The following is a 57,221-nucleotide window of genomic DNA, read 5'->3' as shown; positions in this document are numbered from 1 at the left end:
GCCCGCGCGGCGGCTGGCGGCCGGGCTCGGGCTGGCCAGTGTGCTCGCCGCGACCGTGCTGACCGCGGCGCTGGACCCGTCCGCCCCGGTGGCGCCGGACCGGGTGCCGGCCGGAGAAAGCTCAAGCCTTGCGCAAGAAACCGGAGATTGATGGGCTCTGCACCCATCGCCTCCTTAGGGTCGTCCCCGTGCCTGACATATCCCTGACGATGATCATCGTGCTGTGCCTGGCCGCCGCGGCGGCGGGCTGGATCGACGCGGTGGTGGGCGGCGGCGGCCTGTTGCTGCTACCCGCCCTGCTGCTGGGCCTCCCCTCCCAGGTCCCGCTCACCCACGCGCTCGGGACCAACAAGGCGGTGGCGATCGTCGGCACCACCGGCGCGGCCGTGACCTTCGCGCGCAAGGCCCCGGTGGACGTGAAGGTGGCCTCCCGGATCGGCCTGGCCGCGATGGCGGGCGCGGCCGGCGGCGCCCTGCTGGCGGGGGCTTTCCAGAAGGAGACCATGACCCCGGTGATCATGGTGGTGCTGCTGCTGGTGGCCGCCTTCGTGATCTTCCGGCCCTCGTTCGGGGCGGCCCCCGTCGACGGGCCCGTCACCCGGCAGCGGATCCTCGCCGCGATCCTCCTCGCGGGGGTCGGCATCGGCTTCTACGACGGCCTGATCGGGCCCGGCACCGGCACCTTCCTGGTGCTCGCCCTCACCGGACTCCTCCGCCTGGACCTGCTGACCGCCTCCGCCACCGCCAAGATCGTGAACGTGGGGACCAACGGCGGCGCCCTCCTCGTGTTCGCCTCCCAGGGTGCGGTGATGTGGCGGCTCGCCGCACTGATGGCGGCCTTCAACCTGCTCGGCGGCATGGCCGGCGCCCGGCTGGCCATCAAGAAGGGCAGCGGGTTCGTGCGCATGGTGCTGCTCACCGTGGTCTGCGCGCTGGTGGTCAAGCTCGGCCTGGAGCAGTGGGCTTGACGGGTTTCTTCGCATACGTGCCGGTCAGGTGCGCGAAGACCACCACATTGCCCCGGTAGCCGGTGCGGGGGGAGAAGCCGCCGCCACAGGTGATCACCCGGAGCTCGGCCCGCGGTGCCGGCCCGTACACCCGGTCGTCGGGGAACGCCTCGGCGTCGTACACCTCGACCGCGTGCACGGTGAACACGGCGGTACGGCCGTCCGCGCGCTGCACCTCGATCGCCGCCCCGCGGCGCAGCGCGCCCAGGCGGTAGAAGACCGCCGGCCCGCTCGCGTGGTCCACATGGCCCGCGATGACGGCGGTGCCGGCCGCGCCGGGAGGCGTCCCGTCGCGGTACCAGCCGGCCAGCTCGCGGCGGGCCGGAGGCGGGGGCCGGAGACTGCCGTCGCGCCCCAGGCCGAGGCCGGTCAGCGGCGCATCCACGCGGATGGACGGGATCCGGATCCGGGTGGGCGGGGAGCCGGGCAGCGGCGCGAGCGCCCCGGGGTGGGCGGCGGCCGGGCCGGTCGGGGTGCCCAGGGCCTCGGCGGGGGAGGGCTGCGGCGGCCGGACCTGCTCGGCGGAGCCGCTGGTGACCAGCCAGATGCCGATGCAGGCGGCGAGGGCGAGGAGTCCGGCACGGCCGGCCGTTCGGGTGTCGCCTCCGCTTCGGGTGTCGCCTCCCATGGATGGCCCCTCGGTGTGACGGTGACTGGCCGTCGCCCACCCCGCGAACGGGGGGGACCTCGCGGGGCGGGCGACGGGGGGCGGTACCGGTCGGACCGCGGCCGGGGCCGCGGTGGGCGCCCGTCAGCCCTGCGTGCCGCTCGCCCGGCGACGCAGGAGCCAGGTACCGCCGACGGCGGCCGCGGCCAGCACAGCCGCTCCCGCCGTGATCTTGGTGGGGTCGGCGGTGGTGGTCGTACCGCCGCCGACACCGGTGCGGACGTGGCCCTGCGGGCCGGTCCGCTCGGTGACGGCCAGATCGCCGGTGGCGAACTTGCCGTTGGCGCAGGTCGCGCCGATGGAGTAGGTGCCGGGGCGGATGTCGTGGGCGACCTGGAACTGCCCCACGACCACCTCCTTGTGCGTGCTCGGCACCAGCCGGAACCGGCCCCCGCCGACCGTGGTGGCATCGCCGTCGGCGTGGCTTCCGGAGCCGCAGGCGGTGGTGTTCACGGTGACTGTGGTGCCGGGCGCGGCGGACTTCGGCCAGACCTCCAGCGGAGCGAAGTCCCCGGCGGCCAGCGGCCCGCCCAGGGGTCCGTCCAGCGGCCCGCCCAGCGGTCCGGCCAGCGCGAGCGCACCTGCGACCGGCCCGGTGAACGCGGCGGCGGTCAGGGTGGAGGCGGTGAGCAGATGGGCGGTGCGTCGGCGCATGGGGGTTCCTCGCTCCTCGTGACGCGGGGTCGTGCCACGAGCTAATCCCGGCGGCGGCGGTGGCGCCTGCTGATGCGCCGTCACATCCGCCCCCGGGCACCGCCCTCCACCACCCGTTCCCCCAGGTCAGCCCGCTCCTGCCCGACGGCCGGGCCCCCCACGCCGTCCGGGTGACCCGGCTGTGCCGTTGCGTGGACCACCCGGCCCCGCCGGCGTCCGGGGTGGAGCCCGAGTGGCCGGGGGCGAGAATCTCCTTACCGTTCCATCCGAGGGAGGACCCTGTGACACCGGTCGATCGGCCAGTACCGGACCCGTCGCCGCAATCCACGGTCATCACCGTGCTGACCACCGTGGACTCCGCGGACGCCGCAGCCGCCCTCGCCCGCGACGCCGTGGAATCACGGTCGGCGGCCTGCGCCCAGGTTTCCGGCCCGGTGACCTCCGTGTACCGGTGGAAGGGCGAGATCGAGACCGCCCAGGAGTGGCAGGTTCTCCTCAAGACCACCGCCGGGGCCTACCCCGCCCTGGAAGCCCGGCTGCGGGCCGGCCACCCGTACGACACCCCGGAGATCATCGCCACCCCGGTGACGCACGGCAGCGCGGACTACCTCGCCTGGGTCGCGGCGGAGGTCGCACCGTGACCGAGCTGCCCTTCTTCGTGTACGGCACCCTGCGCCCGGGCGAGTACAACCACGACCTCTTCCTGCGCGGCCGCACCGCCGCGGAGGAACCCGCCCGGCTCCCGGACGCCCTGCTCTACGAGGGCCCGGGCTACCCGTACGCCGTGCACCACCCCGGTACCTCCGTCACCGGCTGGCTGATCACCGCGGCACCCGGCGCGTACGAGGAGCTGCTCGCCGACCTGGACCGGCTGGAGGAGTACCACGGTCCCGGCCGCCCCCGGAACGTCTACGACCGGGTGCCCCGGGACGCCCACCGCCACGACGGCACCCCGGTCCGCGCCTGGGTCTACCTGGCGGCCCCGCCGGTGGCCCGCCGCCTCGCGGAGACCGGCACCGCGATACCGGGCGGCGACTGGCTCCACCGCACCTGAACCGGCACCCCCTCCGGCCCGGCGGGGACTACAGCCCCGCCGCGCCCTGGGCGCGCAGGCGCAGACCGTACTGGCGGAGCACCCACAGCTCCTGGTTCACCGCCTGGTGCTGCTCCGCCTGGGTCTGCGGGTTCAGCCGGGCGATCGAGCTGTTGAGCTCGTTGACCCGCCGCTCGACGGCCCGGAGCCGCACCGCGACCAGCTGCTCGCCGGCGTACACCTCGTCCACCGACTTGGTGAGGACCGCCTCCACCGCCAGCTCGGTGACCATCGCCCGGACCGTGTCGTTCGGCGCCGCCTCGCGGACCCGCGCCAGATAGCCCTCGCCGGCCTGCGCCGCGCCGCCCGCGTCCTGGACGGCCTGCCGGACCGCCGCGTACGGCGGGGCCGTGAACTCGTCCACCCCGTACGCGTCGAAGGCCGGGGAGACCAGCTCCGGCCGCTGCAGCGCCAGCTTCAGCAGCTCCCGCTCGGTGCGGTGCGCCGGGCTGCGCAGGTTCAGCGCCGGGCCCGGCGCGGCGGCCCGGTCGGCGGCCGGCGCAGCCTCGTACGCCTGCCCGCGCTGCTGCTGCTGCCGCGGCGGCTGTCCGCCGCGCTCCCGCGCCCAACGGGCCAGCTGCGCCACCCGCTTGACCACGAACTGCTCGTCGCGCACGCCCAGCATGCCCGCCAGCTGCACCGCCGACTCGTGCTGGATCGCGATGTTCTTGATGTTGGCGACCACCGGAGCCGCCTCGTCCAGCGCGGCCGCCCGGCCGGCCGGGTGCTCCAGGTTGTGCCGGGCCACGATGTGCCGCAGCGCGAACTCGAACAGCGGCGTCCGCGAGTCCACCAGCGCGGCCACCGCCGCGTCCCCCTCCGCCAGCCGCAGCTCGCAGGGGTCCATGCCGCCCGGGGTGATCGCGATGGAGGTCTCCGCCGCGAACTTCTGGTCGTCCTCGAAGGCCCGCAGCGCGGCCTTCTGGCCCGCCGCGTCACCGTCGAAGGTGAAGATCACCTCGGCGGTGGCGTTGTCCATCAACAGCCGCCGAAGGATCTTGATGTGGTCACCGCCGAAGGCCGTGCCACAGGTCGCGATCGCCGTCGTCACCCCCGCCAGATGGCAGGCCATCACATCCGTGTAGCCCTCGACGACCACCGCCCGCGAGGTCTTCGCGATCTCCTTCTTCGCCAGGTCGATGCCGTACAGCACCTGGGACTTCTTGTAGATCGCCGTCTCGGGCGTGTTCAGGTACTTCGGCCCGTTGTCGTCGTCCCGCAGCTTGCGCGCGCCGAAGCCCACCACCTCGCCGGTGATGTCGCGGATCGGCCACATCAGCCGGCCGCGGAACCGGTCGATCGGCTTCCCGCTGCGGCTGTCCTGGGCCAGCCCGGACAGGATCAGCTCCTTGTCGCTGAAGCCCCGCCCGCGCAGGAACCGGGTCAGGTGGTCCCAGCCCGCCGGGCTGTACCCCACCCCGAAGTGGGCGGCCGCGGCCTGGTCGAAGCCGCGCTCGGCCAGGAACTTGCGGCCGATCTCCGCCTCGGGGGACTCCAGCTGGCCGATGTAGAACTCGGCGGCCGCCTTGTGCGCCTCGACCAGCCGGATCCGCTCGCCGCGGCCGCTGGTCCCGGCGGTGTACCCGCCCTCCTCGTACCGGAGGGTGATGCCGGCCTGCCCGGCCAGCCGCTCCACCGCCTCCGAGAAGGACAGGTGGTCGATCTTCATGATGAAGTCGAGGGTGTCCCCGCCCGCCTGGCAGCCGAAGCAGTGGTAGAGCCCCTTGCTGGGGCTGACCTGGAAGGACGGGGACTTCTCGTCATGGAACGGGCAGAGGCCCTTGAGGTTGCCGCCGCCGGCATTGCGCAGCTGGAGGTACTCGGAAACGACGGCGTCGATCGGGACCGCGTCCCGGACCGCCTTCACATCGTCGTCATTGATCCTGCCTGCCACGCGTGAATTCTACGGCCGGGCCACGACAAACCCGTCAGGCGCCCTCCGCCCCCGCGGCGGGCACCAGCGAGGCCAGCGGAACCGACGGATCGGCCAGCGCCTCCCGGTCCACCGGCGCCGCCGACCGGATCAGCGCCTGGACGGTCTCGTTGACGTCCCACACGTTCACGTTCATGCCCGCCAGCACCCGGCCCTCGGACAGCCAGAAGGCGATGAACTCCCGCTTCCCCGCGTCACCGCGGATCACCACCTGGTCGTACGCGCCCGGCGGGGCGTACCCCGAGTACTCCATGCCGAGGTCGTACTGGTCCGAGAAGAAGTACGGCACCCGGTCGTAGCTGACCTCCTGGCCCAGCATGGCCCGGGCCGCGGCCGGGCCCCCGTTGAGCGCGTTCGCCCAGTGCTCGACCCGCAGCCGGGTGCCGAGCAGCGGATGGTGGGCGGCCGCCACATCGCCCACCGCGTAGATGTCCGGGTCGGAGGTGCGCAGCGAGGCGTCCACCGCGATGCCGCCGCCGTGCGCCCGGTCGACCAGGGCGAGCCCGGAGGTCTCGGCGAGCGCGGTGCGCGGGGCCGCGCCGATCGCGGCGAGCACCGCGTGCGCCGGGTGCTCCTCGCCGTCGTCGGTGCGGGCGGCCAGCACCATGCCGTCCTGCCCGGTGATCTCCGTCAGCCGGGCCCCGAAATGGAAGCGGACCCCGTGCTCGGTGTGCAGATCGGCGAAGATCCGGCCGAGCTCCGGGCCGAGCACCGCGTACAGCGGGGTGGCCTCCGGCTCGATCACGGTCACCTCGGCGCCGTAGCCGCGGGCCGCGGCCGCGACCTCCAGGCCGATCCAGCCGGCCCCCGCGATCAGCAGGTGCCCGTTGTCCCGGCCGAGGGTGGCCAGCACCCCGCGCAGCCGCTCCGCGTGCGCGAGCCGGCGCAGGTGGTGCACCCCGGCCAGCCCGGTGCCGGGAATGTCCAGCCGGCGCGGTTCCGCCCCGGTGGCCAGCAGCAGCTTGTCGTAGTGCAGTGCCGTGCCGTCGCCGAGGACCACCTTCTTGGCCTCGCGGTCCAGCTGCACGGCCGGCTGGCCCAGGTGCAGCTCGACATCGGCACGCGCGTACCAGCCGGGTTCGTGGACGAAGACGCTCTCGCGCTCCTCCTTGCCCTGGAGGTACCCCTTCGACAGCGGCGGGCGTTCATAGGGGTGGTCGCGCTCGTCGCCGATCAGGATCACCCGGCCGGTGAACCCCTCCGACCTCAGTGCTTCCGCCGCTTTGGCCCCGGCCAGACCCCCGCCGACGATGACGAATGTCCGGTGTGCGTCGACCACCTGATGCCTCCTCATAACCTCTGCTTCACATGCGACCACATGCGAGCGTCCCGCACCGAGCCTGCCGCGTGAAGGGGACGTGGCCCGATCGGCTCACCCGTAAGGGGGGCGCGAGCGGGTGGTGAGACGGGTGTGCAGCGAGCGCGCCGAGGCGTCGGTGAGCGAGGCGATCTGGTCGATGACCGCGCGCTTCCTCGCCCGGTCGTCGGGCGCGGCGTCGAACAGCGCGCGGAACTGGGGGTCGAGACCCTCGGGCGCGCGGGCACTGAGCGCCTCGGCCAGTTCGGCCAGGACGATGCGCTGACCGGCCCGGACCCGCTCCTGCTCCTCGCGCTGCATCACGTACAGATCGGCGACGGCCTTCAGTACGGCGCACTCGTTGCGGGTCTCCCGGGGGACCACCAGTTCGGCGGCGTACCGGGTCAGCCGGCCGGTGCCGTAGGCCTCCCGGGTCGCGCCCTCGGCGGCCAGGCAGAACCGGCCGATCAGCTGGCTGGTGGCGTCCTTCAGGCGGGCCTGGGCGACGGCCGAGCCGTCGTACCCGTGCGGCCACCAGTCCTCCTCCAGCAGCCGGTCGAGGGCCTCGCGCAGCTCTTCCGGGTCGGTTCCGGCCGGCACGTACCGGCCGATCGCCACCCGCCAGATGGCGCTCCGCTCCGGTTCGGCGAACAGCAGGTTGGGGTCGATGTGCCCGGCGTGCAGGCCGTCCTCGAAGTCGTGGACGGAGTACGCCACATCGTCCGCCCAGTCCATCACCTGCGCCTCGAAGCACTTGCGGTCGGCGGGCGCGCCGCGCCGCAGCCACTGGAAGACGGGCAGGTCGTCGTCGTACGCGCCGAACTTGACCGAGTCCGGGTCGGTGGGGTGGCCGCCGCGCGCCCAGGGGTACTTGGTGGCCGCGTCGAGGCTGGCGCGGGTCAGGTTGAGGCCGACGCTCATCGGCTCGCCGGTCGCGGGATCCTTCACGAACCGCTTGGGTTCCAGGCGGGTGAGCAGGCGCAGCGACTGGGCGTTGCCCTCGAACCCGCCGCAGTCCTTGGCGAAGTCGTTGAGCACCTCCTCGCCGTTGTGGCCGAACGGCGGGTGGCCCATGTCGTGCGAGAGGCAGGCGGTCTCGACGAGGTCGGGGTCGCAGCCGAGGGCCGCGCCGAGCTCCCGCCCGACCTGGGCGCATTCGAGGGAGTGCGTCAGCCGGGTGCGGGGGCTGGCGTCCCAGTCGTAGGAGCGGGTGCCGGGGGTGACCACCTGGGTCTTCCCGGCCAGCCGGCGGAGCGCGCCGGAGTGCAGCACCCGGGCCCGGTCGCGCTGGAAGGCTGTCCGCCCCGGGCGTTTGTCGGGCTCGGTGGCCCAGCGCTCGGTGTCGGACGGATCGTACGGGTCGTGCACGGTGCCTTCCATGCAATGACGTTAACCGGAAGGACCGACAAACCGGGATCAGGCGGTGACGAGTTCCCGTCCGGCCGGGCCGGCGGCCGGGCGGGTGCGGGCGGTCGCGCGGTCGTAGCGGTGCAGCAGCAGCCGGGCGAGGGCGGGATGGTCGCCGAGCGGTTCGGCGGCCGGGCCGGGCGCGGCCCCGGCGGCCTGGGAGGCGAACCGGCCGGGCGCGGTGAAGCAGGAGGCGACGGCGACGCGGTGGCCGCGGGCGGCGAGGGTGCGTACGGCCTCGCGTACGGCGGGCCGGGCGGCCGAGGCGTACGCGGGGACGACGGGTACCCCGCCGAGGCGTTCGGCCAGCAGGGCCGCGATCCGGCGGGTGCAGGCGGCCGAGTCGGGGTCGCGGGACCCGGCGGCGGCGAGGACCACCGCGGTGCCGGGCGTCCAGCCGGCGTCGAGCAGTCGGTCCTGGAGGGCCTCGACGAGCAGGGGGTGCGGGCCGAGCGGTGCGGCGACGGCGGTGCGCAGGTGGGCGGCGCGGGCGGCGGCCTCGGGGAGGTCGCGCTTGACGTGGTGCCCGGGGGCGAGGAGCAGCGGCACCAGCACGGCCTCGCCCCGCAGCTCCCGCAGGGTGTCGTCGAGCAGGGGCGCGTTCAGCTCGATGTGGCCGAGCCGGACGTCGAGGCGGGGGCGGAGCTCGCGGACGCGGTCCAGGAGGGCGGTCACGGTGTCGAGGGCGCGCGGGTCACGGCTGCCGTGGGCGACGGCGACGAGGGTGGGCATGCGAGGGCTCCGTTCAGCCGGGATCCGGGCGGACGCAGGCTGCTGAGCTGGGTGCCGAGTTGGGCGGTGATACGGCTCAGCAGCTCGGCCGCACTGCCGAAGGGGAGGGACAGGTGGCTCGGGAGGGCGGAAAGGGCGGGGGACTCGGGAGGGTGCACCGGCTCCGTCATGCACCGATCCTGGCGGGCCCAGGTTGCCGGGCCGTTGCGCAGGGGTGACGGGTGTTTTCCGGTTGCTCACTCGGTCATTCGTACGAGTGAAAGGGGAGGGGGGTGGAACTGGGGGCCGGGCCCCGATCGTCCGATCTTGTGCAGGGCCGGAGCCGGAGCCGGAGGCCGGACAAGGGCAAGGCCGGATCCAGGACAGGCCGGGACGGGAACAGGGCGGGAACCGAGGTGCGGGGGGCGGTCATGGGGATGGGCTGGATCAGGACGGTGGCGGGGCGGCGCAGGGCCGTCCAGGCGGTGGTGCTGGGGTGCGCGCTGGCGCTGCTGCCCTCGGCGTGGACGCACGCGGTGGCCGAGGACCGGCTGCACACCACGGCGGACGTGCCCGCCACCGATGTGGCGGTGGTGTTCGGGGCGGGGCTGCTGGGCGAGCGGCCCACCCCGTACCTGGCCCGCCGGCTGGACGCGGCCGCCGAGCTGTACCGGACCGGCCGGGTCAAGGTCGTGCTGGTCACCGGCGACAACAGCCGCGCGGAGTACGACGAGCCGGACGCCATGCGGACCTATCTGACCGGGCGGGGCGTGCCCGACGGGAAGATCGTCAGCGATTTCGCCGGCTTCGACACGTGGGACTCCTGCGTCCGGGCCCGGGAGATATTCGGCGTCGGCCGGGCCGTGCTGATCAGCCAGGGCTTCCACATACGCCGGGCGGTCGCGCTGTGCCGGGCCGCGGGCATCGACTCGTACGGGGTCGGCGTCTCCGACGTACACGACGCGACCTGGTACTACGGCGGGGCCCGGGAGATCCTCGCGGCGGGCAAGGCGGCCCTGGACGCCTCGCTCAAACCGGAACCGACCTTCCTCGGGCCGAAGGAGCACGGGGTGACGCGGGCCCTGGGGTCTCTGGCAGACTGACGCCGAATATGACGGATAGTCATATCGTCTTGTTCCGTCGGGTGTCAGAGGTGGGGAGCCGTGGCTGTGGTGGATCTGAGCGGCAAGGTCGTCGTCATCACCGGTGGGGCACGCGGCCTCGGCGCGGCGGCCGCGCGCACCGTCGTGGACGGAGGCGGCAAGGTGCTCATCACCGACGTGCTGGAGGAGGAGGGCACCGCCACGGCGGCCGGGCTCGGCGAATCCGCCCGCTTCCTGAAGCACGACGTCACCAGCGAGACCGAGTGGCAGGCCGCCCTCGACCACGCGGTGGCGGAGTTCGGCCGGATCGACGGCCTGGTCAACAATGCGGGCATAGCCACCGGCCAGTTCCTGGAGCACGAGAGCATCGAGCACTTCCGCCGGGTCGTCGAGATCAACCTGGTCGGCGTGTTCATCGGTATCAAGACCGCCATCCCGCTGCTGCGGGCGGGCGGCGGCGGCTCGATCGTCAACATCTCCTCCGCGGCCGGCCTGACCGGCCTCGCCCTCACCGCCGGGTACGGCGCCTCCAAGTGGGGTGTCCGCGGCCTGTCGAAGATCGGCGCGGTGGAGCTCGCCGAGGCGAAGATCCGCGTCAACTCGGTGCACCCCGGCATGACCCTGACCCCGATGACCGCCCCCGTCGGCATCCAGGCCGGTGAGGGCAACTACCCCGGTGCCCCGATGGGCCGGGTCGGCGTCCCCGAGGAGATCGCCGCGGCCGTCGCCTTCCTCCTCTCCGACGCCTCCGGCTACATGACCGGCGCCGAGCTCGCCGTCGACGGCGGCTGGACGGCCGGGCTCACGGTCCGCCACCTCACCGGCGGGGAGACCGCGCGCTGAGGCGGAGCACCCGCCGTGTTTACGCGGCGCGCGGACCCGCGTAACACCCGTGGCACACGCTGGGCGCATGCACACCACCGCCACCCACTGCCCGTACTGCGCACTCCAGTGCGGGATGAACCTGCGGCCCGCCACCGGCGAGACGCCGGTCGAGGTGGTGGAACGCGAGGACTTCCCGGTCAACCGGGGAGCACTGTGCGGCAAGGGCCGCACCGCCCCCGCCCTGCTCTCCTCCCGGGTCCGCCTGACCGAGCCGCTCGTCCGCACCCACGCCACCGGGCGGCTCGAACCGGCCACCTGGGAGGAGGCCCTCGACGCCGTCGCCGAGGGCCTCACCCGCACCCGCCGCACCCACGGGCCCGACGCCGTCGGCGTGTTCGGGGGCGGCGGCCTCACCAACGAGAAGGCCTACGCGCTGGGCAAGTTCGCTCGGGTCGCCCTCGGCACCTCGCAGATCGACTACAACGGCCGCTTCTGCATGTCCTCGGCCGCCGCCGCCCACCAGCGCGCCTTCGGCCTCGACCGCGGCCTGCCCTTCCCCCTCGAGGACATCCCGCGCACCGGCTGCGTCATCCTGGTCGGCTCCAACCTCGCCGAAACCATGCCGCCCGCCCTCCGCTACCTCACCGAGCTGAAGGAGAACGGCGGCACCCTGATCGTCATCGATCCCCGCCGTACCCGCACCGCCGCCCAGGCAGACCTCCACCTCGCCCCCCGCCCCGGCACCGACCTGGCCCTCGCCCTCGGCCTGCTCCACCTGGTCGTCGCCGAAGGCCGCACCGACGAGGAGTTCATCGCCACGCGCACCACCGGCTGGCCGGAGGTCCGGGCAGCCGCCATGGCCCACTGGCCCGAACACGTCGAACGCATCACCGGCGTCCCGGTCCCGCGCCTGCGGCAGGCGGTCGAGATGTTCTGCACCCCCGACAGCGGCATGGTCCTCACCGCCCGCGGCCCGGAACAGCAGTCCAAAGGCACCGACACGGTCTCCGCGTGGATCAACCTCTGCCTGGCCACCGGCCGGGCCGGCCGCCCCCACTCCGGCTACGGCTGCCTCACCGGCCAGGGCAACGGCCAAGGCGGCCGCGAACACGGCCAGAAGGCCGACCAGCTCCCCGGCTACCGCAAGCTCACCGACCCGGCCGCCCGCGCCCACGTCGCAGCCGTCTGGGGCGTCGACCCCGACTCGCTCCCCGGCCCCGGCCGCAGCGCGTACGAACTCCTCGACGCACTCGGCGGGGACGTCCGCGCACTTCTCCTCATGGGCTCCAACCCGGTCGTCTCGGCGCCGCACGCCTCCCGCATCGAGGACCGCATCCGCTCCCTCGACTTCCTGGCCGTCGCCGACGTCGTCCTCTCCGAGACCGCGGCCCTCGCCGACGTCGTCCTCCCGGTCACCCAGTGGGCGGAGGAAACCGGCACCACCACCAACCTGGAAGGCCGGGTGCTGCTCCGCCGCCAGGCCCTGACCCCGCCCCCCGGCGTCCGCAGCGACCTGCAGGTCCTGCACGGCCTGGCCGCCCGGCTCGGCGTGGACAAGGGCTTCCCCGAGGCCCCGGAGGAGGTCTTCGAGGAACTCCGCCGGGCCTCCGCCGGCGGCCCCGCCGACTACTCGGGCATCTCCTACGGCGCCATCGAGGAACACCAGGGCATCTTCTGGCCCTGCCCCGACGGCACCCCGGCACCGGGCACCCGCCGCCTCTTCCTCGACCGCTTCGCCACGGACGACGGCCGCGCCCGCTTCATCCCCGTCTCGCACCGGGAATCCGCCGAACTCCCGGACGCGGACTACCCGCTCCTGCTCACCACCGGCCGGGTGGTCTCCCAGTACCAGTCCGGCGCCCAGACCCGCCGCGTGGACGAACTCAACGCCGCCGCCCCCGGCGCCTTCGTGGAACTCCACCCCCGCCTCGCCGCCCGCCTCGGCGCGGCCGAAGGCAGCCCCCTGGCCGTCACCTCCCGCCGCGGCCGCGCGGTGGCCCCGGCCCGCATCACGGACACGATCCGCCCGGACACCGTCTTCATGCCCTTCCACTGGCCCGGCGCCGCCCGCGCCAACACCCTCACCAACCCGGCCCTGGACCCGATCTCCCGCATGCCGGAATTCAAGACCTGCGCGGTCCGCGTGGAGTTGGCCTAGCCAGGAGCCCGGCCGGCCCGGCGAAGGCGGGACCCGCCCGGGAGCGGAGCGCGGCCGGTTCAGCAGCGGTGCCGCAGTGCTCCCGCAGTGCTCCCGCAGTGGACCGTCACACGGGTTTCGCACACCGGCTTGATGCAGTCAGACGTGTGTGCGAGACGCATCGGAGTTGCAGTCGGCGGGTAACCATCCGGTCACGCACCGGACTCAGAAAGTGCTCGCACGCCCCTCGTGGCGGCGATGTGCCGTACCCCACACTGAGTCGAGGTGCCTGAGTCCTCGGAGCCCTGGAGGTCGCCCCCGTGCAGACCCAGACCCTGACCGATACCGCAGAGCACACAGATGCCGTCGATGAGCCCGAGGTCGAGGCCGTGGATGACGACGAGCCGGAGCCGCTGGAGACGCTGGAGCTGATCGAGCGGGTGCCCGAGCCGCGGCGGCGGGCCGAGAGCGGCGGCGGGGGCGGGGGGCCCTCCGCCGACCTGTTCCGGCAGTACCTGCGCGAGATAGGCAGGATCCCGCTGCTCACCGCGGCGGAGGAAGTGGAGCTGGCCCGCCGGGTCGAGGCCGGACTCTTCGCCGAGGAGAAGCTCAGGCGCACCCCCGACCTCGACTCGCAGCTCGCCGTGGACCTCGACAAGCTCGTCGTCATGGGGCGGATGGCCAAGCGCCGGCTCATAGAGGCCAACCTGAGACTGGTCGTCTCGGTGGCCAAGCGGTACGTGGGGCGCGGCCTGACCATGCTCGACCTCGTGCAGGAGGGGAACCTCGGGCTCATCCGGGCCGTCGAGAAGTTCGACTACGCGCGCGGCTACAAGTTCTCGACCTACGCCACCTGGTGGATCCGGCAGGCCATGTCCCGCGCCCTCGCGGACCAGGCACGCACCATCCGGGTGCCCGTCCACGTCGTCGAGCTCATCAACCGGGTGGTCCGGGTCCAGCGCCGCATGCTGCAGGAACGCGGGTACGAGCCCACCGCCGAAGAGGTCGCCCTGCACCTGGAACTGACGCCCGAACGGGTCAGCGAGGTGCTCCGGCTCGCCCAGGAACCGGTCTCGCTGCACGCGCCCGTCGGCGAGGAGGACGACGTGGCCCTCGGCGACCTCATCGAAGACGGCGACGCCGCCTCCCCCGTCGAATCCGCCGCGTTCTTCCTGCTCAGAGAGCACCTCGAGGCCGTCCTGTCGACGCTCGGCGAACGCGAGCGCAAGGTCGTCCAGCTGCGGTACGGACTCGCCGACGGGCGGCCGCGCACCCTGGAGGAGATCGGGCGGATCTTCGGCGTGACCCGCGAGCGGATCCGCCAGATCGAGTCCAAGACCCTCAACAAGCTGCGCGACCACGCCTTCGCCGAGCAGCTCCGGGGCTATCTGGACTGAGCCGGGGCGCCCGCCGGGGGCGCCCCCACCCGCCCGTCTCAGTCGACCTCGGCGACCGCCTGCGCGAACTGCGCCGCGTACAGCCGCGCGTACGCGCCACCGGACGCCAGCAGCTCCTCGTGGCTGCCCTGCTCCACGATCGAGCCGTTCTCCATCACCAGGATCACGTCAGCATCGCGGATCGTGGACAGCCGGTGCGCGATCACGAACGAGGTGCGGCCGTGCGACAGCCGCGCCATCGCCTTCTGGATGAGCACCTCGGTACGGGTGTCCACCGAGCTCGTCGCCTCGTCCAGCACCAGGATCACCGGATCCGACAGGAACGCCCGCGCGATCGTGATCAGCTGCTTCTCGCCCGCGCTGACGCCCGCGCCCTCGTCGTCCAGCACCGTGTCGTAGCCGTCCGGCAGGGTGCGGACGAACCGGTCCGCGTGCGCCGCCCGCGCCGCCGCCTCGATCTCCGCCCGGGTGACCTCGCGCGAAGCCCCGTACGCGATGTTCTCCGCGATGGTGCCGCCGAACAGCCAGGTGTCCTGAAGCACCATGCCGATCGCCCCGCGCAGCTCCTCCCGGGTCATCTTCGCGATGTCCACCCCGTCCAGAGCGATCCGGCCGCCCGTCACCTCGTAGAACCGCATCAGCAGATTCACCAGCGTGGTCTTCCCGGCGCCGGTCGGGCCGACGATCGCGACCGTCTGACCCGGTTCGACGGCCAGCGACAGGTTCTCGATCAGCGGCCGGTCCGGCTCGTAGCGGAAGGCCACCTTGTCCAGGGTCACCTGCCCGCGGATCTCCTCCGGCCGCTCCGGAACCTCCACGTCCGGCTCCTGCTCCGCCGCGTCCAGCAGCTCGTACACCCGCTCCGCCGAGGCAACCCCCGACTGCACCAGGTTCGCCATCGACGCGACCTGCGTCAGCGGCATAGAGAACTGCCGCGAGTACTGGATGAAGGCCTGGACGTCACCGATCGACAGGGTTCCCGAAGCCACCCGGAGCCCGCCGACCACGGCCACCAGCACGTAGTTGATGTTCGAGACGAACAGCATCACCGGCTGCATCAGGCCGCTGACGAACTGCGCCTTGAAACTCGCCCGGTACAGGGCCTCGTTCTGCTCGGCGAAGGCGTCCGCGGACTCCTGCTGCCGGCCGAACACCTTCACCAGGGCGTGCCCCGAGTACATCTCCTCGACATGGGCGTTCAGCGTGCCGGTGGTCTTCCACTGCGCGACGAAGTGCGGCTGCGACTTCTTGCCGATCTTCGCGGCGATCGCGATGGACACCGGCACGGTCACCAGCGCCACCAGCGCCAGCAGCGGCGAGATCCAGAACATCATCGCCAGCACGCCGACGATGGTCAGGAGGGAGTTCATCAGCTGGCCCATGGTCTGCTGCAGGGTCTGGCCGATGTTGTCGATGTCGTTGGTCGCCCGGCTCAGCACCTCGCCGCGCTTCTGCTGGTCGAAGTACGACAGCGGCAGCCGCGAGAGCTTCGCCTGGAGCTCCTCGCGCATCCGGTACACGGTGCCGTTCATCACGTGGTTCGACAGCCGGGTCGCCACCAGCATCAGCAGGCCGGCCAGCGCGAACACCACCAGCGCCCAGACCGCCACCGCGCCGACCGCGCCGAAGTCGATGCCCTCGCCCGGGGTGAAGTCGGTGCCCGACAGCATGTCCGCCGTGCCGCCGCGGCCCTCCGCCCGCAGCCCGTCCAGCGCCTGCTCCTTGGTGAGCCCGGCCGGCATCTCCCGGCCCACGATCCCCGCGAAGACCAGGTCGGTGGCCTCGCCGAGGATCTTCGGGCCTATCACCGTCATGGCGACGCTGCCGACCACCGCCAGCACCATGCCCCACAACTTGGCCCGGTCCTTGGCGATCTGCCGCAGCAGTCGCTTCCCCGAGTTCTTGAAGTCCAGGGCACCCTGGCCCGACGACCCCGTCATCATCCGTCCGCCGGGCCCGCTCATGCGGCTTCCGCCTCCGTCAGCTGGGAGAGCACGATCTCCCGGTAGGTCTCGTTGCCGGCCATCAGCTCGTGGTGCCGGCCGACGCCCACGACCTGGCCCTCGTCCAGGACCACGATCCGGTCGGCATCACGGATGGTCGACACCCGCTGGGCGACGATCACCACGGTCGCGTCCTCGGTCTCCCGGGCCAGCGCGGCACGCAGCGCCGCGTCCGTCGCGTAGTCGAGGGCCGAGAAGGAGTCGTCGAACAGGTAGATCTCCGGCCGCTGCACCAGGGTGCGGGCGATGGCGAGCCGCTGCCGCTGCCCGCCGGAGACATTGGTTCCGCCCTGGGTGACGGGTGCGTCCAGACCGCCTTCCAGCGCCTCGACGAACTCCTTCGCCTGGGCCACCTCCAGCGCCTGCCACAGCTCCCCGTCGGTCGCGTCCGGCCGCCCGTACCGCAGGTTGGAGGCGATGGTGCCGGAGAACAGGTACGGCTTCTGCGGGACCATGCCCACCGTCCGCGCCAGCAGCGACGGATCGATCCGCCGTACGTCCTCCCCGTCGACCAGCACCTCGCCGCCGGTCGCGTCGAACAGCCGGGGCACCAGCCCCAGCAGCGTCGACTTGCCGCTTCCGGTGGACCCGATCACCGCGGTGGTCTCGCCGGGCCGGGCCACCAGGTCGACCCCGCGCAGCACCGGGGCCTCGGCACCCGGATAGCGGAAGTCGGCGCCGCGCAGTTCCAGCTGCCCGCGCCGGACGAGCGTACGCACCGGGTCGGCGGGCGGGACCACGCTGGAGGAGGTGTCGAGCACCTCCTGGATGCGCTCCGCACACACCTCGGCGCGCGGCACCATCATGAACATGAAGGTGGCGATCATCACGGCCATGACGATCTGCAGCAGATAGGCCAGGAAGGCCGTCAGCTGTCCGATCTCCATGCCCCCGCTGTCGATCCGCATCGCCCCGAACCACACCACGGCCACACTGGACACGTTGATCACCACGATCACCGTCGGGAACATCAGCGCCAGCCAGCGGCCGGACGCCAGCGAGACGTCGGTGAGCTCCGCATTGGCCTGCCGGAAGCGGTCCTTCTCGTACGCGTCGCGCACGAACGCGCGGATCACCCGGTTGCCGGTGATCTGCTCCCGCAGCACCCGGTTCACCGTGTCCAGCCGCTCCTGCATCTGCCGGAACAGCGGGCGCGTCTTCATCACGATCGCGCCGACCGAGATGCCGAGCACCGGAACCACCGCGATCAGCACGCTCGACAGCTTCACGTCGAGGGAGAGCGCCATCACGATGCCGCCGACGCACATGATCGGCGCCGACACCATCAGGGTGAACGCCATCAGCACCAGCATCTGCACCTGCTGCACGTCATTGGTGCTGCGCGTGATCAGCGAGGGGGCCCCGAACTGTCCCAGCTCCCGGGCGGAGAAGCTCTGCACGCGGTCGAACACGGCCGCGCGGACGTCCCGGCCGAGCGCCGCCGCGGTCCGCGCGCCGTAGTAGACGGAGCCGAGGTTGCACACCAGCTGCGCCAGCGACACCGCCAGCATCAGGGCGCCGAAGCCCAGGATGTAGCCGGTGTCGCCGTTCACGACACCGTTGTCGATGATGTCGGCGTTCAGCGTGGGCAGGTAGAGGCTGGCGCTGGTCTGGAGCAGCTGGAGCAGCACCAGCAGGCCGATGGGTTTCCGGTACGGACCGAGGTACGTCCGCAGAAGTCGTATGAGCACGCGCAGGCTCCGGGTCGGCAAGATCGGGGGTCACCCCATCTTCGGCCAAGAGGTGTCCCGGTCCCCACCGTTTTTCGCAAACGCGGTCCAAAAGGTGGATCGTCCCTACGCTTCCGGGCCTCCTCCTCAGGGACGCCGGCCCGGGACGTGTCTAGGCGAACGCCCCCGGGTGCACCGACTCGCGGGTCGCCGCGTACTGCTGCCGCACCGCCTGCCAGGCCGGCAGCAGCTCCTCGTCCACCTCGATCACCTGCGCCGCCGCCGCGGGCCACACCGGCGGGGTGTGCGGGGCCAGCGTGCCCTGCGCCACCCCCAGCGCCCACGCCGCCTGCCGGGCCGCGCCCAGCGCCGCGTAGTCCGCCGGCTGCGGCACCACGATCTGCGTGCCGAACAGCCCCGGGGCCGCGGCCTGTACGGCGGGCAGCTCGGCCACCGCGCCCAGCAGGAACACCCGCCGGATCTCGACCCCGCGGGTGCGCAGCACGTCCAGCGCGTCCACCAGCCCGCACAGCATGCCCTCGAAGGCGGCCTGCGCCAGGTGCTCCGGCTTCATCGAGTCCCGGCGCAGCCCGGACAGGGTGCCGGCGGTGTGCGGCAGGTTCGGGGTCCGCTCGCCCTCCAGGTAGGGGAGGAGTACGAGGCCGTGGGCGCCCGGAGTGGACTTCAGGGCGAGCTCGCTCAGCCCCTCCAGATCGGTGCCCAGCAGGTCGGCGGTGCCGCGCAGGGCCCGTACCGCGTTGGAGGTGTTCACCACCGGCAGGTGCATGCCGGCCGCGTCGGCCAGCGAGGTGATCAGCCCGCCCGGCTCGGACAGCGCCTCGTGGTGCACGGCCATCACCGACCCGGAGGCTCCCAGGGAGACCGCGGCATCGCCCGGCCCCAGGCCCAGCCCCAGCGCGGCGGCCATGGTCTCGCCGGTCCCGGCGGAGATCAGCAGCCCCTCCGGGGTGGTGCCGGCGGCATCGGCCGGGCCGAGCACCTCCGGCAGCATCGCCCGGTGCCCGAGGGCGAGCTCGACCAGGTCGGGCCGGTAGGAGCCGGTGGCCGCCGACCAGTAGCCGGTGCCGGAGGCCCCGCCGCGGTCGGTGGTGCGCCGGGCCGGCCGGCCCAGCAGCTGCCAGACCAGCCAGTCGTGCGGCTGCATCAGCGCGGCGACACGGCGGGCCGCGTCGGGTTCGTTGCGGGCCAGCCAGGCGAGCTTCGCGACGGGCTGCGCGTACTGCGGGACGGACCCCACCGCCTCCACCCAGCCGGCCCGGCCGCCGAACCGCTCGACCAGGTCCGCCGCGGCGACCTGGGCGCGCTTGTCGTTGCCGACCAGGGCCGGCCGGACCAGCGCGCCCTGCGCGTCCAACGGCAGCAGCCCGTGGCCCTGCGCGGAGACGCCGATGGCCTGGACCCCTTCGAGGAGCCCGCCGCCGGCCGCCTCGCCGAGCGAGAGCAGCCAGGCCTGCGGGTCGATCTCGTACGGGCCCGTGCCCTGGGAGTCGTCTGCGGGCTGTGGATGGGGTGCGTACCCCTGGCGGATCACCGCACCGGTGTCCGTGTCGCAGACGACGATGCGAGTGAAGGCGGAAGAGCTGTCCAGCCCGGCGACTATCCCCATGCGGAGAATTCTGCCGCACCCGGCAGACGCCCAGGTGTCTCAGGTGTTGCTGGTTCCCCAATCGTCCTCGGACCCCTGCCGCCGCTCGCGCAGCGACCGCACCCGCTGGGCCACCGAATCCGGCACCGCGTCCCCGACCCGGTCGCCCACCACGGTGAGGGCCCGGCCCGCGAACTGCCGCCCGCTCTGCCCCGCCTGCTCCGCCGCGTTGCGCACCACGGGGTTCTGCGCCAGCTCCCGTGCGGACTTCTTGAGCTGCTCGTACCGCTCCCGCCCGGCCCGCGTCCCCAGGACGTACCCGAGGGCGAGTCCGACGACGAACGTGACCTTGTACCGCATGGCTGCCACCCTTCGTTGAGTCGGTGCCCGGCCGGCTGGGATACCGATTGGCGGAGCACCCCCCTGCTTGCGCTAATCTATGTCTCGCAGCGGGCAACCGCCCCCCGGCAAGGCCGGAGGAGCGTCTGTTCGGTGCAACGCAGCAATCCCCTGTAGCTCAATTGGCAGAGCAGCCGGCTGTTAACCGGCAGGTTACTGGTTCGAGTCCAGTCGGGGGAGCGCGATCCCCTGTAGCTCAATTGGCAGAGCATTCGGCTGTTAACCGGAGGGTTGCTGGTTCGAGTCCAGCCGGGGGAGCGATGAAGAAGAGGACCCCGTGTGGGTCCTCTTCTCGTTTCCGCTCATTTTTTCTGCCCGGCCCGGAACCGGGCAGCCCTCAGCGCGGTCTCTCTGGGCAGACGAAGCCGATCATGCGGGGCATCCGGAGCAGGAGATCGTATGAGCGGCTATGCTGCGGCAGACGGCGCGCACACATGTACGCGCCACGCCGTGGAGGGGCGGTAGCTCAGCCGGTTAGAGCAGCGGACTCATAATCCGTCGGCCGTGGGTTCGAGTCCCACCCGCCCCACTGCAGAGCTGGTCAGCAGAAACGTTTTGATCAGCGGACTTGGTGCCCCGCCCGGGCTTCCTGGGCTGGGGCACCCCGTCGTTTCGGGCCTCGTGCGGGAGCGATGCGTGAGCGCCGGTATCCGAGCCGGCCGCCTGCCACGCTCGCGGCAGGACGCGTGCAGCCCTTCCGTCGCGGCCCTGTCCACCTCGGGCAGGAGGCTCGTGTACGTGTCTAAGGTGAGCGTGATCGTGGAGTGCCGCAAGGTCTCCTTGGTCGTGTGAAGGTCACCGCCACCGGCATGCGTGAGGGTCGCTGCGACGTGGCGTAGATCACGCAGGCTGATCGGCGGCAGATCGGTCGTCGCCAGGATCCGCCGTGGAGTCCGCCGCGGGTTACGCCTTGACGGTGGTGACGAAGGTTGCCCAGCCGGCCGTGAGCACCACGAGGTCGGTGGGGGCGCCGACGGCCGTGTCCGTAATGTCTGTCGCCTGGTATCGGTGGCTGTGGAACCTGTATAACCGGCCGCCTTGATGCGTGGCGGTGTGTGCCGCGCTGTTCCGACGAACCGAGGAATCACTTCGTGCTGCGCTCTTCCTGTAGGTACGCGTCTGTGCTGGCTGTCATCGGGGCGACGGCTCTCGTGTCGGCCTGTGGCGGCCAGAAGGAGCCCGCCGGTTCCGCGGCCTCCGTCGCGCCCGGCGCCGACCTGAGCGGCCAAGAGGCCAAGGGCAGCTCCGCGTCGGCGAGCCCGTCCGCCTCCGCCTCCCCCTCCGCCTCCGCGTCACCGTCCGCATCCAAGTCCCCGTCCGCCTCCGCCGAGCCGTCCGGCAGCGCGGCCCCGAAGACGAAGCCCGCAGGCGCCACGGCCGGCGGCGGGACGGTCGGCGGGTCGGGGGAGCTGACGTCCGAGCCCGCCGCGGCGCCGGACTTTCCCGTGCCTGTGAACATCGGCAATGCCACGCAGGTCATCACGGTCAAGGCCAGCGGCTCGTACGCCACCGTCACCGCATGGCAGAAGGACTCCTCCGGCTGGAAGGCGCAGTTCTCCACGAGCGCCGGACGCGTGGGCTCCAACGGTGTCGTAAACGGCGCGACCCGCAGGCAGAGCACGTACACCACGCCTTCGGGCACGTACACGATCACCGAGGGCTTCGGTGTCGAGTCCAGCGGGACCGCCATGCCGTACACCAAGGTCGACGACCGCCACTGGTGGGTGCAGGACCCGGAGTCGAAGTTCTACAACCAGATGCACACGGCGGAGGGCGCGGACTTCCCGCTCACCGAGTCCGGCGAGCGCGGCAGCGAGCACCTGATCAACTACCCGACGCAGTACGCCAAGGCGCTCGTCATCAACTTCAACCGGTGGCCCGCCGTACCCGGCCGCGGTGCCGGGATCTTCCTGCACGTCAACGGCAACGGCGCGACGGCCGGCTGTGTGTCTGTGCCGCGGGCGACGATGGACCGGTTCATGGGCTGGGTCAAGCCGTCGGCGAACCCGCGGATCGCGATCGGCTGAGCCGGGTCGGAGCTCTCGAAGTCGTCGGACGGCCTCTCCTTGCCTGTATCGCCGTTGCCCTCCGACCGGCCCCTGCCGGTCGGCCCCTGCCGGTCGGCTTCACGGGCTACGCACCTGGCAGGGCCGTCGACGGCAGGACCGACGCCCGCCGGAGCAGCGACCGGAGCGACGACCAGTGGCTCGGCGTCGACCTTGGGCTCAGCACGTGGCCGAGCCCATCACCCTCGACCGGGAGCGTGCCCAGGGGAGGGTGTACCGGATCGAGGTCTCCATCGACGGCGTGGACCGGCTGTCCGTCTGGTCCTCGACTGCTGAATTGGTCCATCGGCCTTCCGTCGCGTCCGAGCCCGCGGACTCGGACCGGTCGGTGGACGGAGCGGCTCCTCGGTGGAGGCTGCGGCAGGGGGCTGCGTCACACCTCGCCGTCGCCGGGGGGCAGTTCGCCGGTGCATGTGGCGCGCCCGAATTCGCCCATGGCGGTGGCGCGCTGGACGTGTTTGCCGCGGATCGCGAGTGTGCAGGACGCCTGTCCGCCCTTCCCGTCGAGGATGATGGCGATCGTCGGGGCCTTGCCGAGGGGCACCTGAACCGACTTCTTCCAGGGAAGCGTGACGGCCTTCTCGACCGTGGCCGTGCCGGATTCGCTGCGCGCGAGGTAGGAGATCTCGGCGGTGCCCGTGCCCGTGACCTCGTACGTCACCTCGGCCGTCGGCACGGCGCGCGGCTTCGGCTGTTCGTCGATGTTGAGGATGCTGTAGCCGACGAGCCCGAAGCAGGCGAGCAGGGCGACGCCGGCGATCAGCAACCCACGCCGGACCGGGGAGCCCTCGGTGCTCTCGTGTTCGTTCTCCTCCCGGACGGCGTTTTCCTCGAGTTCACTGGATGACATGGAAGAGCCCGGCTTTCGGTGAGCTAATAGATGAACCGGGTGGTTATACACCATGCCGCCGACCAAACGCGAGCGAGCGTAAAAATCGGGCGAACTGAACTCCCTTCGGCTAATTAATTGTCCTTTATGTCGTCAGGGTTGACCAGGTCTCGGAGAAGTGGTTAGAAATCCCGCGGCAACGCTCGTGACCTCGTGGTTCGTCCCTTCCGCGCGGTCACCCCGCATTGCTCCAAGCTGGGCGGAAACCTCCGCTCCGGCTCGTTCGGCGCGCCCATTTCGCGTGCAGCGATGCGGGTGCGTCGATGCCGAAAGGTGTTGAGGTGAAAGTTCCGTACAGGAGATATATCTCCTGTCTGGTCGCGTCGGCGGTAGCGGGCACGCTATTGCCGCAGATCGCGTATGCGGCTCCCGCATCGCCGTCGAAGGACGACGGCAAGGGCGTCATCGACACGATCGCGGGTTGGTTCTCGGACGACGACGAGGAGCTGAGCAAGCCCCCGGTCGGCGGGAAACTGGAGGTACCCAGCCGGGAGAAGTTGCCGAAGGGCGAGAAGCTCCCGAAGGCGAAGCGGGTCAAGGAGCTGACGGGCAAGCGCACGTCGCAGGCGCGTTTCTGGCAGCTGTCGGACGGCCGGATCGAGGCCGAACTGACGGCGGTGCCGACGTCGTACAGGTCCGGGAACTCCTGGAAGCCGGTCGAGACCACCGTGCGCTCCACCCAGGACAAGGGTTTCGACTTCGCCAACACCGCGAACGCCGGCAAGAGCTGGTTCGGCTCCGACGCCGGAAGGTTCATGCGCTTCGAGGCGGAGGGCGGCGGGGCGGTCACCTTCGGGCTGACCGGTGCCGGTGCGCTCAAGCCGGAGGCGAAGGGCGACCGGGTCCTCTACAAGGACGCCGTCTCCGGCGCGGACCTGTCGTACCGGGTCGGCAACGGTCAGGTGAAGGAGGACATCGTCCTCGCCGAGCGCCCGGCCGGTCCGGTGTCGTTCACCTTCACCCTGGACACCGAGGGCGGTCTGACGCCGCAGACCCGCAAGGACGGCTCGATCGCCTTCTTCGGCGAGGCTCCGGGCACTCCGGTGATGGTGATCCCGGCTCCGTACATGACGGACGCCAAGAAGGATCCGCAGTCGGTCACCGGCGGCACCTACAGCACCGAGGTCACCCAGAAGCTGACTAAGGACGCCGACGGCAAGGGCTGGAAGCTGACCGTCACGCCGGACGCCAAGTGGCTCGCGGCGAAGGAGCGTCAGTACCCGGTCGTCATCGACCCGACGATCACGATCACGCCGATCGCCTCGGTCTCCGAGGACACGATGGTCCTGTCGGACCAGCCGGCGGTGAACTTCAACAACACCTGGAAGCTGTCGGTCGGCAAGACGGACACCGGCATCGCCCGTTCGCTGATCAAGTTCCCGCTGAGCGAGATCCCGGCGGGGGTGAAGGTCGACGCGGCCCGGCTGAGTCTCTACTACGACCAGGCGCACACCACCAACGGCAACGTCGTCGCTCTTGAGGCGCACCGGGCCACCGGGGCGTGGAGCGAGGCGGGCGCGACGCCGGCGACCTGGTCCAACACCAGCGCCCTGGTGGGTGAGCTGTCCGGCACCACGGTGTCCCTGGACGACGGTGACTCCGGTACGGCGGCGGTCGGCGAGTGGCCGCGTTCCACCACGACCGGCGGAGCCGCGACCAACGACGACTACGCCTACAACAAGAACGCGCTCACGGGCGAGTCGTACACCTGGCAGCCCAGGGTCCCGGAGACCGACAGCTACCGGGTGGACGTGCACTACCCGGCGGCGGCGGACGCGGCCACGGCCGCCCCGTACACGGTCACCCACAACGGCGGCACCAAGAACTACACGGTCAACCAGACCGGTACCGGCGGTGTGTGGAAGACCCTGGACGCGGCGGAGCTGAGCTTCGCCAAGGGCAACGCCGGGAAGATCGTCCTGGGTGACACGGGCTCGGCCACGACCCGTACGCTCGCCGACTCGGTGCGGCTGGTGAACCCCTCCGAGATCACCAAGGCCGCCTGGGACTACAACAAGTGGCATGACTTCCCCGTCGCCGACACGGTCCAGAAGTGGGTCTCCGGTACGGCGACCAACCACGGTTTCGTGCTCAAGGCCAAGGACGAGTCGGGCACCGCGCCGACCGGCGGCCCGCGCTACGCGGCTGCCGACGGCAACGCCTACGGCGGCGAGACGTCCACGTATCCGCGTCTGACGGTGACCTACGGGGCTGTCGGCACGTCGCTGAACTCGCCGACCGTGGTCCACTCCACCGGCCCGGAGCTTTCCTGGCCGGCGTACGCCAACACCAGCGGCGACACTGGCCTGGACATCGCGGAGTACCAGCTGCACCGCTCCACGCAGCAGGTCTTCACCCCGTCCGCCGCGACGCTGATCGCCCCGATCGCCTCGACCGCGACGACGTACACGGACACCACGGCGGTGCCGACCCCGGACTCCAGCTCCAGCGAGATCGGCAAGTCGTACTACTACCAGCTCGCGGTCAAGGCCAAGAACGGCCAGCTCCTCGGGTCGCCGACCCGCATCTTGGGCATCCCCAAGGCCGGCCGGACGATGAGGATCATCCAGGCGGGTCAGGTCGACACCACGCTCTCCTCGCAGCAGCCGACCGTCAACCACGACGGCCTGGTCTCAGGCAAGGCCCAGACCTGGCTGAGCGTCGGCAACAACTCCGGTACCTACGGCAAGACCCGCGCCGCCCTGAAGTTCCCCACCACATCCATCCCCACCACCGCCACGGTGCTGGAGAACAAGATGTACATGTGGGGCGCGGAAACCACCAGCACCACCAACGGCGCGATCTACGAACTCCACTCCCTGACCCGGGACTTCACCGAGACCCAGGCCACCTGGAACAACGCCAACTCGACCACGCCGTGGACCACCGCCGGCGGTGACTTCTCCGCCACGGTGTCCGACACCGTGCCGCAGATCACCGACGAGGTCGGCCGCCACTGGTGGGACGCCACCGGACTCATGCAGTCCTGGGTCAAGACCCCCACCCACAACAAGGGCGTCCTGGTCAAGCTGAAGGACGAGACCACCACCGGCCCGCAGGAGCGCACCATGTTCCTGTCGTCCGAAGCCTCGGACCCCCAGCTGCGTCCGTACATGCAGGTCATCTACGTCGACGCGACGACCGAGGACACGTACTACGCGCCGACGACTCCGGCTCGTATGACGCCGAACTCGCAGTACACGGTCGAGTTCACGGTCACCAACACCACCGCCACCGCGTGGGCCGCGGGCGAGCGCCAGCTCTCCTACACCTGGAAGCTCCCCGACGGCACGGACGTCACCACCGGCGGCAACCAGCTCTCCACCGCGATCCCGGCCCTCCTGCCGGGCAAGTCGGCGACGATCCAGGCGCAGGTCAAGACGCCGATCAACTCCGACAACGGCAACAAGCGCAACGAGTACGTCCTCGGCTGGGACATCAAGAAGGTCGCCGACGGTACCTGGCTGTCCGCCGGCACCGGCGCCATCCCGTCGCTGAAGCAGAACGTGGCGGTGGAGGACCCGACCTCCAACCAGATCGGTCTGGAGAAGTTCTACGGCTACACCGGCAAGAACACCGGCGCCGGCGCCAGCCTGATGAACAACCTCGCCTCCGGCAACACGGTGTGGTCGTACAACGCGTTCAACAACCCGGGTCGGGGTCTGAACACGTTCTTCCGGCTGGCCTACAACTCCCTGGACACCTCCGACACGGTTTCCGGTCACGGCTGGTCCATGCAGGCATCGGGGCCGATCCGGCTCGGGGCGCCGCTGGACTTCCACCCCAACCCCAACCCCACCGAGGTGCGCCTGCCCGATGGCGACGGCACCACCCACGTGTTCCGTTGGGACTCGGTCACGAGTTCGTGGAAGGCGCCGGCGGGTGTGCACTACAAGCTGGCCGCCAAGGCAGGTCTGGACTGCAAGCCGACCAAGGACCCGGTCCCGGACGCCTGGACCATGACCCGGCCGGACGGCAGCCGCTTCCTGTTCGGCTGCGACGGCTACCTGACCTCCACGGTGGACAAGAACGGCAACACCCTGCTGTTCACCTACGAGGAGCGGAAGTCCAACAACAAGCCGACCAAGTTCCTGACGTACATCACCGACCCGGCGTCGCGGCAGACGCTGACGGTGGACTACTTCAAGAAGGGCGACTCCTCCTACGAGTACGTCTCGGGCACCGGCACCATCGCCACGGGCTCGAACCTGACCAACTCCAAGATCTACGACCACATCAAGTCGGTCACCGACGTCTCCGGTCGTAAGATCAACTTCTGGTACACGGACAAGGGTCTGCTCGGCCAGTTCACCGACGGCGTGGGAACGTCGCAGCCGAAGGTGTTCAAGTTCACCTACGACGCCACGCAGGGCAACAAGAACGTCAAGCTGGTGACGGCCACCGACCCCCGGGGCAATGCCACCAAGCTGGCCTACTACGCCCCGCAGGTCGGCGACGACCCGAAGTACCACTGGTGGACCAAGACCATCACGGACCGGCTGAACAACAACACGACGTTCGCCTACAAGGCCAACGCGACGAACACGAAGTTCACCGACACCGAGGTCACGGACGCCGAGTCGCACGCCACGGACTACGTCCTGGACGACTTCGGCCGCCAGGTGAAGGCCACCAACGCCAAGTCCGAGATCGTGGACATGTCCTGGGACACGGACAACAACGTCATCCTCCTGAAGGACGCGAAGGGCGCCCAGACGACCTGGACGTACGACCCGAAGACCGGCAACCCGCTGACGATGAAGGACGCGGAGGCCAACAAGAACGGCACCGCGGGGACGGCCTACACGTACCAGACGCGCGCCGACGGCTACTCGGCCGATCTGTTCACCAAGACCTCCCCGGAGGGCCGCAAGTGGCAGTTCGGTTATGACGCCTTCGGCAACCTCAAGACGGTGACCGACCCCAAGGGTGCCGCCACCTTGTCGGTTCCCGACGACTACACCACCAAGTACGACTACGACGTCTACGGGCAGTTGACCAAGGCCACCGACGCCAACGGCAACGCCACCGTCAACTCCGACTTCGACTTCATGGGCTACCCCAAGAAGATCACCGACGCGGAGAACCACGCCACCTCGTTCGTCTACGACGAGCGCGGTCAGGTCACCTCGGTGACCGACGCCCTGGGCACCACCACCACCCAGACCTACGACGTCTTCAAGCGTCCGCTGGTCAACAAGCTGCCCAAGGACCACGCGCAGGGGGTGTTCATCACCACCCCGGCCCCGGTGTACGACGCCAACGACAACGTCACCACCAGCACCGCCGCGGACGGCGTGGTGTCCACCGCGGTCTACGACTCCGCGGACCAGGTGACCGCGGCGACCGGCCCGGACAACAACCTGAGCGGTCGCACGACGCGCTACACCTACGACAAGGTCGGCAACGTCAAGACCACGACCGAGCCCAAGGGTGTGGCGACGACCTCCGTCCCGGACGACTACGTCACCACCAGCACCTACGACGCGATCTACCAGCTCGTGTCGGTGGTGAACGCCAAGGGTGAGAAGGTCTCCTACGAGTATGACAACGTCGGCAACCCGGTCACGGTCATCGACCCGAAGAAGAACGCCACCGCCGACACGACCGACTACACCACCAAGACCGAGTACGACCTCAACCACCGCGTGACCAAGGTCATCGACGCGGCCGGCAAGTACACCACCACCACGTACGACAAGGACTCCCTGGTCGTCGAGAGCACCGACAAGGAGGGCAACAAGTCCCAGGCCGTCTACGACGAGCGCGGCAAGGTCATCGAGCAGAAGGTTCCCTACGAGGGCACCACGGTCCGGTCGACCAAGTTCGAGTACGACCAGATGGGCAACAAGACCAAGGTGATCAGCCCGCGCGGCACCGCCACCGCGACCGTGGACGACTTCACCAGCCGCATCGAGTACGACAAGCTCAACCGCCCGGTCAAGCGGTTCCAGCCCTACGACCCGGCGGACGCGCGCTACAACGACCCCAACGTCTACACCCAGACGACCTACGACACGGTCGGCCGCACCTCGCGCGTCTCCGCGCCGCCGTCGGAGGGTCAGACGGTCCGTAACGACACCGACTACACCTACTTCGACAACGGCTGGACCAGGACGTCCACCGACCCGTGGGACATCGTCACCTCCTACGGCTACAACCAGACCGGTCAGCAGATCTCGCGCACCCTCACCTCGGCCGGCGGCTCCAGCTCGCGGACCCAGGGCTGGTCGTACTACCCCGACGGCAGCCTCCAGGCCCGCTCCGACGACGGCGTGCCGGTCGGCGCCCACGTGGTCGTGGCGGACAACTCCGACACCCAGACCGTCTCGGCGACCGGCACCTGGGCCACGGCTTCGGCCACCGGCCAGCAGGGCTACGACCACCGCACCCACGCGGCGGGGACGTCGACGGACACGTTCACCTGGACTCTGAACGTTCCGCAGGACGGCACCTACACCGCCTACGCGAAGTACCCGACGACCTCGGGTGCCTCCACGGCGGCGAAGTACACCGTCACCCACGACGGCGGCACCACCGACAAGGCGGTCAACCAGACCACCGGTGGCGGCAGCTGGGTCTCGCTGGGCTCGTTCACCTTCAAGCAGGGGAACACGTCCAAGATCACCTTGGCCACCGATGCCTCCGGCAAGGTCGTCGCCGACGCGGTGAAGATCGTCCGCCAGGTCACCGAGACGGACAACGAGAAGAAGGACTTCACCTACTCGTACGACCTCAACGGCAACCTGACCTCGATCACGGACGGCTCCTCGGGCGCCAAGATCGACACGTACACGATGACCTACACCGACCTCAACCAGGTCCAGAAGGTCAGCGAGTCCCTGTCCGGCGTCGAGAAGAAGGCCACGTCGTTCACCTACGACGCCAACGGCCAGAAGGCGACGACGACCCACCCCGACCAGTACGCGACGTACATCTACGACCTGCGTGAGCTGGTCAAGACGGTGAAGGTCGGCAAGTCCGTCTCGGACGCCTCGCCGAAGGTCACCGACTACACCTACACCGACCGCGGCCAGCGGCTGAAGGAGACCAAGGCCAACGGCAACACGGTCGACTACACCTACTACCTGAACGGCGCGCTCAAGACCCAGAGCGAGAAGAAGCCGAACGCCACCCTGGTCTCCTCGCACACCTACGCCTACGACGCCAACGGCAACCAGGCGCAGGACGTCGCGTCCAAGATGAACGCCGAAAACCACGGCGCGTACCTGAACTCCACCACGAACTACACCTACGACCCGGTCAACCGGCTCGCCCAGTCCGTGAAGACGGGCAGCGCCGCGGGCACCGAGACCTACGTCCACGACGACAACGCCAACGTCGTCACCCAGACGATCAAGAACGTCACGACCAACTACACCTACGACCGCAACCGGCTCCTCAGCTCGAACATCGGCGCCGCGACCAACAACTACAACTACGACCCGTACGGACGACTGGACACGGTCGTCGCGGGCGGCAAGGTGGTCGAGGACCGGGACTACGACGGCTTCGACCACGTGGTCAAGAACGCCAAGCTGCAGGCCGACGGGGTCACGAAGAAGTCCACGACCTACGTCTTCGACCCCCTGGACCGCACGGCATCCAAGACGGACGCCGACGGCAAGACCACCGACTTCAACTACCTCGGTACCTCCAGTGAGGTGCTCAACGAGGCCGTTGCCGGCGAGGTCACCAAGTCCTACCAGTACAGCCCGTGGGGCGAACGCCTGACACAGCTGAAGCGCAACACCGACGGCTCCGAGGAGCTCGGCGTCTACGGCTACAACGGCCACACCGACGTCGAAACCCTCACCGACAGCAGCGGTGACACCAAGTCCACCTACGGCTACACCGCCTACGGCAACAACAACGACGCCGAGTTCACCGGCATCGACAAGCCCGACACCGCCCAGCCCGACAAGGAGGCGTACAACCCCTACCGCTTCAACGCCAAGCGCTGGGACTCCGCCAGCGGCACCTACGACATGGGCTTCCGTGACTACAGCCCCGGCCTGAACCGCTTCACCAGCCGGGACATGTACAACGGCGCCCTGGCCGACATGCGGCTGGGGTCGGATCCCTTCACCGGGAACCGCTACGCCTTCACCGGCGGCAACCCGATCAGCGGCGTCGAGATCGACGGTCACTGGAGCGACTGGTGCGAAGGAGGCAACTTCTGCCCCTGGGACGACAACTTCGCCAACGCTTGGGTCGGTACCGTCACGACGGTCGCCGACACGCTTGCCAGCCCCGTGATCGCCGCGGAGCCGATTCTTCGGGACCACTGCCCCTCGTGCTTCGGAACCCCCGGTAACCCCAATGGTGTGGACCTGGGATTCGAATGGGTCTCGGGCAGCGGCCCCAAGAAGCGGGACTTCGGCGGAAACGACGCCTTCACGCAGTCGCTCATGGACCACTACCACGTCCAGCGCGTGCGGGAGATCGCGACCGACAACATCAGCGGCGGAAACTACAATCTGGGTGCGAAGGTCGCCCAGTACGAGAACAAGGACACGGGCCGCATAGAGAACAACGGCCTGAATCATTCGCTGTCCACCAAGACCCTCTACATGGACTTCACGACGAACATGTCCGCGGCGTTCCTGGGTTCCTACAACATGGAATACACCGTGAAGTCCATCGACAAGGAGGCGGGGACGGCGACCATTCAGTTCCATGTGACCAACAAGAGCACCATGAACTCCGGAACGCATATCGCCCCGGAGCTCGGCGGGTACAGCGATTGGTGGAGCGAGAACATCGGCGATCGCCTCAACGACTATTACGACACGGGGCGTTTCGCCAGGAAGGAGCAGGAAATCACGTGGACGGAGACGGTCGACCTCGACGACCCCGCGGCTCCGTCGCAGTCGTCGTCGACATCGTCATCGTCGTCGGGGGACTCGGGTGGCTTCCTGGACTCCGTGACAAGTTGGCTGGGCAGCCTCTTCTGATGGCAGCCTGAAGCGCTCGCTCCCGCCGGTTGTCCGGCCGGGACGCGCCCTGAAAACGGCGGGGCCGCCCCCAGGAACCCCTGGGGGCGGCCCCGCCGCCCGGAACGACTGAAAGCAGATGGCGTGAAGCCCGACGTATTTCGTATCAGTGCAAGCCTTGCGGCTGCCACCCTGACAGTTCTCGCCTCGACCGCCTGCGGGCCGAGCGGGCCCGCCCGCGTCTTTCCGGAGGCCGTGCAGCATTCCGAATTGGTCGGTCGATGGGACGGAGCGCCGGAATGCAGAAAGCCGCTTCCGGTCATTCGACTGCGTGACGACTACGGCTTCTCCGTCAAGAATTTTCCGATCGAATGGTCCGGCCCCGGGCCGGACGACGACAAGGTGACGCGCCTTACGGTCGACGGGAAATGGCATGCGGTCAACAAGGACCCCGGCCTGACGCCCTATCTGGTGCTTCGTTTCGAGAATCGGAACGACCACAGGTCTCTGGCGTTCTATGTGGAGAACGGGGAGCTGCGGATGAGCGGGAGTGTCCCGGCGTACGGGGAACCCGGCGAGTCATACTCGTGCACTTACAAGCGCACTTCCGCCGACCCTGAATCCGGCCTGTAGCGAGTCTGTCCGCTCGGCAACGTGGTCGGTGCCTGCCGCCGTCACGGGGACGGCCGACAGCCGGCGGCCGGCAGCCGCGTAGGGTGATGCGCTGGACAGCGTGACCCGGGCAGATCAAGGGAAGATCACCGCCCCCGCCAAGAGCCCCTTCGGCACCCACGCAAAGCCCGAAGCGGGTCATTCGGTCCACCATCCCCCTGCGCCTGTTGGGGATACGACGGCTGACCGGCGCGGTCGCTGACCACAGGGTCACCCACACGGGTTCGAGTCCCACCCGCCCCACTGCAAGCCGCAGGTGCAGAGACGTTCGCACCTGCGGCTTTTTGTTGTTGTGAGGCCCGTCACGGCGGGGGTCAGAACGCTTCCGTGGCGTCCGCCAGGTGGCGCAGGACGTCCGTCAGGTCTCCTCTGCGGGCGAAGGCCGCGCGCTGGCGGTGGGCGCCCGAGCCGTTGCGGAGCAGGGAGGCCAGGGTGGTGGCCGCGTGGTCGAGGTCGCCCACGGCCGCCAGTTCCGTGGCGACGTGGCCGAGGAGCGCCTCCGCGAGGTCGGCGGCCGGGAGTTCGGTGCCGGTGTACGGGTCCAGGCCGAAGCCCTCCAGGCCGTCGTGGGCGGCCCGCCAGCGGGCCAGTCGCAGTACGTCGTCCCGGGCCTCCGGGGCGGGCTGCCGGGCGGAGATCTCGCGCAGCGCGGTGGCGACCAGAGCACGGGAAAGTTCGGCCTGGAGCACCGCGGTCTCGATGTCCGGGGACATGTCGGGCGCCCGGATCTCGAGCGTCGGCCAGTTCCCGGAGGGGCGGAGGTCCCAGTAGACCATCTTGGTGTCGAGGGCCGCGCCGGAGCCGAGCAGGGTCTGCACCGAGCGCCGGTAGTGGGCGGTGGAGGTGAAGTGCGGGGGGAGTCCCGCCGACGGCCAGGCCGACCAGGCCATGGCCCGCCAGCTGGCGTGGCCGGTGTCACGGCCCTGCCAGAACGGCGAGTTGGCGGCCAGCGCGATCAGCGTCGGCAGCCAGGGGCGGACCCGGTTGGCCACGGCCACGGCGGAGTCCACGTCGAGGGTGCCGATGTGGATGTGCCGACCGCAGCCGACCAGGCTGTCGGTGAGCGAGCCGAAGCGCCGGTGCTGTTCCCGCTGGCGGGGTTCGTCATCGGTCAGGTGCAGGGGCCCGTCCAGGGCCACCACGGGAGAGGGGCTGGCGAGCAGCCGGCAGCCGTGCATCCGGGCCGCCTTGGCGAGGGAGCGCCGCAGGGCGCCGAGCTCCTCGCGGAGAGTGGCGGCCGAGTCCGCGACCGGGGTGGCGATCTCCACCTGGTAGCGGGTGCCCTCGGCGTGCAGCTGGTGTGGTTCCCCGGCGGCAGTGGCGAGGACGAGCGGGGCGGCCGGGACCACCTTGAAGGTCCGGGCGTCGACGAGGAGGAACTCTTCCTCCACCCCGACCGTGAGCGGTGCCGCTCCGGCCCGCCCGAAGATGCGCAGAGTGTTGCTCGCGGTTCCTTTGCCAGGTTCGATCACTACGCCTCCCTGGACATACGAGTCTTTCATCATGGGCTGACGCGAGGTGGGGAGCGCACGTCGATTCAGTCAAATCTCTTGGGGCGGTGGCGAGTTACCGGCCCGGAAGGGCGGGCTCCGCGACCCAGGGGTCCGGTGGGGTGACTGGTGCCGCTGGGTGCCGGCCGGTCGCCGGTGCCCCGGCGGATTCCGCGTCCCAGCCGGGCCGGCGGCGGGCCGTGCGGCGGGCCGGCAGCGCGCCCCGGACGGGCCGGCGGCGCGCCCCGGCCAGGCCGACGCACGGCCGGTTCGGCGGGCCGGTGCGGGGCCGGATTAATTCGGGAGACCGGAAATCCGCGCCCGGTTAGCATCCCGTGTGACCCGCACCCCCTCCCCGACCCAGCCGGAGGACCAGGCCCCGCAAGGCCGGGACCCGGACCATACGGCGCCGCCCCGGCGGCGGATCTTCGCCGATCTCACCCCGCTGCGCACCTCGCCCGACTACCGGCGGCTGTGGGTCGGCAACACCATCTCCTGGACGGGTGCGGCCATGACCGTCTTCGCGGTCCAGCTCCAGGTGTACGACATCACCCGGTCCAGCCTCTCGGTCGGAGTCGTCGGGCTGTGCTCACTGGTCCCGCTGATCGTCTTCGGCCTGTACGGCGGAGCCATCGCCGACTCCGTCGACCGGCGCAAGCTGGGCCTCGCCAGCTCCGGCGGGCTGGGCGCGCTCTCGGTGGTGCTGGCTGCCGCCGCGCTGCTCGACTACCACCGGGTGTGGCTGCTCTACACCGTGGTCGCCCTGCAGTCGGTGTGCGGTGCGCTGAACTCGCCCGCCCGGTCCGCCATGATCCCCCGGCTGCTGCCGCCCGAGCAGCTGCCCGCCGCCAACGCACTGAATTCGGTGACCACCACCTCCGGCTTCATGCTCGGCCCGATGGCGGGCGGGCTGGTCGTCGGCCTCTGGGGCTACCAGGCCGCGTATCTGATCGATGCCGTCGCGTTCACCGGTGCCTTCTACGCGATGTGGCGGCTGCCCTCGATGCTGCCGGAGCGGACGGACGGCAAGCGGGGCCGGGCCTCGGTGTTGGACGGGCTGCGGTTCCTCGCCACCCGGCCGAACATCCGGATGACCTTCTTCACCGACATGGCCGCAATGGTGCTGGCGCAGCCGAAGGCGCTGTTCCCGGCCATCGCGCTGATCTGGTACGGCGGCGATGCCGTGACCGTCGGCCTGCTGGGCGCCGCCACCGCGGTCGGCGCGCTGCTCGGCAGCGTGTTCTCCGGATGGCAGGGCCGGATCCGCCGGCACGGGGTGGCGATCCTGCTGTCGGTGGCGGCCTGGGGGCTGGCCGTCGCGGTGTTCGGGGTCACCCGGAACCTCTGGCTCGGACTGTTCTTCCTGGCCGTGGCGGGCTGGATGGACTCCATCTCGATGGTGTTCCGCACCACCATGCTCCAGGCCGCCACCCCCGACGAGATGCGGGGGCGGCTGCAGGGCGTCTTCATCGTGGTGGTCGCGGGCGGGCCCCGGCTCGGCGACTTCCTGGCCGGCACGGTCGCCGACCTCACCTCGCCGGAACTGGCCATCACGGGCGGGGGACTGGCCTGCGTGCTCGTCGTGGCTCTCCTCGCCGCCCGCTGGCGCGGCTTCGCCCGCTACGACGCGCGGTCGCCGCAGCCCTAGGAGGCGTGGTGCGCCGGGGCCGGGCGGATCCGCCTGCCGGTTCAGCGCGACGGCTCGAGGTCGATCACCGACACCGCGCCGCAGCAGGAGTGGGTGAGGTAGGCGCGGCGGCCGTCCGCGGTCACCGCGATTCCGTCCGAGGTGCCACCGACGGGGATGGGGGTGCCGGTCGCCTTGCCGGTGCTCGTGTCGATCACGGACACGGACTCTGCTCCGGAGTGGGTGACGTAGACGCGGTGACCGTCGCGGGTCACCGCGACATCGTTCGGTTTGAAGGCGACGGGGATGGGGTCGCCGGCCACCGTGTCGGTCCTCGTGTCGATCACGGCTACGGTGCCCGACTGGTCGGTGACGTAGACGCGTTGCCCGTCCGGCGTCACGGCCACGGCGTACGGGAAGCTGCCGATGCGGACGGGCAGACCGGCAACCTTGCCGGTGCTCGTGTCGATCACCGAAACAGGGACGGGAGATCCGAAGCCGCCGTTGGTGACGTAGGCGCGCCGGCCGTCCGGGGTGATCGCCACGCCGATCGGGGTGCTGCCGACGCGGAGAGGGCTGCCGATGACCTTGTTGTCCGTCGTGTCGATCACGGACACGGAGTCCGATCCGGCGTTGGTGACGTAGGCACGGCGGCCGTCCGGGGTGATCGCCACGTCGATCGGGCTGCTGTCGGCCTTGAGGAAGACGTCGTCGACGACCTCGTTGGCCGTCGTGTCGATCACGGACACCGAGTCCGACAGGGCGTTGGTGACGTAGGCGCGGCGGCCGTCGGGAGTGACCGCCACCCCGAAGGGGGTGTGGCCGGTACGGATACGGCCGACCACCTTGTTCGTCCTCGTGTCGATCACCGACACCGAGAACGACCCCGAGTTGGTGACGTAGGCGTGGTGGCCGTCCGGTGTCAGGGCGATGCCCACCGGACCGCTGCCCACGTGGATGGGGCGGGGGGCGGCCACCGCGGTCGGCGCGGCGGTCCACGGCGGCAGCAGCACACCGCCCAGCGCGAGCAGGACGGCCAGCAGGAACCGGACCGCACAGCGCCCGGCCCGGCCCGGGAGGACCGAGTACCGGCGATGGGAATCGAGGCTGCTCACGGCGACCTCCTGTCCGTGAGGCATCAGGCGGGCCATGCTGCGCTCTCTGCTCCCCAGCATGACCCCTTCACCCGCACCTGCAACCGCAGCCCGGCCCGTACCCTCCGCGCCGGTCAGGCGTCCACCGGTTCCACGGTGCGGTCGCCGCCCGCCGAGCCGGTGTTGGTGGTGCCGGCCGGCTCGAAGAGCAGGATGGACACCTCCTCCTCGGCCACGGGGCAGTGCTCGACCCCGCGCGGTACGACGTACAGCTCGCCGGGGCCGAGGACCACGTCCCCGTCCCGCAGCCGGATGGTCAGCTCCCCGCTCACCACGAGGAACAGCTCGTCGGTGTCCTCGTGGCTGTGCCAGATGAACTCCCCTTGGATTTTGGCCGCCTTGACCTCGTAGTCGTTGATCCGGGCGATGCGGCGGGGCGCCCAGTGCTCGTCGAATCCGGCCAGCTTCTCCGCGATGTTCACTGTCTTGTCCATGGCGGCAGCCTGCCCGCCGGGCTGCGGTCCGGTCTTGTACGTTCCTGACATGAGCGTCTTGGCGTGGCGGCCGGAACTGCCGGGCATCACCGAGGTGTTCCACGCCCGGTTCACCGACCACGCCTATCCGGCCCATGTGCACGACACGTGGGCGCTGATGATCGTCGACAGCGGCCGGGTCGACTTCGCGCTGGACCGTGCACGGCACGGGGCGGGCCTGCCGGAGACGGTCGTGCTGCTGCCGCCGGGGGTGGTGCACGACGGCCGGACCGTCACCGAGGCGGGCGTCCGCAAGCGGGTGCTGTACCTGGACACCTCGGTGCTGCCGGCCGGGCTGACCGGGGCCGCGGTGGACGCGCCCCTGCTGTACGACGCGGCGCTGCGGGCCCGGATCCACGGGCTGCACCGGGCGCTGGGCGGGCGGGAGCTGTTCGAGGCGGAGTCGCGGCTGGCCTTCGTGCGGGAGCGGTTGCGGCAGCGGCTGTCCGGGCGGGGGCCGGCCGGGGCGCAGCCGCCGGGCGTGCGGCTCGCCGTACGGCTGCGCGAGCTGCTGGACGCGCGGGCCGTCGAGGGGATCACCCTGCGGGAGGCGGCAGCGGTGCTGGGGGAGGCGCACCCGACGCATCTGGTCCGGTCGTTCAGCCGGGCCTTCGGGCTGCCGCCGCACGCGTATCTGACGGCGCGGCGGGTGGAGGCGGCGCGCCGGCTGCTGCTCGCCGGGATGCGGACGGCGGAGGTGGCCGCGGCGGTGGGGTTCCACGACCAGGCGCACCTCACCCGGCATTTCGGGCGGCACGTCGGGGTCACCCCGGCGCGGTTCGCCCGATCGGGCCGGTCGTGAACCTCCGTCAGCCCTTTTCGCGTTCCACGATGCCCCGGGCGACCCCCAGGTCCACCAGGTCCCGGGGGCGCAGGCGGAGCTGGTCGGCGGTGGCCGGGGCCTGGTCGGCGGGCCGTTTGAGGATGGCCGCGGCCAGTTCGGGGGCGATGACGGAGAAGTAGCTGTCCGGGGTGACCCAGGTGTTGCCGGGAGCGGCGAGCGCCAGCGCCCCGCCCGAACCGCCCTCGCCGATCAGCAGGGTGGTGACCGGGACGGTCGCCGCGGCCAGCGCCGCGAAGGCGTCCGCGATGGCCGCCCCGGCGCCGGCGTGCTCGGCCGCCGCGTCGTTGGCGGCGCCCGGGGTGTCCACCAGGGTGAGCACCGGGATGCCGAGCCGGTCCGCGAGCCGGATCAGCCGGGCGGCCGTCCGGTAGCCGGCCGGGCGGGTGGCGGTGCCGCACTGGGCGGCGTACCCGATGGCCCGGCCCTCGCGGAGGCCGAACCCGCACAGCATGCCGGGGTCGGTGCCGCCCGCCCGGTCCCCGGAGAGCGGCAGCCGCGCCTCGAAGTACGCGTCCAGGTACGCCCCGGCCCGCGGCCGGTCCGGGTGCCGGGCCAGGCGGACCGCTTCCCAGCCGGTCTCCGGTCCCGTTACGCCGTCCAGCCGGCCCAGGGCTGCGGGTGGCTCGGCCGGCCGCGGCTCGGGCCCGCCGCCGGTACCCAGCAGGCCCAGCCAGGCGGCCAGGGTGTCCCGGAGCTCCGCCGCCGGCACCACGGCGTCCACCTGCCCGGCGGCGTACTGGCCCTCGGCGGTGTAGGCGGCCGGATCGGCGTCGGCGGGCCGGACCCGGGACCCGGCGAAACCCACCTGGGCGCCGGGCAGGGCCAGCACCACGTCCGCGCCGGCGCCGAGGGTGGCCCAGCCGCCCCCGGTGGTGGGATCGCGCAGCACCGCGATCTGCGGCAGCCCGGCGGCCCGGGTCAGCACCGACTGGCGGGCCACCCGCTGAAGCTGGGTGAGGGCCGGCATGCCCTCCTGCATGCGGGAGCCGCCGGTGGCGATGAGGGAGACGAGGGGAAGGCGGCGGTGCCGGGCGTGTCCGTAGGCGGCCTCGAGCCGGTCGCCGGTGCGCTCGCCCAGGGACCCGCCGAGGAACCCGAACTCGAAGGAGATGACGACGGCTTCCCGGCCGCCGACGCGGGCGGTGCCGACCACGACGGACTCCCGCTCGCCGGTGCGGGCTGCGGCCCGGCCCCGGGAATCGTCGTAGCCGGACCAGCCGATCGGCCCGTCCGGGCCGGACCGCCTTTCCGGGACGGCGAGTTCGGCGAAGCTGCCGGGATCGGCGAGGGAGTCGAGGGCCGCGCGGGCGGAGGTGCGGGTCACGGTCACGGGGCCACCCTAGGCGGGCCAGGGGAGCGGCAGGGCCACTTTCACGGCGTAGGCGGCGACGAGCCCGTAGCCGAGACGGAAGCTCCAGTTCCGCACGGCGGGGGAGATCCGGGCCCCGGCGAACGCACCGAGCAAGGCGAGGAACTGCTGCCAGAGGAGCGAGGCGAGCAGCACCCCGGCGACAAAGGCGGTGGCGGCGGCGCCGGTGGCGAGGCGGGCGCCCTGGGCGGTGGTGAGGGCCGCGAAGTAGAGGGCGGTGGTGGGGTTCACGGCGGTCAGCGCGACGTACCGCAGGAAGACCCGCCACACTCCGGGTCCTCCGGCCACGGGTCCTGCGGCCACGGGTCCTGCGGCCACGGGTCCTGCGGCCCCCGGTCCGTTCGGCGCGGATGGCGCGGGCGGAGCCTGGGTGCGGGAGGACCAGAGGCCTCGGGCGGCGATGGCCAGGAGGATCACCGCGGCGGCCAGCCGGACCCATGCCTCGACCGGGGCCACGTGCGAGGCCACCCACGGGCCCAGGGCCACCGCCAGGGCGGCGTAGCCGAAGTCGACCACCGCGATTCCCGTCGCACCCGCGACCGCCGCCCGGCGCGAGCGGATCGCCTCCTGGAGCAGGAGCACGCTCATCGCACCCATCGGCATCGCCACGCCCAGGCCCGCGGCCGCTCCGGCCAGGGACGGGGCCGTCCATGTAGTGAGGTCGGTCATGGCGGCAAGCCTGGGAGCGCGACGGGGAAACACGCGGGTGCATATCGGCCTCGGCTGAGAGAATCGCGGTATGGACCGCCTCGACCGAGAGATCCTCGGCATCCTGCAGCAGGATGCGCGGATCTCGTACCGCGATCTCGGCGTCCGCGTCGGGCTCAGCGCCAACGCCGCCGCCGACCGGGTGCGCCGGATGCGCCGGGACGGGGTGATCCGCGGGTTCACCGTCCTGGTCGACCCGGCCGCCGACACCCGCGGCGGACTGGTCGTCTTCATCGACGTCACGCTGCGCCTGGACACCACCAACGACGCGTTCGAGCAGGCCATCACCCGGCTGCCCGGCATCACCGAAGCCGTGCACGTCACCGGCGCGCACGACTACCTCGTCCGTGCCCGCGCCGCCGACCCGGCCGCTCTGGACGTACTGCTCCGCCGGCTCAAGACGGAGGCCGGGGTCGCCCAGTCCAGCACCCGGATCGCCCTCCGCGCGGCCAACCGCCCACCGGGCGGCAGCCGACCGGAGGGCTGAACAGGGACCGACGACCAGGGCTGAACAGAGGCCGACGTCCAGGGCTGAACAGGGGCCGACCGGGGCTGAACCGAGGCTGACCAGGGCGACCGGGGCCGACTAGAGGGCCGACTCCCAGGTCACCGTCGTGCCCCGGGTGCCCGCCTCGGTGCGGCCGTCGTCCGTCACCGTCAGCCGCACCTTCGCCGGGTCCGCATCGACCTCCACCTCGACCGAGGAGACCTGGGCCCGCCGGTGCGCGGCTGCCAGCGCGCCGCGGAGGGCGGCCAGGAGGCCGGTCGCCACCGGGTCCGGAACCAGCGCGTCCACCGCCCCCGCGAAGTGCACCGAGGGCTGGAAGCCGAACAGCACCCCCGCACCGCCGGTCTCCCGCAGCACCCGCCCGCGGAAGGTGGCCGGCGCGTCGGTCGGCGGCTGCTGGAGGGCGAAGATGGCCGTCCGTACCTCCTGGATCGTGGAGTCCAGCTCGTCCACCGCACGGCCCAGGTCATCGCCCACCGCGTCGACCGCCGCATCGCCGCCCGCCTCCCCGGCGGCCGCGGCCGCGGAGCGCCGCCGGGTGCTCTCCAGCATCATCTCGGTCGCGAACAGCCGCTGGACCACCAGATCGTGCAGGTCGCGGGCGATCCGGTCGCGGTCCTCGTACACCGCCAGCTGCTCCCGGTCGTGCTGGGCGTCCGCCAGGACCAGCGCCAGCGCGGCCTGGGAGGCGAACTGTGAGGCCAGCAGCCGGTCCACCGCGTCGTACGGGCGGCCGCCGCGGGCCCGCGGCAGCGCCAGCGTGCCGATCAGCTGTCCGCCGCTCTGGAGCGGGAGCATCATGCTGGGGCCGAACCGCTCTCGCACGTGCGTGGTCATCCGGGGGTCCGTCGCCGAGTCCTCGACGAAGACCGGTTCGCCGCCCAGCAGCTGCTCCAGGACCGCGCTGCCGGGGGCGATGGCGGTGCCGACCAGGTCACCGGGGTCGCCTTGGGTGGAGGCGGCCACGATCTCCATGCCGCCCTGGGGCGTCGGCTGGAGCACCACCCCTGCCGCCGCGTCCGCCAGCAGCCGGGCCCGTTCCGCCACGCACATCAGCGCGTCCGCGGCCGGCCGCCCGGCCAGCAGGGTGGTGGTGACGGCGGCCGCGCCCTCGATCCAGCGCTCCCGGCGGCGGGCGGTGTCGTACAGCCGGGCGTTGCCGATCGCGATGCCGGCCTGGGAGGCGAGGACCCGCAGCAGGGCCAGGTCCTCGTCGGTGAAGGGGTCGCCGCCGTGTTTGTCGGCCAGGTAGAGATTGCCGAACACCTCGGTGTGGACCCGGATCGGGACGCCGAGGAAGGAGCTCATCCCGGGGTGGCCGGGTGGGAAGCCCGCCGACCGGGGGTCCTCGGAGATCTTCGGCACCTTCAGCGGGCGCGGATCGCGGATCAGGGCGCCGAGGAGGCCGGAGCGGCCGTCCGGCAGGTGCGGGATCCGGGCCCGTTCCTCCTCGGTCATGCCCGCCGTGAACAGTTCGGTCAGCCGGGCGCGCTCGGGGTCCACCACCCCGAGCGCGCCGTACCGGGCCGAGCACAGCTCGGCGGCCGACTCCACGATGTGCTGGAGGGTGGAGCGCAGTTCGAGTTCCGAACCGACACTCAGTACGGCCTCCAGCAGCATCGGCAGGCGGGGCCGCTCCGCGGGCTGTGCGGGGGCGTCCGCCCGTCCTTCGGTCATTCGGCCAGCGGGTTGAGGACCATCGGGGCGATCTTCCCTTCCAGCATGGCGCCCAGGCCCAGGACGGCGCACACGTCGGGCCGTTCCGCGATGGCCACGGGCATGCCGGTCGCGTCCCGCAGCATCTGGTCCAGGCCCGGCAGCAGGGCACTGCCTCCCACCATCATGATCCCCCGGTCCGTCAGGTCGGCGACCAGGTCCGGCGGGCAGTCCCGCAGCACCTTGCCGATGCCGTCCAGAACGGCGGTCAGGGGGGTGTGGATGGCGTCGCGTACCGCCGCCGTGTCCACGTGCACCGAGCGGGCGAGGCCGGTGGCCACGTCCAGACCGTGGATGAGGGTGGAGGCGGGCCCCTCCGGGGTGATGCCGTTGCCGTGCAGGGCCAGCTGGAGCGGCCGTACGGCCTGGCTGGGCAGCATCAGCTCGTGGGCGTGGCGCAGGTGCTGGACCACCGCGTGGTCGATGGCCTCGCCGCCCACCGGCACCCGCTGGGCGGTCACCACGGATCCGAGGGAGAGGACCGCGACCTGGGTGGCCGCCGCCCCGCACACCATGATCATCGTCGCGGTGGGCTGTTCCACGGGCAGGCCGCAGCCGACGGCCGCAGCGATCAGCGTGTCGACCAGTTCGACGCGCCGGGCGCCGAGCCCGACCAGGGTCTCCACGGTGGCGCGCTGGGCCAGTGGGTCGGCGTCGTGCGGGGTGCAGGCGGCGGCGCGCAGCCGGGGCTTGCGGCGCAGGGCGCGCCGCAGCTTCTCGCCGAGGAGGTGGCGCAGCATCCGCTGGGCCATTTCGATGTCGACGACGGTGCCGCCGGAGACGGGGCGGACCACTCGGATGTAGTCGGGGGTGCGGCCGGTCATCCGTTCGGCGAAGGAGCCGACGGCAATGAGTGCACCGGTGCGCGTGTTGACGGCGGCGACACTGGGCTCGTCGACCACCAAGCCGGCGCCCTTGACGTACACGCGGGTCCGCGCCGCTCCCAGGTCGACGGCGACGTGGCAGCGGCGCAGCTGCTCAAGACTGACGGTCACGGCAGATCCTCCCGGGAGCGCTGACGCAAGAAGACCGGCGGCCTGCCGGTCACAGTTGCCATCTTTCGCGCAAAACGGTCTAACGGCTTGTTGGGTTGCTCCGTCAGGGGTGCTGCACGGGGGTGGTTTTCTGTACCGACAGGCCGCAGCATGCCCCCACTACCCGCGCTACTCGTGCGTAACAAGGTAAGGGGGACCCGATGCTGACGGCTCGACAGAAACTGGCGGCGCTCCTGACGCTCTGCCCGGCACTGCTCGCGCCGCTGCCCGCCGAGGCAGCCGGCCGTACCGCCGACCGGGCGGTGGGCCAGGCCCGCAATCCGGTGGTCCTCGTCCACGGCTACAACGCCGACCCGGGCGTCTGGGGAGCCTTGCGCGAAGACCTGCGGGCTGCCGGGTACACGGACTCCGAACTGTTCTCCTGGGGTTACGACACCCACCGGTCGGTCAACGAGGTGCTGTCGGGCCAGCTCGCCGGGTACGTCGAGGAGGTGCGCCGGCAGACGGGGGCGGCAAAGGTCGACGTGGTCGCCCATTCGTTCGGGTCGCTGGTCAGCCGCTGGTACGTGAAGTTCGGCGGCGGCTCCGCGACCGTCGACCACTGGGTCTCCCTGGCCGGCCCCAACCACGGCACCTCCACGGCATGGGCCTGCGCGCTGTGGGACCAGGCCTGCAAGGACATGACCCCGAACTCCTACGTCCAGAAGAACCTGGCCGCCGGGGACGAGACCCCGGGCGCGGTCAAGTACGCCACCTTCTGGTCGAACTGCGACGAGGTCATCAACCCGGACTCCAGCGTGCCGCTGACCGGCGCGCAGAACACGGGCGTCGGCTGCCTGAAGCACAACGACCTGCTCGGCGACGACGCGACCTCGGCCGGAGTCCGCGCCTTCCTCGCTTCCTAGCTCTTGCCCCCTCAGTCCTCGTGGCCGGTTTCCGGGGAGGCGTCCACCCGCTGGAGCAGGCCGTGGGTGAACTCGGCCACGCAGGGCCGCCCGGCCACGGTGAAGGCCAGCCGCCACCGGGTCGGCGCGCTCCCCTCCATCGGCCGCACCGGGGCGAAGGCGCGCGCCACCTCGTCCACCGTCGCCGACCAGGGCCGCAGGTCCTCCAGCGAGCGCAGTACGGGCCCCCGGGCGCCGGGGGCCCGGACCAGCCACTCGTTCCACACCGCCCCGTCGGGCCCGGCCAGCACCTCGAAGCGCAGGTCCGGCCAGAGCGGCACCGGCCACAGCAACGCCTCGCACTCCACGTCCCCGAGGGTGCGGGCGGTGGCCGACTCGGGCGGGCCGAGCACCGAGCGGTAGCGGGCCAGGGCGCCGCGCGAGCGGGGCGAGCGCACCATGGCCTGCCACTGCTTGTTGGCCTCGCGCTGCTCGGCGAGGGTGGCGCCGAGCCGGAGCCGGGCCTGTTCGGCGAGGTCGGGCTGGAAGTCGGACATCCGGCGCAGCAGCACCAGCTGGAAGGCGGTGGGGCCGAATTTCAACACAGGATCCTTACGTTCTCGGGATACGGATGTTGCTGAACACCGCATAGCCTGCGGGCGCCATGGACTACTGCCCCGCCTGTCGCAGGTACCTCAACGGCGCGCTGGCGTGCGCCGGATGCGGGACCCCGGCCGAACTCCTGCCCGCAGCGCCGTCCGCTGCCGTGCCCGGGCCCGCGCCTGTCCCCATGCCCGCGCCGGCCGCCCCGTACGCCTCGTACAGCGGGTACGAGGCGGAGCAGTCGCCGGCCGACGAACTCGCGATCGTCCTCGGCGGTCCCTATCAGGGCAGTGGCCGGGGCCGGGGGCAGGCGCGCCGCCGGGCGGTCCACCGCCGGCGCCGCCGGACGGCGCTGACCATCGGGCTGGGGCTGGCCGTCGCCGTGGGCGGCTCGCTGGCGCTGGCCCGGATCACGGTCGACGGCGAGCGCCGGGACCGGGCCTCCACGGTGGTCCTGCAGGACGACATGGAGCAGCCGGACCAGCCCGCGCCCGAGGGCTCGGTGGAGGCGCCGACCGTGGCGCCCTCGCTGGGGAAGGCCCCGAAGGCCTCGGCCAAGCCCGGCCGGACCGGTACGGCTGCCGCGACCGTGGGGGTCGTCGGAGCGTCGGGCGTGCCCGCGGGCACCGCTTCCGGGGAGCCGCTGGAGGACCCGCCGGAGCTGCCCGAGGAGTCCGCCTCGGCGTCGCCGGAACCGAGCGGATCGACGAGCGCGGATGCTTCGCCGAGCTCCTCCGCCAAGCCGTCCACGCCCAAGCCGGCCGCGCCCAAGCCGGGCGGCAACCAGACGAGCAAGCCCAAGCCTCCGCCGCCGCCCCCGCCGCAGCCGGAGCCCGAACCGGAGCCCGAGCCCGAGCCCGAGGAGACGTGTTTCCTCTGGGTCTGCTGGTGAGCCTCGGCTAGGTGTGCCGGGCCGGGGCCGGGGCCGGGCCCGGGGCTCAGGCCAGCATGCGCTTGAGCAGGTCGCGCAGCACCACCCGCTCGGCCGTGGACAGCCCGGCCAGGGGCTCCCGGGCGAAGCCGAGCGACTCGCGCAGCTGCTCGGCCGTGGCCAGGCCCTCCTCGGTGGGAGCGGCCATCTTGACCCGGCGGTCGGCCGGGTCCGGGCGGCGTTCGACCAGACCCCGGCTCTCCAGCCGGTCCACGATGCCGGTCACGTTCGACGGCTCGCACTTGAGCCGCTCCGCGATCCGGCGCATCGGCAGCGGCTCCAGGGACAGCAGGCCGAGCAGTTTGGCCTGGGCTCCGGTGAGCTGGTGGCGGGCGGCCGCGTGCTCGTACTCCTCGTGGTACCGGGCCACGACGGAGGCGATGAGGTCCACGACTTCGAGGGTGACGGGGTCGATGCGGCTACTGGGCATGGGACGAGTCTACCCATTTGCTTGACAACATGAAATATCAAGGAGCATGGTTGTTTCACCGCCTGAAGCAATTCCTCCGAACGGGAGCCTCGTCATGTCCGATCTTTCCGCGCTTCCTGCCGTCAGCCGCGAGTGGCACCTGGTGGCCCGCCCGCAGGGCTGGCCGACCGCCGCAGACTTCGCCCTCCGCGAGGTGCCCGTGGCCGCCCCCGCCCCGGGCCGGATCCTGGTGCGCAACCTGCACATGTCGGTGGACCCGTACATGCGCGGCCGGATGAACGACGTGAAGTCCTACGTCCCGCCGTTCCAGCTCGACCGGCCCATGGACGGCGGCGCGGTCGGCGAGGTCGTCGCCTCCGAAGCCGAGGGCTTCGAGGTCGGCGACCACGTGCTGCACCAGCTCGGCTGGCGCGAGTACGCGGACCTGGACCCGAAGTACGCCGTCAAGGTCGACGGCTCGCTCGCGCCGCTCTCCACCTACCTCGGCGTGCTGGGCATGCCCGGCCTGACCGCCTACGCCGGCCTCTTCGAGACCGCCTCCTTCAAGGAGGGCGACGCCGTCTTCGTCTCCGGCGCGGCCGGTGCGGTCGGCAGCCTGGTCGGCCAGTTCGCGAAGATCAAGGGTGCCTCCCGGGTCATCGGCTCGGCCGGCTCGGACGAGAAGACCGAGCTGCTCACCGGGAAGTACGGCTTCGATGCCGCCTTCAACTACAAGAACGGCCCGGTGGGCGAGCAGCTCAAGGCCGCCGCCCCCGAGGGCATCGACGTCTACTTCGACAACGTGGGCGGCGACCACCTGGAAGCGGCGATCTCCTCCCTCAACCTGCACGGCCGGGCCACCCTCTGCGGTGCGATCGCCCAGTACAACGACACCGAGCCGGCCCCCGGCCCGCGCAACCTGGTGGCCGTGATCGGCAAGCGGCTGCGGCTCCAGGGCATCTTGGTCAGCGACCACTACGGGATCCAGGACCAGTTCGTGAAGGACGTGGCCGGCTGGCTGCGGAGCGGGGAGCTCCGGTACGACGAGACCGTCGTCGAGGGCATCGAGAACGGGGTGGACGCGTTCCTCGGAATGCTGCGCGGTGAGAACACCGGAAAGATGATCGTTTCTTTCACCGGTTAGGCTCTCTGCACACCGCCACGACCGTGGGCGCGAGTCGCGGCGCACATCAGGAGGATCTTCTACATGTCCATCCAGCAGTCCGACGTGCTGTACACCGCTGTCGCCACCGCCGAGAACGGCCGTGACGGCCGCGTCGCCACCGCCGACGGCCAGCTCGACGTCGTCGTGAACCCGCCGAAGGAGATGGGCGGCAGCGGCGCCGGCACCAACCCGGAGCAGCTGTTCGCCGCCGGCTACAGCGCCTGCTTCCAGGGCGCCCTCGGTGTCGTCGCCCGCAACGAGAACGCCGACATCTCCGGCGCCACCGTGACCGCCGAGGTCGGCATCGGCAAGAACGACGACGGCTTCGGCATCATCGTCAAGATCGTCGCCTCGATCCCGGCCGTGGACCAGGAGCGTGCGAAGGACCTCGTGGAGAAGGCCCACCAGGTGTGCCCCTACTCCAAGGCCACCCGCGGCAACATCACCGTGGAGCTCGGCGTCGCCTGACGCCTGCCCGCACGGACGCGAGCGAGAAGAGGCCGTACCCCCCGCCGGGGGGTGCGGCCTCCGCCGTAAGCTGCCCCCATGCGTGATTTCGGTGGGGGATTCGGCTATCTGCTGGCCGGACAGAAGTGGGTGTTCCGGCACGGCCGGTGGTTCGGATTCGGGCTGCTGCCCGGACTGGTGGCATTCGTCCTGTACGCGGCGGCGCTGACCGGGCTCGGCTTCGGCGCCGACGACCTGGTCGCCTGGGCCACCCCGTTCGCCGAGGACTGGTCCTCGCCCTGGCTCGGCCTGTTCCGCGGCTTCCTGACCGCCCTGCTCTTCTGCCTCGGCCTGTTCCTCGCGGTGATCACCTTCACCGCCGTGACCCTGCTGATCGGCGAGCCGTTCTACGAGTCCCTGTCCGAGCAGGTGGAGCGCAGCGAGGGCGGCAACGTCCCGGAGTCCGGCCGGTCCCTGGTGCAGGAGCTGTGGATCTCCCTCAGGGACAGCCTGCGGGTCCTCGGCCGGGTGCTGCTCTACGGCATCCTGCTCTTCGCCCTCGGCTTCGTCCCGCTCCTGGGCCAGACCGTGATCCCGGTCATAGGCTTCTGCGTCTCCGGGTTCTTCCTCACCCTCGAACTCACCGCCGTCGCCCTCCAGCGCCGGGACGTCGGCCTGGACCGGCGGCTCGCCCTGCTGCGCGGCCGGCGCGGGCTGGCGCTCGGCTTCGGAGTCCCGCTGGTGCTGGCCTTCCTGGTGCCGCTGGTCGCGGTCTTCCTGATGCCGGGCGCGGTGGCGGGCGCCACCCTGCTGGCGCGGGACCTGCTGCCCGAGGAGCCCGCGCCGGACCCGGAGCCGGAGCCGGGCAGGGACACCGCCTACGGGTCCGAGGCCGGCCCCGGCACTGCGTACGGCCCCGGCACTGCGTACAGCTCCGGCACTGCGTACGGCTCCGGCCCGGCCCAGGGCCCGGGCCCCGGCACGGCCCCGGCCACCGGCTTCGGCCCGCCCCCGCCGGGCTACTAGCCGGCGGTCAGGCCGCGCCCGTGCCGCGCAGCACGGCGGCCGGGTCCGCCTCGCCGGTCGCCTCGCCGGCCGGCACCTCCAGGGCCGCCCGGTGCGCCTCGAAGGCCTCCCGGCACCCGCTGCAGAACACGTACCCGCCGGCCTCAACGAGGCGCCGGCCCCGCTCGGCGCATGGGGCGGCAAGCACCTCTCCGACACTCCCCAGGGGGCTAGCCGTCCGCCTCCGGGATCTCGGCGACGGCCACGGAGGCGGTACGGCCGTCCGCCTCGGCCAGCAGCGCGCCGCCCGGGGCCCAGACGGCCGCGCCGCCGCAGCCCGTCCACGGGCCGGCCGGGCCGGTGTGGTTGGCGAGCGCCACGTACAGGCCCTGCTCCCGCGCGATGGCCGGGTAGGTCTCGGCCCGCTCCCGGACCCCGGCACCCGTGCCGTAGAGGGAGCTCGCCAGGTGGACCCGGCAGCCGTCGGTCGCGCCGCGCGCGCAGAGCTCGGGGAAATGGTTGTCGAAGCAGACGGCCAGGGCGAAGCGGATGCCGCCGAGCTCGAAGCGGCCGTCCCGGTCGCCCGCGGCGAACACCTCGCGCTCCTGCTCGTACAGGTGCTGCTTCGCGTACGTGGTGACCAGCGCGCCCGAGGCGTCGAACACCAGGCTGGCGAGGGCCGGCCGCGGCCCGCCGGTGCGCACGGCGCAGTTGACCACGGTGGCCACGCCGGTGGAGCGCAGCGGGTCCAGGCGCGGGTCCTCCGGGTCCACCCAGAGGCCGGGATCGGCGGCCAGCGCGGGCAGTTCGTAGCCCGTGAGCGCCAGTTCGGGGAAGAGGACCAGCTCTGCTCCCCGTTCGCGGGCCAGGCCGGCCAGGGAGACGAGGCGGTCGACGTTGGCCGGTATGTCGGCGGGGGTGCAGCAGAGCTGCGCGGCGGCGATCTTCATCCGGCCAGCATCTCAGCCCCCTCGCCGGGCGGTTCGCCGGTTCAGGCGATGCCCACCGTGTACGCGGCCCGGTATCCGGGGCCGTCCGCGACCGGGGCCAGGGTCATGGCGCGGCCGTTGGCCCGGTAGCGGCTGTCGCGGCCGTTGGGCTGGGCAGGGGCCTTGCGGCGGGCGTACGGCTGCGCCGCGTACACCTTCAGCAGCATCTCCTCGGGGAGGTAGAACACCGAGGTCGACGTGGACCGGCCGGCGGAGCGCACCTTGAAGTGGATGTGCGGGGCCAGCCCCGCGTACCAGCCGGGCACGATCGTCCTGAACACACAGCGGCCGGCGCTGTCGGTGACCTGGGTGCCGCGCAGGTACGCGGCCTTGCCGGTCGAGTACTCGCCCGCCGAGTCGGCCTGCCAGACGTCGACGGAGACCCCCGGCAGGGGCTTGCAGCCCGAGCCCGTCCCGACCACGGTCAGCTCCAGCCGCAGCGGCACCCCCGCCTGCCCCTCGGTGATGTCCGAGCGGAGCCGTTCCCGGCTGACGTAGTACGGCCCCTCGCCCGACTCCGTCACCAGGACGCAGCCCGGGACCGGGCTGCCGCTGCCCGAGGGCAGGGCAGCCGGAACCGCCGGCTCCCGGCCCTGCGCGCGCTGTGCGGCCGGGCCGGAGCAGGCCGCGGCCAGGCCGGCGAGCCCGGCCGTCCCGGCGACCAGCAGGAGCGTACGACGGCTGGGCCGGGAGGTTCCGTACTCGGTCATCCGAACTCCTCACAGGTGCTCCGGGGACCGTCCCGCCCGGACGGCCGCCCACAGCGCCCACCGTGCCGCACCCCGCCCGCCGGTCCCGCCACCGACACGGCCGCCCGCCCCCGGATGGACCCGGTCAGGCGCGGCCGGGCGCGGCCGGGCACAGTCAGGCGACGCCGCGGTCGCCGCCGTGCAGCAGGGTGAGGAAGGCCCGGAAGGCCGCCGGCATGTCCACTGAGGCCGGGTCCAGCAGCCACTGGTACTGGAGGCCGTCCATCACCGCCGTCAGCAGCGGGGCCGCCGCCTCCGGGGTGAGGCCCGAGGGCAGCCGGTCGCCGAACTCGGCGCGCAGCACCGCCGCCATCTCCGCCCGGACCTGCGCGTAGCGGTCGGTGAAGAACTCCCGGGCCGGATGACCCTCCGTCACGCTCTCGCCCAGCAGGGCCGAGAAGGTCTGCACGATGCCCGGCCGCATCGCGTTGTAGTCGACCAGGGAGGCCAGCAGGTCCAGGCGCCACTCGCCGGCCGCGGCCCGGGAGCCGCCCCCGGTGTCCCAGCGGTCGCGCTCCTCCAGCACCGCGACCAGCAGCGCCTCCTTGGTCGGGAAGTAGTGCAGCAGACCCTGCTGGGTCAGGCCCACCCGCTCGGCGACCGTGTTCAGGGAGGCGCCCCGGTAGCCGCGCTCGGCGATCACTTCGAGGGCCGCGCGCACGATCTCGCCGCGCCGCTCCTCGCTCCTGGCCCTCGGCATCCGCGTCCCTTCCTTCCGTGAACGACCGTCAGCAGCCGTCAGCAGGACCGTACGGCATACGAAATATCACGAGTAGATCACAAAGCCTACCGATTGACAGGTAACGGGTCCACGATGGACGCACCCGCACAGCACTCGATGAGGAGGCTCGGCCGTGACCGATGCCGATCAGACCCGCCAGGACGCCGTGGAAGCCGCGCTCGGCAAGCTCGATCTCGACACCAAGGCCCGGCTGCTGGCCGGCCAGGACATGTGGACCCTGCCCGCGATCCCCGGGATCGGGCTGCGCTCCCTGGTGATGTCCGACGGCCCGATCGGCGTCCGCGGCGTCCGCTGGACCGCCGACGACCCCTCGATCGCCCTGCCCTCCCCGACCGCGCTCGCCGCGGCCTGGGACCCCGAAACGGCCCGCCGGGCCGGCCGGCTGCTGGCCCAGGAGGCCCGCCGCAAGGGCGTGCACGTCCTCCTCGCGCCCACCGTCAACCTGCACCGCTCCCCGCTCGGCGGCCGCCACTTCGAGTGCTACTCCGAGGACCCGTACCTCACCGGCGAGATCGGCACCGGCTACGTCCGCGGGGTCCAGGAAGGCGGAGTGGGCACCACCGTCAAGCACTTCGTCGGCAACGACGCCGAGACCGAGCGGTTCACCGTCGACAGCGTCATCGCCCCCCGCGCGCTGCGCGAGCTCTACCTCGCCCCCTTCGAGGCCATCGTCGCGAACGCCCACCCCTGGGGCATCATGACTGCCTACAACCAGGTCAACGGCACGACCATGACCGAGCACCGGTACCTGGTCAACGAGGTCCTGCGCGGCGAGTGGGGGTTCGACGGGTACAACGTCTCCGACTGGATGGCCGCCCGCTCCACCACCGGCGACATCCTCGGCGGCCTCGACGTGGCCATGCCCGGCCCCCAGACCGTGTACGGTCCGGCGCTCGCCGAGGCCGTGCGGGCCGGCGAGGTCCCGGAGGACACCGTCGACGAGGCCGTCCGCAACGTGCTGCGGCTGGCCGCCCGGGTGGGCCTGCTGGAGGGCGCCCCCGCCGTGGTCGCCGAGCCCCCGCAGGCCGTCGACGGGCAGGCGCTGGCCCGCGAGATCGCCGCCCGCGGCTTCGTCCTCGTCCGCAACGAGGGCGCCGAGCTGCCCCTCGACGCCACCGGAGCCCGTACGGTCGCCCTCATCGGCGCGGCCGCCCGCGACGCCCGCGTCCTCGGCGGCGGCTCCGCCACCGTCTTCCCCGAACGGGTCGTTTCCCCGCTGGACGGCCTCACCGCCGCCCTCCCCGCCGGCTCCCTCACCTACGCCGTCGGCGCCGACCCCAGCGAGGAACTCAGCCCCGCCGACAAGGGCTTCGAGCTGCGCGCCGTCTGCCGGGACGCCTCCGGCGCCGTCCTCGGCGAGGGCAGCCTGCCCTCCGGCCAGGTGCAGTGGATCGGCGACGACCTGCCGGCCGGCGCCGCCTACGACACCATGGCCTCCATCGAGGTCACCGGCACCTTCACCCCCCGCGAGACCGGCGAACACGCCTTCGGCACCCGCGGACTCGGCGCCTTCACCCTCTCCGTCGGCGACACCGTCGTCTGGGACGGCATCCAGCAGATGAGCGACGAGGCCGATCCCTTCGAGGCCTTCTTCGGCGCGCCCAGCGAACGCGGCCGGGTCACCCTCACCGCCGGCGAGCCCACCGAGGTCTCCCTGCTCTTCCAGGTGCCCGACATGAGCACCCTGCCGCTCAAGGCGATCATGTTCTCGCTGCTCCACCTCGGCCCGCGGCGCGACCCCGACGAGCTCATCGCCGAGGCCGTGGCCGCCGCCCGGGCCGCCGACACCGCCGTCGTGGTCGTCGCCACCACCGAGCGCGTGGAGTCCGAGGGCTTCGACCGCAAGGACCTGACCCTGCCCGGCCGGCAGGACGACCTGGTCCGCGCGGTGGCCGCGGTCAACCCGCACACCGTGGTGGTCGTCAACGCGGGCTCCCCGGTGGAGCTGCCCTGGCGCGAGGAGGTCGCCGCCGTGCTCCTGACCTGGTTCCCCGGGCAGGAGGGCGGGGCCGCGCTGGCCGACGTACTCCTCGGCGAGGCGGAACCGGGCGGGCGGCTGCCCACCACCTGGCCCGCCGCCCTCGCCGACGCCCCGGTCACCGAAGTGGTCCCGACCGGGGGTCGGCTGGAGTACCGGGAGGGCCTGTTCATCGGCTACCGGGCGTACGAGAAGGCGGGCATCACCCCCGCCTACGCCTTCGGCCACGGACTCGGCTACACCGACTGGGCGTACGAGTCCCTGGAAGCCGTCGCCGGTGCCGACAGCGCCGACAGCGCCGACGGTGCCGACGCCACGGGCGCCACGGTCCGGGTACGGCTCACCAACACCGGCAGCCGGCCCGGCCGCGAGGTGGTCCAGGTCTACCTGGCCCCGGCCGAGGACGGCCACGGCCGGCCGGCCGTCTGGCTGGCCGGGTTCGCCGGCGTCGAGGCGGGCCCCGGCGAGACCGTAGAGGCCGAGATCGCCCTGCCCGGCCGCGCCTTCGAGATCTGGGACGAGCAGGCCGGCGGCTGGCAGCGGATCGGCGGCAGCTACCAGATCCGGGCGAGCCACTCGTACGCCGACACGCGGCTGACCGCCACCCTCCACCTCTGACCCGGAAGATGGCCGAAAAACCACCCTGAACCGGACCGGGAGCGGCACCTGACAGCCGCTCCCGGTTCCGCACCTCCGGACTGCCCCCGACTGCGCCCGGACTGGCCCCGGACTGCGCCGGGCCGGGCCTGGACGGCCTAGATGGGCGGCTCGGCGGCCGTCACCTGCCGGTGCGCCAGTTCCGCGAGCCGGGCCTGCCCGTTCTTGCCCGGGTGGAACCAGTCCCAGCGGCTCAACTGCTCGACCGAGAACGGGTACTGGAACACCGCGCCGCCGTCGTAGCGGCACAGCGCGTCCTTCGCGCACACCTCGCGCAGCGCCTCGTTGTACGCCACCACCCGCGCCCGCACCTGCTCCCGCCGGGCCACCGCGGCCTTCGTCACCGACCCCGCGTCCGCCAGCATCGACGGGCAGATCCCCAGCTTCCAGATCCGCCGGCCCAGCGGGCTGTCCTTGCCCGTCTCCCACAGCCGCAGCAGGTCCGGCACGCTGGACACGTACACCTGGGCCTTCGGCGCGGCCTTGCGCAGCTCCGCCAGGCCCTTCTCGAAGCCGGACCGGAACTCGGCCACGGGGGTCATCGCCGAAGCCGTCGGGCGGCAGGCGTCGTTCGACCCGACCATCACCGTGACCAGGTCCGGCCGGTGGCCGGCCGCCGCCGCCAGCTGCGCGGGCAGGTCCGCCATCCGGGAGCCGGTGGCCGCGTAGTTCCAGCTGCGCGCCGGGGCCTCGGCGCTGCCCAGCAGCCGGCTGGCGAGGGACTGGACCTCAGGGTCGTTCCCGGTCGCCCAGGAGGCCTCCGGGCAGTCCGCGAGGACCGAACAGGCATCGAAACCACGGGTGATGGAGTCACCCACAGCGGCGATGGACGCGGGTGAGGTGTTCCAGCGCGGAGCGGGGGCGGGGGAGGGGCGCGCGGCGTCCTGCGCGCCCCGCTCCCCGCCGGACCCGCTGCCCCCGGCCTGACAGCCCGTGACCGTCCCGACCAGCACAACTGCCGCGGCCGCCGCGCCCGCGAGGGCGGTCCGCGCGCGCCGGCGCTCGGTGGTGGTGCGCATCGCGTGATCCCCTCCCTCGTCGTCCGCGGTCTTCCCGGGACGTCCCGCCGGGTGAAAGCTCTGTGTTTCCCTGGCCCTGGACCGACCGTACGTCACACCGGGACCCCTGGCGCACGGTAGCTTTTTCCCGTGGCGTTTCGGCCGCAGGGCCCGTGACGCAATGTCTGATCGTTTCCGGTAAATTACATCACGTCACATACTGTCCGTTTTCAGGAGTTTCTTCCCGACCTCGTCCCACACTGGAGGTCCCGGTGACGACACGTGGAGTTCTGTACGTGCATTCCGCACCGCGCGCGCTCTGCCCGCACGTGGAATGGGCGGTCGCGGGCGTGCTCGGGGTGCGGGTGAACCTCGACTGGATCAGGCAGCCCGCCTCGCCGGGCACCTGGAGAGCCGAGTTCTCCTGGCAGGCCGAGCCCGGCACCGCCTCGAAACTCGCCTCGGCCCTGCGCGGCTGGCATCTGCTGCGCTTCGAGGTCACGGCCGAACCCTGCCCCACCGCCGAGGGCGAGCGCTACAGCTCCACCCCCGCCCTGGGCATCTTCCACGCCGTCACCGGCATGCACGGCGACATCCTGATCCCCGAGGACCGGCTGCGCGCCGCGCTCGCCCGGTCCGCCCGCGGCGAGACCCAGCTCGAGGCGGAGATCGCCAAGCTGCTCGGCAAGCCCTGGGACGACGAGCTCGAGCCCTTCCGCTACGCCGGCGAAGGAGCCCCGGTGCGCTGGCTCCACCAAGTGGTCTGACCACGCGGAAGGCCCACCCGGATCCCGGGTGGGCCTCGTGCGTCCCAGACGGCGTCAGACGGTACGGAACGCCAGGGTGACGTTGTGTCCGCCGAAGCCGAAGGAGTTGTTGATCGCGGCGATCGTGCCGTCGGCCGGCAGCTTGCGCGGCTCGCCGACCACGATGTCGGCGTCGATCTCGTCGTCCAGCTCGTCCACGTTGATGGTGGGCGGGGCCAGCCGGTGGTGCAGCGCCAGCACGGTCGCGACGGTCTCGATACCGCCCGCGCCGCCCAGCAGGTGACCCGTCATCGACTTGGTGGCGGAGATCGCCACGTGGTCCAGGTCCTCGCCCAGAACCTTCCGCAGCGCCTTGATCTCGGCGATGTCGCCCTGCGGCGTGGACGTGGCGTGCGCGTTGAGGTGAACCACCTCGGACGGCTTCAGACCGGTGTTGTCGAGCAGGTTCTGCACCGCCGCCGCGACACCGCGGCCGGTCGGCTCGGGCTGCGCGATGTGGTGCGAGTCGGCCGACAGGCCCTGGCCCAGCACCTCGCAGTACACGCGGGCGCCGCGCGCGGCAGCGTGCTCCGCGGACTCCAGGACCACGACGCCCGCGCCCTCGCCGAGCACGAAGCCGTCACGGCCCTTGTCGTACGGACGGGAGGCCTTGGTGGGCTCCTCGTTGTTCTTGGACATCGCCATCATGTTGGCGAACGCGGCGATCGGCAGCGGGTGGATCGCCGCCTCGGTGCCGCCCGCGATGACCACGTCGGCACGGCCGGTACGGATCATCTCGACGGCGTAGCCGATGGCCTCGGCGCCCGACGCACAGGCGCTGACCGGGGTGTGCACGCCCGCCTGGGCGTTCACCTCCAGGCCGACGTTGGCGGAGGGGCCGTTCGGCATGAGCATGGGGACGGTGTGCGGGGAGACCCGGCGCACACCCTTTTCCTTCAGTACGTCGTACTGGTCGAGCAGGGTGGTGACACCGCCGATGCCGGAGGCGATCACGGTGCCCAGACGCTCGGGGGCGATGGAGGCGTCCTCGCCCGCCGGGGCGGTGTAGCCGGCGTCGGCCCACGCCTCCTTGGCCGCGATCAGCGCGAACTGCGCCGAGCGGTCCAGCTTGCGGGCCAGGGGCCGGGGCAGAACCTCGCTCGGGTCGACGGCGGCCGGCGCGGCGATGCGGACCGGGAGTTCGGCGAAGCGCTCGCCCTCCAGGGGCTTCACGCCGGAACGGCCGGCCAGCAGACCTTCCCAGGTCGATGCGCTGTCGCCACCCAGCGGAGTGGTTGCGCCGATACCGGTGACGACCACGGTGCGATTGGTCGGGCTCACAGGAATTCTTTCTCCACGTGTAGAGGGTGCTGAATTGTCACGGCGCCACCGCCGGGTGGCGACAAACGCTCGTCAGGGTCAGCCCTGGTGCTTGAGGATGTAGGCCGCGGCGTCGCCGACGGTCTTCAGGTTCTTGACGTCCTCGTCGGGGATCTTCACGTCGAAGCGCTCTTCGGCGGCGACGACGACCTCGACCATGGACAGCGAGTCGACGTCCAGGT

The 57,221-nt window shown here is 71.8% G+C and carries 48 protein-coding genes, 3 tRNA genes and 2 pseudogenes (2 of these 53 running past the window's edge); 24 read left to right on the top strand and 29 right to left on the bottom strand.

Translation table 11 applies throughout. The annotated features are described in order from the left end of the window. Together AB0447_RS20995 and AB0447_RS20990 are read left to right on the top strand one after the other, a co-directional pair. On the top strand, positions 1–151 hold the 3' portion of the coding sequence (locus AB0447_RS20995) for a hypothetical protein (protein WP_366478193.1). The gene continues 209 nt to the left of window position 1, outside the view; the window shows 151 of its 360 coding nt (coding positions 210–360); its start codon lies off the left edge, out of view; the stop codon is at positions 149–151. Positions 152–188: 37 nt separating this feature from the next. After that, on the top strand, positions 189–968 hold the full coding sequence (locus AB0447_RS20990) for a TSUP family transporter (protein WP_366478192.1): 780 nt from the start codon (positions 189–191) through the stop codon (positions 966–968). On the opposite strand, the gene AB0447_RS20985 is transcribed toward AB0447_RS20990, so the two are convergent. Next, a complete protein-coding gene (locus tag AB0447_RS20985) occupies positions 940–1,635 on the bottom strand; it encodes a class F sortase (protein ID WP_366478191.1) in 696 nt (231 codons plus the stop codon). The two genes, AB0447_RS20990 and AB0447_RS20985, sit on opposite strands and share 29 nt — an antisense overlap. 123 nt (positions 1,636–1,758) lie before the next feature. Continuing rightward, a complete protein-coding gene (locus AB0447_RS20980) occupies positions 1,759–2,328 on the bottom strand; it encodes a hypothetical protein (RefSeq protein WP_366478190.1) in 570 nt (189 codons plus the stop codon). Positions 2,329–2,660: 332 nt separating this feature from the next. On the opposite strand from AB0447_RS20980, the gene cutA reads away from it, so the two are divergent. Next, positions 2,661–2,969, top strand: coding sequence for a divalent-cation tolerance protein CutA (gene cutA / locus AB0447_RS20975; RefSeq protein ID WP_366478212.1), 309 nt, complete (start codon positions 2,661–2,663; stop codon positions 2,967–2,969). Next, a complete protein-coding gene (locus tag AB0447_RS20970) occupies positions 2,966–3,382 on the top strand; it encodes a gamma-glutamylcyclotransferase family protein (protein ID WP_366478189.1) in 417 nt (138 codons plus the stop codon). The genes cutA and AB0447_RS20970 overlap by 4 nt, the downstream gene beginning before the upstream one ends. Positions 3,383–3,410: 28 nt before the next feature. Here the strand turns inward: AB0447_RS20970 and dnaG are convergent, their stop codons facing one another. The 4 genes and pseudogenes from dnaG to AB0447_RS20950 all read right to left on the bottom strand — a co-directional run bounded on the left by dnaG (position 3,411) and on the right by AB0447_RS20950 (position 8,960). Then, entirely contained in the window at positions 3,411–5,315 is a 1,905-nt protein-coding gene (gene dnaG / locus AB0447_RS20965; protein WP_366478188.1) for a DNA primase, read from the bottom strand. A 34-nt stretch (positions 5,316–5,349) separates the two neighbouring features. Further along, positions 5,350–6,633, bottom strand: coding sequence for an FAD-dependent oxidoreductase (locus AB0447_RS20960; RefSeq protein WP_366478187.1), 1,284 nt, complete (start codon positions 6,631–6,633; stop codon positions 5,350–5,352). Positions 6,634–6,726: 93 nt separating this feature from the next. Continuing rightward, a complete protein-coding gene (locus tag AB0447_RS20955) occupies positions 6,727–8,031 on the bottom strand; it encodes a deoxyguanosinetriphosphate triphosphohydrolase (RefSeq protein WP_366478186.1) in 1,305 nt (434 codons plus the stop codon). A 36-nt stretch (positions 8,032–8,067) separates the two neighbouring features. Further along, a pseudogene (locus tag AB0447_RS20950) lies at positions 8,068–8,960 on the bottom strand (sirohydrochlorin chelatase). A 240-nt stretch (positions 8,961–9,200) separates the two neighbouring features. Between AB0447_RS20950 and AB0447_RS20945 the strand changes: the two are divergent. The 4 genes from AB0447_RS20945 (at position 9,201) to AB0447_RS20930 (ending at position 14,231) form a co-directional block, all read left to right on the top strand. Then, positions 9,201–9,872, top strand: coding sequence for an ElyC/SanA/YdcF family protein (locus AB0447_RS20945; protein ID WP_366478185.1), 672 nt, complete (start codon positions 9,201–9,203; stop codon positions 9,870–9,872). 66 nt (positions 9,873–9,938) lie between these two features. Further along, the gene (locus AB0447_RS20940) at positions 9,939–10,715 is read left to right on the top strand and encodes a glucose 1-dehydrogenase (RefSeq protein ID WP_366478211.1); all 777 of its coding nucleotides are present in this window, start codon (positions 9,939–9,941) and stop codon (positions 10,713–10,715) included. 67 nt (positions 10,716–10,782) lie between these two features. Further along, positions 10,783–12,855 (top strand): molybdopterin oxidoreductase family protein, encoded by a 2,073-nt coding sequence (locus AB0447_RS20935; RefSeq protein WP_366478184.1) that lies wholly within the window; start codon positions 10,783–10,785, stop codon positions 12,853–12,855. A gap of 299 nt (positions 12,856–13,154) precedes the next feature. Beyond that, a complete protein-coding gene (locus AB0447_RS20930; RefSeq protein ID WP_366478183.1) occupies positions 13,155–14,231 on the top strand; it encodes an RNA polymerase sigma factor in 1,077 nt (358 codons plus the stop codon). A 38-nt stretch (positions 14,232–14,269) separates the two neighbouring features. On the opposite strand, the gene AB0447_RS20925 is transcribed toward AB0447_RS20930, so the two are convergent. The 4 genes from AB0447_RS20925 to AB0447_RS20910 form a co-directional block, all read right to left on the bottom strand. Continuing rightward, positions 14,270–16,195: an ABC transporter ATP-binding protein gene (locus AB0447_RS20925; protein ID WP_366478182.1), complete on the bottom strand. Its 1,926-nt coding sequence runs from the start codon at positions 16,193–16,195 to the stop codon at positions 14,270–14,272. Continuing rightward, complete coding sequence (locus AB0447_RS20920; protein WP_366478181.1) at positions 16,192–17,925, bottom strand: ABC transporter ATP-binding protein; 1,734 nt, start codon at positions 17,923–17,925, stop codon at positions 16,192–16,194. Before AB0447_RS20920 ends, AB0447_RS20925 begins: the two co-directional genes overlap by 4 nt. Positions 17,926–18,076: 151 nt before the next feature. Continuing rightward, complete coding sequence (locus AB0447_RS20915; protein ID WP_366478180.1) at positions 18,077–19,531, bottom strand: FGGY family carbohydrate kinase; 1,455 nt, start codon at positions 19,529–19,531, stop codon at positions 18,077–18,079. 39 nt (positions 19,532–19,570) lie between these two features. Next, positions 19,571–19,870 carry a YtxH domain-containing protein gene (locus AB0447_RS20910; RefSeq protein ID WP_366478179.1) on the bottom strand — a complete coding sequence of 100 codons (300 nt, stop codon included), beginning with the start codon at positions 19,868–19,870 and terminating at the stop codon, positions 19,571–19,573. A gap of 146 nt (positions 19,871–20,016) precedes the next feature. Here AB0447_RS20910 and AB0447_RS20905 point away from each other — a divergent pair. The 3 genes from AB0447_RS20905 to AB0447_RS20895 all read left to right on the top strand — a co-directional run bounded on the left by AB0447_RS20905 (position 20,017) and on the right by AB0447_RS20895 (position 20,438). After that, a tRNA-Asn gene (locus AB0447_RS20905) sits at positions 20,017–20,089 on the top strand. Between the two features lie 5 nt (positions 20,090–20,094). Then, positions 20,095–20,167: transfer RNA gene (locus AB0447_RS20900), tRNA-Asn, on the top strand. Positions 20,168–20,364: 197 nt separating this feature from the next. Then, positions 20,365–20,438, top strand: a tRNA-Ile gene (locus AB0447_RS20895). Positions 20,439–20,610: 172 nt separating this feature from the next. Here AB0447_RS20895 and AB0447_RS20890 read toward each other — a convergent pair. Both AB0447_RS20890 and AB0447_RS20885 read right to left on the bottom strand, forming a co-directional pair. Then, positions 20,611–20,796: pseudogene (locus tag AB0447_RS20890) on the bottom strand (site-specific integrase); the annotation flags it as partial. A gap of 197 nt (positions 20,797–20,993) precedes the next feature. Then, positions 20,994–21,368, bottom strand: a complete 375-nt coding sequence (locus AB0447_RS20885; protein ID WP_366478178.1) for a hypothetical protein — start codon at positions 21,366–21,368, stop codon at positions 20,994–20,996. On the opposite strand from AB0447_RS20885, the gene AB0447_RS20880 reads away from it, so the two are divergent. Further along, entirely contained in the window at positions 21,355–21,936 is a 582-nt protein-coding gene (locus AB0447_RS20880; RefSeq protein WP_366478177.1) for a L,D-transpeptidase family protein, read from the top strand. The two genes, AB0447_RS20885 and AB0447_RS20880, sit on opposite strands and share 14 nt — an antisense overlap. A gap of 412 nt (positions 21,937–22,348) precedes the next feature. Here the strand turns inward: AB0447_RS20880 and AB0447_RS20875 are convergent, their stop codons facing one another. Continuing rightward, positions 22,349–22,825: a hypothetical protein gene (locus AB0447_RS20875; RefSeq protein WP_366478176.1), complete on the bottom strand. Its 477-nt coding sequence runs from the start codon at positions 22,823–22,825 to the stop codon at positions 22,349–22,351. 302 nt (positions 22,826–23,127) lie between these two features. Here AB0447_RS20875 and AB0447_RS20870 point away from each other — a divergent pair, with 302 nt between their 5' ends. Continuing rightward, positions 23,128–31,821, top strand: coding sequence for a DNRLRE domain-containing protein (locus AB0447_RS20870; protein WP_366478175.1), 8,694 nt, complete (start codon positions 23,128–23,130; stop codon positions 31,819–31,821). 123 nt (positions 31,822–31,944) lie between these two features. Then, entirely contained in the window at positions 31,945–32,433 is a 489-nt protein-coding gene (locus AB0447_RS20865) for a hypothetical protein (RefSeq protein ID WP_366478174.1), read from the top strand. A 353-nt stretch (positions 32,434–32,786) separates the two neighbouring features. On the opposite strand, the gene AB0447_RS20860 is transcribed toward AB0447_RS20865, so the two are convergent. Beyond that, the gene (locus AB0447_RS20860) at positions 32,787–33,944 is read right to left on the bottom strand and encodes a glutamate--cysteine ligase (RefSeq protein WP_366478173.1); all 1,158 of its coding nucleotides are present in this window, start codon (positions 33,942–33,944) and stop codon (positions 32,787–32,789) included. 442 nt (positions 33,945–34,386) lie between these two features. Here AB0447_RS20860 and AB0447_RS20855 point away from each other — a divergent pair, with 442 nt between their 5' ends. Next, entirely contained in the window at positions 34,387–35,610 is a 1,224-nt protein-coding gene (locus AB0447_RS20855; protein WP_366478210.1) for an MFS transporter, read from the top strand. A gap of 41 nt (positions 35,611–35,651) precedes the next feature. Here the strand turns inward: AB0447_RS20855 and AB0447_RS20850 are convergent, their stop codons facing one another. Beyond that, positions 35,652–36,704, bottom strand: a complete 1,053-nt coding sequence (locus AB0447_RS20850; RefSeq protein ID WP_366478172.1) for a YncE family protein — start codon at positions 36,702–36,704, stop codon at positions 35,652–35,654. A 113-nt stretch (positions 36,705–36,817) separates the two neighbouring features. Next, on the bottom strand, positions 36,818–37,177 hold the full coding sequence (locus tag AB0447_RS20845; RefSeq protein ID WP_366478171.1) for a cupin domain-containing protein: 360 nt from the start codon (positions 37,175–37,177) through the stop codon (positions 36,818–36,820). Between the two features lie 49 nt (positions 37,178–37,226). Between AB0447_RS20845 and AB0447_RS20840 the strand changes: the two genes are divergently transcribed. Next, entirely contained in the window at positions 37,227–38,018 is a 792-nt protein-coding gene (locus tag AB0447_RS20840) for an AraC family transcriptional regulator (protein WP_366478170.1), read from the top strand. Positions 38,019–38,025: 7 nt separating this feature from the next. Here AB0447_RS20840 and AB0447_RS20835 read toward each other — a convergent pair whose 3' ends face one another. After that, the gene (locus AB0447_RS20835) at positions 38,026–39,390 is read right to left on the bottom strand and encodes a carboxyl transferase domain-containing protein (RefSeq protein ID WP_366478169.1); all 1,365 of its coding nucleotides are present in this window, start codon (positions 39,388–39,390) and stop codon (positions 38,026–38,028) included. 9 nt (positions 39,391–39,399) lie between these two features. Beyond that, positions 39,400–40,098, bottom strand: coding sequence for a LysE family transporter (locus tag AB0447_RS20830; RefSeq protein ID WP_366478168.1), 699 nt, complete (start codon positions 40,096–40,098; stop codon positions 39,400–39,402). A gap of 70 nt (positions 40,099–40,168) precedes the next feature. On the opposite strand from AB0447_RS20830, the gene AB0447_RS20825 reads away from it, so the two are divergent. Next, positions 40,169–40,624, top strand: a complete 456-nt coding sequence (locus AB0447_RS20825; RefSeq protein WP_366478167.1) for an Lrp/AsnC family transcriptional regulator — start codon at positions 40,169–40,171, stop codon at positions 40,622–40,624. 99 nt (positions 40,625–40,723) lie between these two features. Here AB0447_RS20825 and AB0447_RS20820 read toward each other — a convergent pair whose 3' ends face one another. Together AB0447_RS20820 and AB0447_RS20815 are read right to left on the bottom strand one after the other, a co-directional pair. Beyond that, positions 40,724–42,322 (bottom strand): GAF domain-containing protein, encoded by a 1,599-nt coding sequence (locus AB0447_RS20820; RefSeq protein WP_366478166.1) that lies wholly within the window; start codon positions 42,320–42,322, stop codon positions 40,724–40,726. After that, positions 42,319–43,356: a rod shape-determining protein gene (locus AB0447_RS20815; protein ID WP_366478165.1), complete on the bottom strand. Its 1,038-nt coding sequence runs from the start codon at positions 43,354–43,356 to the stop codon at positions 42,319–42,321. Before AB0447_RS20815 ends, AB0447_RS20820 begins: the two co-directional genes overlap by 4 nt. A 200-nt stretch (positions 43,357–43,556) precedes the next feature. Between AB0447_RS20815 and AB0447_RS20810 the strand changes: the two genes are divergently transcribed. Continuing rightward, positions 43,557–44,261 (top strand): triacylglycerol lipase, encoded by a 705-nt coding sequence (locus AB0447_RS20810; protein ID WP_366478164.1) that lies wholly within the window; start codon positions 43,557–43,559, stop codon positions 44,259–44,261. 11 nt (positions 44,262–44,272) lie between these two features. On the opposite strand, the gene AB0447_RS20805 is transcribed toward AB0447_RS20810, so the two are convergent. Continuing rightward, positions 44,273–44,797, bottom strand: coding sequence for a hypothetical protein (locus AB0447_RS20805; RefSeq protein WP_366478209.1), 525 nt, complete (start codon positions 44,795–44,797; stop codon positions 44,273–44,275). A gap of 233 nt (positions 44,798–45,030) precedes the next feature. Between AB0447_RS20805 and AB0447_RS20800 the strand changes: the two genes are divergently transcribed. Next, a complete protein-coding gene (locus AB0447_RS20800; protein ID WP_366478163.1) occupies positions 45,031–45,735 on the top strand; it encodes a hypothetical protein in 705 nt (234 codons plus the stop codon). 46 nt (positions 45,736–45,781) lie between these two features. Here AB0447_RS20800 and AB0447_RS20795 read toward each other — a convergent pair whose 3' ends face one another. Then, the gene (locus tag AB0447_RS20795) at positions 45,782–46,204 is read right to left on the bottom strand and encodes a MarR family transcriptional regulator (RefSeq protein ID WP_366478162.1); all 423 of its coding nucleotides are present in this window, start codon (positions 46,202–46,204) and stop codon (positions 45,782–45,784) included. Positions 46,205–46,298: 94 nt separating this feature from the next. Between AB0447_RS20795 and AB0447_RS20790 the strand changes: the two genes are divergently transcribed. From AB0447_RS20790 to AB0447_RS20780, 3 genes are all read left to right on the top strand, one after another. After that, a complete protein-coding gene (locus AB0447_RS20790; RefSeq protein WP_366478161.1) occupies positions 46,299–47,327 on the top strand; it encodes an NADP-dependent oxidoreductase in 1,029 nt (342 codons plus the stop codon). A gap of 63 nt (positions 47,328–47,390) precedes the next feature. Beyond that, positions 47,391–47,816, top strand: coding sequence for an organic hydroperoxide resistance protein (locus AB0447_RS20785; RefSeq protein WP_366478160.1), 426 nt, complete (start codon positions 47,391–47,393; stop codon positions 47,814–47,816). 78 nt (positions 47,817–47,894) lie between these two features. Then, positions 47,895–48,821 carry an EI24 domain-containing protein gene (locus tag AB0447_RS20780; RefSeq protein ID WP_366478159.1) on the top strand — a complete coding sequence of 309 codons (927 nt, stop codon included), beginning with the start codon at positions 47,895–47,897 and terminating at the stop codon, positions 48,819–48,821. Positions 48,822–48,828: 7 nt separating this feature from the next. Here AB0447_RS20780 and AB0447_RS20775 read toward each other — a convergent pair whose 3' ends face one another. From AB0447_RS20775 to AB0447_RS20760, 4 genes are all read right to left on the bottom strand, one after another. Next, positions 48,829–49,008 carry a hypothetical protein gene (locus AB0447_RS20775; RefSeq protein WP_366478158.1) on the bottom strand — a complete coding sequence of 60 codons (180 nt, stop codon included), beginning with the start codon at positions 49,006–49,008 and terminating at the stop codon, positions 48,829–48,831. Between the two features lie 22 nt (positions 49,009–49,030). Continuing rightward, the gene (locus tag AB0447_RS20770) at positions 49,031–49,750 is read right to left on the bottom strand and encodes a carbon-nitrogen hydrolase family protein (protein ID WP_366478157.1); all 720 of its coding nucleotides are present in this window, start codon (positions 49,748–49,750) and stop codon (positions 49,031–49,033) included. 41 nt (positions 49,751–49,791) lie between these two features. Further along, entirely contained in the window at positions 49,792–50,499 is a 708-nt protein-coding gene (locus AB0447_RS20765) for an intradiol ring-cleavage dioxygenase (protein ID WP_366478156.1), read from the bottom strand. Between the two features lie 154 nt (positions 50,500–50,653). Then, positions 50,654–51,238 carry a TetR/AcrR family transcriptional regulator gene (locus tag AB0447_RS20760; RefSeq protein WP_366478155.1) on the bottom strand — a complete coding sequence of 195 codons (585 nt, stop codon included), beginning with the start codon at positions 51,236–51,238 and terminating at the stop codon, positions 50,654–50,656. 154 nt (positions 51,239–51,392) lie between these two features. Here AB0447_RS20760 and AB0447_RS20755 point away from each other — a divergent pair, with 154 nt between their 5' ends. Next, on the top strand, positions 51,393–53,876 hold the full coding sequence (locus AB0447_RS20755; RefSeq protein ID WP_366478154.1) for a glycoside hydrolase family 3 C-terminal domain-containing protein: 2,484 nt from the start codon (positions 51,393–51,395) through the stop codon (positions 53,874–53,876). A 137-nt stretch (positions 53,877–54,013) separates the two neighbouring features. Here AB0447_RS20755 and AB0447_RS20750 read toward each other — a convergent pair whose 3' ends face one another. Further along, positions 54,014–54,934 (bottom strand): SGNH/GDSL hydrolase family protein, encoded by a 921-nt coding sequence (locus AB0447_RS20750; protein WP_366478153.1) that lies wholly within the window; start codon positions 54,932–54,934, stop codon positions 54,014–54,016. 251 nt (positions 54,935–55,185) lie between these two features. Here AB0447_RS20750 and AB0447_RS20745 point away from each other — a divergent pair, with 251 nt between their 5' ends. After that, positions 55,186–55,680 carry a DUF3145 domain-containing protein gene (locus tag AB0447_RS20745; RefSeq protein ID WP_366478152.1) on the top strand — a complete coding sequence of 165 codons (495 nt, stop codon included), beginning with the start codon at positions 55,186–55,188 and terminating at the stop codon, positions 55,678–55,680. Positions 55,681–55,734: 54 nt separating this feature from the next. On the opposite strand, the gene fabF is transcribed toward AB0447_RS20745, so the two are convergent. Both fabF and AB0447_RS20735 read right to left on the bottom strand, forming a co-directional pair. Beyond that, on the bottom strand, positions 55,735–57,000 hold the full coding sequence (gene fabF / locus AB0447_RS20740) for a beta-ketoacyl-ACP synthase II (protein ID WP_366478151.1): 1,266 nt from the start codon (positions 56,998–57,000) through the stop codon (positions 55,735–55,737). Positions 57,001–57,078: 78 nt separating this feature from the next. Next, positions 57,079–57,221, bottom strand: partial view of an acyl carrier protein gene (locus tag AB0447_RS20735; RefSeq protein WP_366478150.1) — the 3' portion only. It continues 106 nt past the right edge of the window; 143 of the gene's 249 nt are visible here — the last part of the coding sequence; its start codon lies off the right edge, out of view — the gene reads right to left on this strand; it ends in the stop codon at positions 57,079–57,081.

The organism is Streptomyces sp. NPDC051211 (genome assembly GCF_040689505.1).
GTDB lineage: Bacteria > Actinomycetota > Actinomycetes > Streptomycetales > Streptomycetaceae > Streptomyces.
Note: the sequence above shows the minus strand (reverse complement) of the source record. Positions and strands in the feature narration are given on the sequence as shown.

What these genes read in the sequence shown, in the direction of transcription:
- AB0447_RS20985 (WP_366478191.1), bottom strand. Translation starts at nt 1,635, where the DNA reads ATGGGAGGCGACACCCGAAGCGGAGGCGACACCCGAACGGCCGGCCGT.
- AB0447_RS20980 (WP_366478190.1), bottom strand. Translation starts at nt 2,328, where the DNA reads ATGCGCCGACGCACCGCCCATCTGCTCACCGCCTCCACCCTGACCGCC.
- AB0447_RS20955 (WP_366478186.1), bottom strand. Translation starts at nt 8,031, where the DNA reads ATGGAAGGCACCGTGCACGACCCGTACGATCCGTCCGACACCGAGCGC.
- AB0447_RS20945 (WP_366478185.1), top strand. Translation starts at nt 9,201, where the DNA reads ATGGGGATGGGCTGGATCAGGACGGTGGCGGGGCGGCGCAGGGCCGTC.
- AB0447_RS20935 (WP_366478184.1), top strand. Translation starts at nt 10,783, where the DNA reads ATGCACACCACCGCCACCCACTGCCCGTACTGCGCACTCCAGTGCGGG.
- AB0447_RS20925 (WP_366478182.1), bottom strand. Translation starts at nt 16,195, where the DNA reads ATGAGCGGGCCCGGCGGACGGATGATGACGGGGTCGTCGGGCCAGGGT.
- AB0447_RS20915 (WP_366478180.1), bottom strand. Translation starts at nt 19,531, where the DNA reads ATGGGGATAGTCGCCGGGCTGGACAGCTCTTCCGCCTTCACTCGCATC.
- AB0447_RS20910 (WP_366478179.1), bottom strand. Translation starts at nt 19,870, where the DNA reads ATGCGGTACAAGGTCACGTTCGTCGTCGGACTCGCCCTCGGGTACGTC.
- AB0447_RS20885 (WP_366478178.1), bottom strand. Translation starts at nt 21,368, where the DNA reads ATGTTCACAGGCACGGGAAAGTCCGGCGCCGCGGCGGGCTCGGACGTC.
- AB0447_RS20875 (WP_366478176.1), bottom strand. Translation starts at nt 22,825, where the DNA reads ATGTCATCCAGTGAACTCGAGGAAAACGCCGTCCGGGAGGAGAACGAA.
- AB0447_RS20870 (WP_366478175.1), top strand. Translation starts at nt 23,128, where the DNA reads ATGCCGAAAGGTGTTGAGGTGAAAGTTCCGTACAGGAGATATATCTCC.
- AB0447_RS20845 (WP_366478171.1), bottom strand. Translation starts at nt 37,177, where the DNA reads ATGGACAAGACAGTGAACATCGCGGAGAAGCTGGCCGGATTCGACGAG.
- AB0447_RS20840 (WP_366478170.1), top strand. Translation starts at nt 37,227, where the DNA reads ATGAGCGTCTTGGCGTGGCGGCCGGAACTGCCGGGCATCACCGAGGTG.
- AB0447_RS20830 (WP_366478168.1), bottom strand. Translation starts at nt 40,098, where the DNA reads ATGACCGACCTCACTACATGGACGGCCCCGTCCCTGGCCGGAGCGGCC.
- AB0447_RS20825 (WP_366478167.1), top strand. Translation starts at nt 40,169, where the DNA reads ATGGACCGCCTCGACCGAGAGATCCTCGGCATCCTGCAGCAGGATGCG.
- AB0447_RS20820 (WP_366478166.1), bottom strand. Translation starts at nt 42,322, where the DNA reads ATGACCGAAGGACGGGCGGACGCCCCCGCACAGCCCGCGGAGCGGCCC.
- AB0447_RS20810 (WP_366478164.1), top strand. Translation starts at nt 43,557, where the DNA reads ATGCTGACGGCTCGACAGAAACTGGCGGCGCTCCTGACGCTCTGCCCG.
- AB0447_RS20805 (WP_366478209.1), bottom strand. Translation starts at nt 44,797, where the DNA reads ATGTCCGACTTCCAGCCCGACCTCGCCGAACAGGCCCGGCTCCGGCTC.
- AB0447_RS20800 (WP_366478163.1), top strand. Translation starts at nt 45,031, where the DNA reads ATGCCCGCGCCGGCCGCCCCGTACGCCTCGTACAGCGGGTACGAGGCG.
- AB0447_RS20795 (WP_366478162.1), bottom strand. Translation starts at nt 46,204, where the DNA reads ATGCCCAGTAGCCGCATCGACCCCGTCACCCTCGAAGTCGTGGACCTC.
- AB0447_RS20790 (WP_366478161.1), top strand. Translation starts at nt 46,299, where the DNA reads ATGTCCGATCTTTCCGCGCTTCCTGCCGTCAGCCGCGAGTGGCACCTG.
- AB0447_RS20785 (WP_366478160.1), top strand. Translation starts at nt 47,391, where the DNA reads ATGTCCATCCAGCAGTCCGACGTGCTGTACACCGCTGTCGCCACCGCC.
- AB0447_RS20780 (WP_366478159.1), top strand. Translation starts at nt 47,895, where the DNA reads ATGCGTGATTTCGGTGGGGGATTCGGCTATCTGCTGGCCGGACAGAAG.
- AB0447_RS20770 (WP_366478157.1), bottom strand. Translation starts at nt 49,750, where the DNA reads ATGAAGATCGCCGCCGCGCAGCTCTGCTGCACCCCCGCCGACATACCG.
- AB0447_RS20765 (WP_366478156.1), bottom strand. Translation starts at nt 50,499, where the DNA reads ATGACCGAGTACGGAACCTCCCGGCCCAGCCGTCGTACGCTCCTGCTG.
- AB0447_RS20760 (WP_366478155.1), bottom strand. Translation starts at nt 51,238, where the DNA reads ATGCCGAGGGCCAGGAGCGAGGAGCGGCGCGGCGAGATCGTGCGCGCG.
- AB0447_RS20750 (WP_366478153.1), bottom strand. Translation starts at nt 54,934, where the DNA reads ATGCGCACCACCACCGAGCGCCGGCGCGCGCGGACCGCCCTCGCGGGC.